Consider the following 45,957-nt stretch of genomic DNA (forward strand, 5'->3'; position numbering starts at 1 on the left):
GCGTATCCGCTTGTTCTTCTCGCTCATCTCCCGCCGCAGCCGCTCCAGTTCGCCCCGCTCGCTCTCCCGCATCCGCCCGCCGGCGGCCTCCTGCGCGGGCCGACCGGAGGAGGCCGATCGGAGGAGGCCGACCCTTTTCGGCGCCAGCGCGAGACCCAGCCGTGCAGCGTGCCCGCGTGGACTCCGAGCTCGTCGGCGACCTGCGGGATCGGCTTCCCCGTCTCGATCACGATGCGTACAGCACCCTCACGGAACTCGGCGTCGCACGCCCGTTCCTTGGACCCCATGACCCTCACCCCCCCTGCAATCGCGGACTCCACGCTACGAGAGGAAGGTCAGAAGTACAGCCACACGCAGTGCGCGATGATCTCCACCGGGTACCGGTGCCCCTTGTACGACGGCGGCGCGCTGTCCACGGACGGCCCCTCCCAGCATGACCAATCAGAAGATCACCCCACCCGGTCAGTCAACGTGACAGTGCCGTCCGGGGTGTTGAGCTGTTGTCATGGTCTCAATGCAGGGCCGTGGACGATCCGTTGCTGGGGATGGCCGCACCGGGATTGGGGGGACAGCCGTAGTGAGTGGGGGCTACTGCTGCGCATAGCGTCTACGGTGTGAGACATATACGGAACGGGGCGAAGAGATCCCCCTTCGACAGGCACCGACCGGCCCGGTCTGCAGCGGTGTCGGCTGTCCCGTCGGGCGTGGTGGTGGTTGCCGTACCCACGGCGGACGCGGCACATACGACTGGCACTTCCGAACACAACATCCAGCACCGCAAGGAGGCTTCGTGATCACCTCCAGCCCCGCCGTGCGCCGCACCTCTGCGGTGGGCCTCGCCCTCGTCGCCTGCCTCGGCACGGCCCCCACCGCCACGGCCGCGCCGGCCCCCACCAAGTCGAAGTCCAAAGCCTGGCTCGACCGATATTACGATCAGCGCCTGGGCTGGGGCAACTGCGCCAAGAGCTCGGGCGACACCATGGGCCGCGATCTGGACAAGGCCGGCGTGCAGTGCGCGGACGTCACCGTGCCGCTCGACTACTCCGACCCCCGGGGCCGTACGATCACCGTCGCGATATCCCGGCTCAAGGCCACTGACACCCGCCACCGCATCGGCTCGATCCTGCTCAACAACGGCGGCCCCGGTGGCACCGCCCTCGAATCCCCGCCGGAATTCCACGCGTGGATGAAGAAGGTTGGCCCGCGTTACGACATCGTCGGCTTCGACCCGCGCTTCGTCGGCCGCAGCACCCCGCTGGACTGCGGTTTGCCCGTCGGCACCAATCTCTTCTCGGCCGGTCACAGCCGGGCGAGCTTCGAGCGCCAGGTCGCCCTCCAGAAGGATCTGGCCGCCAAGTGCCGCGCCACCAACGCCTCCGTGCTGCCGCACGTCAGCACCCGCAATACCGCCCGCGACATGGACGTCATCCGCGGCGCGCTCGGCGAGAAGAAGATCTCCTACTTCGGCTACTCGTACGGCACCTACCTGGGAACCGTATACACCCAGATGTTCCCCGGCCGCACCGACCGCATGGTCCTGGACGGCGCCATCGACCCACGCAAGTACGGCCCCCGGCTGCTCCGGGAGGCCGTCGGTGAGAACGAGCAGGCCCTCGCCGACTGGGCCTCTTGGGCTGCCGCCCGCAATGACACCTACGGCCTCGGCCGCACCCGCGCCCAGGTTCTCGCCACCATCGACCGCGTCATCAGGGCATCCGCGCGCGCACCGCTGACCGTCGGCAGCGCCCCGGATGCCTTCCAACTTGACGACACCCAGACCCCGTTCCTCCTGCTCGCCGGCCTCGACAGCGACACCGACGCGTCCCGCGCGGCCCTCGGCGAGCAGGTGTCCGTGCTGAACGAGGCCGCGGCCGGGCAGCCGACCCGACTGTCACCGCAGTTCGCCGGGCTGCTGCGGTTCGCGCTGACCGGCGAGCAGTCACACCACGGCAGTGTGCAGTCCGCGGTCATCTGCGGGGACGTGGCGGCCCCGCGCGACCCCGAGGTCTACTGGCGGGACATCGAGCGCAGCCGGACCGCGTACCCGCGCTTCGGCGCGCTGGCCAACAACATCGGTCCGTGCGCCTTCTGGGACCGGCCCCGCGAGAAGCCCACCCAGGTGAAGCACGACGCCAAGGCGCTGATCGTGTCCGCCACCGGCGATACGCGCACCGCCCACAAGGGTGCCGTTGCCCTGCACGGCCTGCTGCCGAGCTCCAAGCTGATCACCCTCAAGGGTGCGAACCGGCACGCGATCTACGGACTGTACGAGAACGCCTGCGTCGACAACAAGGTCAACCAATACCTGGCCACCGGCCGGCTACCCGCCAACGACCGGACCTGCTCCAAACAAGCCGGGCTTCAGCCCAGGTGAGCGCACATTCCTTGATCAGGAACTCCCCTCAAGAGGAGCCACACCCATCTTGAGGGGGAGCTTCGACAGGAACGGCCTGCCCCGCACACCGGCTGTACGCGCGGGGCGGGCCCGCGAGTGACGTTCTGACCCAGTGTCCGGGTTCGGGGGCCCCGCGGCAGTACAGTGCGGAGTTCTGGTCCGACGTGATCGCGTTGTGGCGGGCTTCGGCCGGCAGGCGGACGTTCAAGGACGTCGCGGCTGATCTGAACGTCAGCCCGAGACGCTGCGGACCTGGGTGCGTGATGCCGGCGGTCGTCCAGTCGCCGCCGGCGTGTCGCAGGACACCGAGCCTCGATCAAACCCGGAACGGTTCAGTGGTCGCAGTGCTCCCTGGCTGGTTCGGAGTGCTGGCCGATACCGAGGTCCGGATGCTGCGGGAGCGGTTCGGGGTTGGGGGCGGATGACGGTGGGCCAGACGCTGGCGAAGGGCGGCACCCCGCCGAGGGGATGCCGCCTTTGGGCTGCGCCGGTTCCGCTCAGGCGGCGCGGCGGGTCTTGCGGCGGCGTACTGCGACGGCGGTGCCGCCACCAGCGACGATCAGCGCGCCGGCTACACCATTGATCGCCGCGGTGTTGATGCTGATCGACGCCCTCATCGGCGCGGACAACGCCTTCGTCGTCATCAAATCCGACGAAGACACCTCACCAGCGCGCTTGACGCAAGTCTGATTCTTCGTCGGCAGTTTGCCGGTAGCCAGGTACCTGTTGACCTCGTCGTCCACGCAGGCGTTGCCGTAGCGGCCGAAGAGGGCGTGCCGGTTGGCGCCCTTGAGGGTGAGCAGCTTGGAGCCGGGCAGTTGCTCGTGCAGGGTCACGCTGCTCTTGTAGGTGGTGCGGGGGTCGCCGGTGGCTGCCACGATCAGTACCGGGGCGTCGCGGCGGACCTGGGTGGGTTCCTCGCGGGGGCGGTCCCAGAAGGCGCAGGGGCCGATGTTGTTGGTCATTGGTCCGAACACCGGGTGCGCGGCCCGGCTGCGTTCGATGTCGCGCCAGTAGACCTCGGGGTCGCGCGGGGCGGCCGCGTCCCCGCAGAGGACCGCGGCCTGGACTCCCGACGGTTCGGCCGCGCCGTGCAGTAGGTACCGGAGCGTCGCGGCGAACTCCGGCGAGAGCGGCGTCGGCGCCGTGCCCTGTGCGGCCCTGCTCAGCACGGCCAGCTGCTCGGCGAGGAACGCCCGGGTCGGGTCGGTGTCGTCCCCGATGCTGGAGTAGAGGAGGACCGGCACCTGGGTGTCGTCGATCCGGAAGGTGTCCGCGCCGGTGCCGACGGTCAGCGGGGCGCTGGCGGACGCCTTGAGGACGCGGTCGACGGTGGTGAGCACTTGGGCGCGGGTGCGGCCGAGGCCGTATTCGGCGTCGTGGTCCGCCGCCCACGCGGCCCAGGCGGACAGCGCCTTCTCGCTCGCGCGCTCGGTGCCCTTCGTCAGGCGGGGGCCGTAGTTGGCGGGGGCGACCGCGCCGTCGAGCACGACGCGGTCGTAGCGGCCGGGGAATATCTGGGTGTAAACCGTGCCCAAGTAGGTGCCGTACGAGTAACCGAGGTAGGAGATCTTCCGCTCGCCGAGCGCGCCGCGGACGACATCCATGTCACGGGCCGTGTTGCGGGTACTGATGTACGGCAGCACGGAGGCGTCATGGGTGCGGCACTTCTTGGCAAGGCTCTTCTGCAGGGCGACCTGGCGGTCGAAGCCTGCCCGGCTGGTGCCGGCCGAGAACCAGGACGTGCCGACGGGCCAGCCGCAGTCCAGTGGGGTGCTGCGGCCGACGAAGCGTGGGTCGAAGCCGACGATGTCGTAGCGCGCGCCGACGTCCTTCATCGCCTTGCGGGCGTCCGGCGGCGACTGGACTGAAGGTCCGCCCGGCCCGCCGTTGTTCAGCAGGATCGATCCGATGCGGTGGTGGGTGTCAGTGGCCTTGAGCCGGGATATCGCGAGGGTGATCGTGCGTCCTGCGGGGTGGGCGTAGTCGAGCGGCACGGTGACGTCCGCGCACTGCACACCGGCCTTGTCCAGATCGCGGCCCGTCGTGTCGGCGGGGCCCGTGACGCAGCTGCCCCAGCCGAGGTGTTGCCGGTAGTACTGGTCGAGCCCGGCTCCGGTGCCGTTCTTGGCGGGGGCCTCTGAAGCTGAGGCCAGGGCGGGAGAAGTGATGAAGCAGGCGGCGAGGGTGAGGCTCGCGGCGGAGGCGCGCCGCGCGGTGAGGCTGAGGATGGTCACAGGTCTCCTTGGGTTGGTGGGTACGGTCGGTGGCGCGGAACGCGGTGTCCAGGGCGGCGCGGAAGTCGGCTTCGGCTCGGTACCGGGCACCTCGTTGCTGTGGACCCAGAAGTCCGATGAAGATCTTGTTATGACTGCCTGACTCAACCGCTTCGCCCCTAAATATCGATCGGGGCAAACCTGCCCGGGTCGGGCGCGATTTCAAGATTTCCAGTGGGCTTCTAGGGTGTTTCTGACGGCTCTTCAAACATCTGGTGGCTGTCACGGGTGCGCACGCTCAACCATGCGAGTCCACGCCGGACAGATGAGGTGCTCACGGGTCACCTGAGCCGTTCGGTCAGTCCGCCATCATGACCCGGCGGGGGTCCGGGGCCGGTGCGTTCGTACGGTGCTGCGGGTGGCCGCCCTTGGTGGGCCGTGGGCGGACCGGCCACCAGATGCTCCGGCCGAGGAGGGCGGCGAGGGCGGGGACCAGCACCAGCGAGAGGACGAGCGCGGAGAGCAGGATTCCGAGCGTCATTGCGAAGGCGATCTGCTCGTTGCCCGGGGTCGTGGCGAGGGTGGCGAAGGAGCCGGCGAGCACCAGGCCGGCCGTCGCGATGGCCGGTGTCGTGTGCCGTACCGCGCGGGCCACGGCGGCGCGGGCCGGGCCCGGTCGCCGCATCTCCTCCCGGATCCGGTCGCTGATCAGGATGTTGTAGTCGGTGCCCAGGGCCACGACGAACAGGAACAGCACCAGGGGCAGGGTGAAGTCGACGCCCGGCTTGCCGAGGGCGTGCTGGAAGAGCAGGGTGGCGGCGCCGAGGGTGGCGGCGAAGCCGAGCCCGACGGAGAGCATCAGGACCACCGGTGCGAGCAGGCTGCGCAGGAGCAGCAGGAGGATGAGCGCGATCAGTGCGGCTGCGACCGGGAACACGGTCTTCAGGTCGTGGTCGACGGCGGTCGTGACATCGGCGTGGATCGCCGCGGTCCCGCCCACGTGTGTCGTCGTTCCGGCGGGTGTGTGCTGGGTGACCGCGGCCCGGATCGGTCCGGAGGCCAGGTCGCGGGCTTGTTGGCTCTGTGGGTCGGCGGTCGGGTAGAGGTCGATCCGGGCGGCGCGGTGGTCCTTGTTCAGGACGGTCGGTGCGACCTTGCCCACGCCGTGGACCCGGGTTAGTGCCCGGGAGAGGCCGTCGAGCCGGCCGGTGGTGAGGGTGTCGCCGTCCTTGGCGGTGACGAAGACGCTCGTCGGGTCCGACACTCCGGCCGGCAGTGTGCGGGATATCTCGGCCGCGGTGCTCGCGGCGGGGGTCGCGTCGTCGGAGCCGCCCCGGCCGTAGTCCATGCGGATGCCGGTCAGCCCGGCGGCCAGCGCGGCGAGCAGGGCGACGGAGGCCGTCAGCATCGTCAGCGGCCGTCGCGTGACCAGCGTGCCGAAGCGGGCGGCACGTCCTTCGCCCGGCTTGTGGCGAAGGGTTCGGGAGGGCCAGAACATCTTGCGCCCGGCGGCCGCGAGCAGCGCCGGCAGCAGGGTGAGGCTGCCGAGCAGCATCACCAGGACCGCGACGGCGATGGCGGGGCCCAGCGAGCGGAACTGCCCGAAGGTCGCCAGGCCCAGCGTGGCGAACGCGGCCACGATGGTCAGCGCCGCCGAGGTGATCGCGGTGCCCACCCGGCCCGAGACCTCCTCGGCCGCCTCGCGGGCGGACTGCTCGGGCCGGTCGCGCAGTTGCTCGCGGAAGCGGAACAGCAGGAACAGCAGGTAGTCGATGCCGATGCCGAGCAGGACCACGTTGATCAGCCCCGGGGTGCTCGCGTCGAGCTTGCGCCCGGTGAGCAGCGCCGCGCCCGCCACGGTTCCCGCCGCCACGAAGCCGATCATGGCGACCGCGAGCAGCGGCAGCAGGGCCGCCAGCACACTGCGGAACACCAGCACGTTGATCAGCAGGATGAGCGCCGTGAGGAGGGCGCCCCCGACCTTCGCGGCGGTTTCGTGGGCGTCGGTGGTGTCGACGGTGTCGGCGAGGCTCCCGGTGAAGCCGGTGCGCATCCCCGCCTCGGAGAACTGTGTCCGGGCGGCGTCCCGGAAGGCCCGGTAGACACCCTGGACCCCCTGGTCCGCGGGATTCCCCGTCAGCTGGACGGAGAGCAGTTCGAAGCTCCGGTCGGGTGCCGTCATCGACGGGGCGATCCTGGGTGTCTGGGAGCGGTCCGGGACCAGGAACCGAGGCATGTCGTCCTCCCTGGGCATGATCACCCGGTGCCGGCCCAGCTTCGCCGCCCCGGCCTCGACCCGCTTGTGGTCGGCGGCGCCGAGGGCCTTGCCGTCGGACCGGGCGACCAGCACGGTCACCGTGGTGGCGTCGGGGTTCACGCCGAACTGTTCTTCGGCGATCCGGAGCGCGGCGGCCGAGTCGTAGGAGCGGGGCAGGAAGTCCCCGGTCCGGTGCTGGGTGACACGGCCGATCAGGGTCGGGATCAGGGCGCTCATCACGACCCCCAGCACCGCCCAGAGGGCGATGACCTTCCATGGGTGTCTGGTGGAATATCCGGTCAGGGCGCGGATCACGAGGTCCTCCGGCGGACGGACTTGAATGCGGACGGCTGCCGGGGGCTCCCGGCCGGTCTCCAGACCATCACCCCGAGGGGCCGGGAAGCGTCCTGGCAGCGGATGATCCGGGCCGGGGCCCTGGGTCCTGCCCCGGCCAGGGACCAGGACCCAGGTCCTGGTCCCCATCCTGGTCGCGGGCCGCGAGCTGCCGCCGACGGTGCTGCCACCCGTGCTGCCGCTGCAGCTGCTGTGCAACTCTGTACCGGAGGCCGTGAGGCCGGACACAGGGAGAACGGACATACGCAGGCGCCGACACATCGGGCCCGGCGATGCCCGGGAGCCGCTGCACATCGACAGCGCCGGGCCGCCGTCGTCCCGCAACGACGCACTCGTGACCGGCGGGGCCTACACAATGAACCTGCTCAGCTACGTGTTCTTCGACGACCCCGACGGTCGATACGCCGTGAGCGTGGCCGGGTTCCTCCTCGTCGCGCTGGCAGCCCTGCCGCTGCTCGTCCGGCGCAGCCACCCGGTGGTGGCGCTCGCTGCCGTACTGGCACATCCACCAGGAACGCATCGTCCTCACCCTCAACGCCGACGGACGACAAGTCGGCGAGGACGATCTAGTCCAACTGGCCGAGCGGTACCGCGCGATGCTCGACCACATAGCAAAGACGGAGACCGAATGATCAGCCGCAATCCACAGGACGTGCACGCTCCGGTCGCGGAGTACACACATCAGATCTAAGTGAGCAGCCCCGGCCGCTGGCTCGTGCTCTCAGGGCAGATCGGCATGCGGCAGGACGGCAGTGTGCCACCGGACCCCATCGAGCAGATCGGCGTCGCCCTGGAGAACCTCCGGAGCAACCTCGACGCCGTCGGCATGGTGGTGAGCGACCTGGTGAAGCTGACCTTCTACCTGGTCGGCGACATGGACCCGGCGGCACGCCGCGCCGTGGTCGCCGAATTCTTCGGCGACCACCTGCCCGCTACCACGCTCCTCTACGTCAGCGCCCTGGCCGCCCCGACACTGCGCGTCGAGATCGACGCGTGGGCGTTCCAGCAGACGGCCTGACCCCTCATCGGGACCTCCAGCTGCGGCCTCCCGACCGCGGCTGCCTGCAAACCCTTCGGAAGGACACCATGAGCACAACTCTGCTGCCCGTGGAAGACGCGGTCGACGTCTTCCAGCAGTCCGACGGCTACCTCACGCACGCCCGGCGCTGAGGAAAGCCACAAGGCGGCGACGTCATCCTGCTGCTGCACGGCGGAGTCAGCCACTCCCAGTGGCAGGCCCCTCTGGCCGATGCCATACGCCAACTGGCGCCGGAACTCACCTTCGTGGCCGTCGACCGCTGCGGCTCGGGCCTCAATCAGGACACCCGCGGACATCTTCCCTCGAAGGAACGGGAGATCGCCGACGTCACCGCGCTGATCAGGCATCTCGCGGACTCCTACGAGCGGGTCCACCTGGCCGGCCTGCTTCGGGGCCTAGGTCGCCTGCATCGCCGCAGCCGATTTGTTGCCGGAGAACAAGATCGAGAGCCTGCTCATGGTCTCGCCGGGCTTCGTGTTCGGCGAGCGCTACGCGGACGTCCTGCGGATGAGCACCGCGGCGGTCCGCGGCATCGTGGCCGAGCTGGGGATCTCCCCCAACCCAGAGCATGCGTATGTACCCGTCCCACTCCAGCCCTCCGACTTCACCACCGACGAGAAGTGGCTGTCCTTCGCGACCGAGGACGAGCTCACCCTGCGTCGGGTGACGGAGAGCACGGTGACCGTCTGGGGTGAACTCGCCGCCTGGTCGTGGGAGGCCCTGGACCGGCTGGAAGCCCTTCCAACCCTTGCCGTCTTCGGCACCCAGGACCGTCTCGTCGACCACATCGCCGTCGCCGACCTCCTTCGGGAGCGCCTCACCAAGGTGCCTCCGGTGATCGAGTTCATCGACGCCCTGCACGCCGTGCAGTTCGCCGAGCCGGACCTGCTGGCCCAGCACCTGGTCTCGTTCGTCCACACGCTGACGGCGAGGTAGCCCACACCGTGAAGTCCTGGCCGGACTGCGCGAGCTGACACTGATGTCGGCGAGCTCCATCACCATCATCGGGACCACAGCAATCGCGGCAAGCCTGCCTGAGATGCTCAAACGGTTCGCACACACTCCCCACGCCCAGTTCTTGGTCGGCCTCATGCTGACGCTGCCGGCGCTGGCTGCGGGAGTGTGTGCTCCGGTCATGGGCGCCATCGTCGACCGCTTCGGTCGCAAGCGGCTCTTCCTCATCGCTCTGGCCGGCTACGGGACGGCCGGCTACGCCGGGGCCTTCCTGGAGAACCTGTACGCGATCACGGCGTCGCGTTTCCTCCTCGGCATCGCCGTTTCGGGCGTCGCGACCTGCGCCACGGTCCTCATCTCGGACTACGCCAAGCAGGGCGGCGGGGCTGGCCCCGATCGCCCACGGCAGCGACTCGGCAGGCTCGGTCCGCGGCCCCGCCTCGGCATGCGGCGTGGTGGGTTTCAAACCCAGCCGCGGTCTCGTCCACGCCGGGCCCACGGCATACGACGTCAGTGGACTCACCACCAGCGGAGCACTCGCCCGGACCGTCGAGGACGCCGCGGCCCTGGTCGACGCATTCGCCACGCCGCGGCCCGTGAACGGCCGCCCTCGCGGCGCAATCCGCAGAGGCGGAGTTTCCGTGCGCACAGCCTCGTGACAACGCCCTGTCCGCGGCATTGCAGTCATCACGCATATCTCAGGAATGCCGGGAAAGGGGCCACTGCCGGAGATCGGGGCTACCATGACAGGTCGGGAAGGTCCTTACAACTGCCCTATTTTTCAGTCGACTTGATGGCACAGCAGAGAGGAATCGCGTGTACCTGAGTGTCCCCTTCGAAGACGGTGAGGCCTTCGTCGTTGAGTTGTCTGACGAGCAGGGATCCGGGGTGATCCGGGCGAGTCGAGGCGACGGACTCTTCGAGACCTCCGCCGAAACGTTCGAGTCGGGGATGGCCCGAGTGCAGCGGGTGGCCGCCACGATGCTGGAGCGGCTGGCGGATCTGCCACGCAAGCCTGATCACGTCCGTGCGGAGTTCGGACTGCGGGTGACAGCAGAGGCGGGCCTGGTCGTGGCGAAGGGATCTGGGGACGCGCACATTAAGCTGGAGCTGGAGTGGGGCCGCCCCGAGGGCAGCACGTGACGCCGGCAGGTGAGCCGGACTCCGCGTGGGAGCGCGGGATGGCCCGGGTGCTTCATGATGGCCGTCCGGTCGGGGTGGCGTTCCTGATTCCCGACCGGCTGCTGCTTACGTGCGCACACGTCGTCGCCTCCACCGCAGGGCTCCCGGACGACGAACCGCTGCCGGACCTCCTCCCGGTCACCCTCGACTTCCCGCTGCTGCCCGGGCGTCCCGAGGCCACGGCCTCCGTGCATTTCAGCGTTCCCGTGGCTGGTGACAGCAGCGGCGATGTCGCCGTTCTGCAGTTGAACGGCGAGCCCCCGCCTGGTGCCGTACCTCTGCGGATCGTGGAGGCGGAGGACCTGGCCGGGCACCGCTGGCGGGCTTTCGGCTTCCCGAAGTTGCCGGGACGAGGTGGCAGCAAGGACGCCGGGATCTGGACCCGCGGCACCGTCGAGGGCCGCGAGGGTACCGGCTGGTGGCAGTTGACCTGTGTCGAAGAGGCACCGTTCCCGCTGGCAGGCGGCTTTAGCGGGGCGCCGGTGTGGGACGAGGAATACGGCGGTGTCATCGGTATCATCGTCGCCGTCGAGGGGGACCAGCGGCGCCGGACTGGCTATGCCCTCACCGTGGAGTCCCTCACCCGGGAGTGGCCCGAGCTGCGCAGAAGGCTGCTGGCGGACAGCCCGTACCGCGAACTGCTGCCGTTCACCGAGCACGACCGCGCCGTCTTCCACGGCCGTACGAACGAGACGCAGCAGCTGATCGAGCTCCTCGAGCAGCAGCAGGTACCCATCCTGCCTGTGTTCGGACCCTCCGGCGTCGGCAAGTCCTCGCTGGTCGGTGCCGGCCTGCTCGGACACCTTGACAGCGAGCGGTACGTGATCGCCCGCTTGCCTCATGGGCTGCGCCTTTCCGCCGAGGAGCTGCTGGCCTGGGCCCTGGCCTCGGCGGGAGACGCGGACACCATGCAGGCGGGCTGGCACGACCGCTGGCTGGCGCTGGCTCGGCAGCTCACCGATGAGCAGGGCATCCGTACCGCTGTGGAGCAGACACTGGCCCGCCGCGGCGGACGGTCGCGACTGGTGCTGGTGGCCGACCAGTTCGAAACGCTGCTCGCGGACGCGCCCGACACGGCCCGCCGGCTGGACGCCATGCTCGGGGTTCTGACGGCTCGCCGCACGGACGGCAGCCGCCCCGCCCAGGCCGTGGTCGTCACCCGGATCGACTTCCTCCGGCAGATCGAGCAGCTCTCCCACCTCTGGACGGCATGGGAAGCCACCTCCGTGGTGGTACAGCCGATGATGCGGGCACAGCTGCGAGAGGCGATCACCCGTCCGCTGGAAGGGCACGCGGGGGTCCGGTTCGCCAACGGCCTGGTCGAGCAGCTGCTGCGGGACACCCCGCCCGGTCCGGCCGCGCTGCCGATGCTCGAGTACGCCCTGAGCCAGCTGTGGGAGCGACAGGAACGCGGGTGGCTGACCACCACCGCGTACCAGGACCTCGGTGGCGTGGAGGGGGCGCTGGCGGGAGATGCGGAGCACAGTCTGTGGGACTGGGCGGACGAGGCCGAGCGGCAGGCGCTGGAGCGGATCTTCATCCAGCTCGTACGTCCTGGCGAGCAGCTGGACGCCGGAGAGCGCGGCCCGGACACCCGCCGTGTCGCCGCGCGCACCCAGTTCTCCGCAGGCGACTGGGCGTTGATCCACCGGCTGGCCAGCACGCGGCTGGTCGTGGTGACGCGCCGCCCGACGGGGCGGGACACCGCTGAGCTCGCACACCAGGCACTGGTGGAAATGTGGCCGCGGCTGCAGCGCTGGGTCGAGGAGAACCGGGAGTTCCGCAGCTGGCAGGAGACGCTGCGCCGTTCCCTGCAGGCCTGGCAAGAACAGGGCCGGCCGCGTGAACTGGCCCTCGGCCGGGAGCAGATCGCGGAGGCGCGGCGGTGGATTGGCGCACGCGCCACCGAAGTGTCCACCGACGAGGCCGAGTTCGTCGAGGCCAGTGCCCAGGTTCAGCAGCGCCTCGCCCGTCGGCGCCGCCTAGTGCTCGCGGGCTTCGCTGTGCTCACCGCGCTCGTCCTCATTGCGGCCGGCCTGGCCAGCCTCAACGCCCGCAGCAGCAGCGAGCAGCGGGCCTTGGCAGCCACTCGGAGCCTGACGGAACAAAGCCGGCAGTACGCCAACGCCGACCCGGCCCTGGCGGCCCGCCTCGCCCTTGCCGCTCAGCGAATTTCCCCAACTTCGGCGACCCGCGCCCAGCTCCTGTCCACGGTGTCCTCACCCCTGCGGGCCATTTTCACGGGGCACAGCGCGGGGGTGCGGTCGGTGGCCTTCAGCCCGTCCGGAAAGACCCTCACGACCGGCGGGGACGACGGCGCGGCACGACTGTGGGACATAGCAGGGCGCCAGCAGCTGGCTTCACTTGACGGCCGCAGCAGCCAGGTGCAGACAGTGGCGTTCAGCCCCGACGGCAGGACACTTGTCACGGCGGGCGGAGGGACCGCACGGCTGTGGGACGTCCGTTCGGGCAAGCAGACTGCCGTCCTGACCGACGCCTGGAGCCCGGTGGCCTACAGCCCGGACGGAGCCATGATCGTCACCGGCAGCCCACGGGGCAGAATCGTGCTCTGGGACGCCCGCACCCATCGCAAGACCGGCGAACTCCGGCTCCACCAAGAGGACGACGGTGTCCTGCTCTCCGACCTCGCCCTCAGCCCGGACGGCACGACCCTCGCCGCCACGGTCACCAGCTTCCGTACCAGCGCGAGCGACAAGTCCGCAGTGCAGCTCTGGGACGTACAGAGAAAGCGCCGAACCGCCACGCTGAAGGGTCACACGGGCTGGGTCCAGTCGCTGGCGTTCAGCCCCGACGGGGGCACTCTGGCCACGGGGGCAAACGACGCCACGACACACCTGTGGGACGTGCGTACGCACCGCTCGGTGGCCACGCTCACCGGCCCCAGCGGCACCGTGTTCGCCCTGGCGTTCAGCCCGGACGGCCGGACCTTGGCGAGCGCGGGCCAGAACCAGGCCGTGTGGCTGTGGGACGTACAGACGCGGGTCGCCCTGACCGTGCTGAACGGCCACACCGGAACCGTGAACGCACTCGCGTTCAGCCCTGACGGCGCGACGCTGGCCAGCGGATCGGCGGACGCCACGGTCCGGCTGTGGGACATGAGGATCGGGCAGCCGCGCGCCACGATCGCCCGGCCGGCCGGTTCAGAACCCCGGACCATGGTGTCGGAACCCAAGGCCACCTTCAGCCCTGACGGGAAGATGCTGGCGGTCAGTGACGACTACGGGGGCGTGCGCCTGTACAACGCCCGAACACGGCACGCGCTGGGCCGACTGACCGGAGCCAGCGGCTCGGTGAGCTCGGTGCGGTTCAGCCCAGACGGCAGGTTCGTCGCCGCGAGCAGCCATGACAGTCCGGCGGTCCTGCTGTGGGACGCACGCACCCACCGCCGACTCGCCTCCCTCGACGGCCACCGCAGGCCCGCGCAGTTCGTCCGCTTCAGCCCCGACAGTCAAACGCTCGCCACCAGCAGTTACATCGACGGCACAACCCGCCTGTGGAGCGTTCGCACCCATCGCCAGCTGGCGCCCATCTCCGGCGGGGCCGGCTGGACGACCTTCAGTCCGGACGGCAGAACCCTCGTCACCAACGGCTCCCAGCCCTCGTCCGTGCAACTGTGGGATGCCCGGAGCCACCGTCGGCTCGGCACACTCGACGCGGTCAGTAAAATGATCGCCTCCGTTGTCTTCAGCCCGGACGGCAGCACCCTAGCCACGGCAGGCGGAGGCGGAAAACTGCAGCTGTGGGACGTGCAGAACCGCCACCTCATCGCGACGCTCGCGGGTCACACCGACATGGTGCAGTCGCTGGCCTTCACCCCGGACGGGAAAACTCTGGCCAGCAGCGGCCGGGACGCCACAGCGAAACTGTGGGACGTCACCACACACCGCCGCCTCGCCACCCTCACCGGCCACACCGGCATTGTGTGGTCGGCCGTCGTCAGCCCGGACGGGAAGACCCTGGCAACGACCGGTGACGACCGCACCGTACGCCTTTGGGACATCGAGACCCACCAGCAGCTGGCCCTGTACACCGGCCACACCGGTGTCGTGCACTCGGCCCTCTTCTCCCCGGACGGGAACACCCTCGCCACCAGCAGCTCCGACCTGACGGTACGGCTGTGGGACACCGACGCCTTCAACGACCTAATCACCCTCACCCACAAGGCCTGCACGATCGCGGGCCGGTCCCTGACCAAAGGGGAATGGCGCCGCTACGTCCCCGACGGAGTCGCGTACCACCGGATCTGCCCCTGAACCGTGGCCGAGGCCATGACGAGGTCCGAACCATGTCCCTGGCCAGGAGCGAGTCACTGAGTTTGAGGACGACCTCGCTGCCCCGATCCGGCATGGAACGCGAGCACATCCGCGACCGCACCCTCGAAGGACACGAGTCCGCCCGCAAACGCGGCAAGACCATCGGCGGCGCGGGCGTCACCGACAACGACATGCTGTCCATGGCCCTCCACCTGCGCAGCCAGGAACTGAGTCTGCGCGACATCGCCAAGCGGCTCGTCGGGCGTTGTCACGTTGTTGGGTGCGTGGGTGTCTGATGGTGCGTCGAGATGTGGTGGGGCCGGGTGCCGGCCTGGGCTCAGGCCGCGGTAGGCCGGCTGGTGACGCCGGTGATCTGCTCCCAGATGGTGAAGCGGTGGTCATTTCGGCTCGGTGTTCGGATGCGGTCATCAGGTGGCGTCGGGGCCGGAAGTGGGGTGAGATACCGCTGAACGCGGATAGGAACCGCTGAGCCCCGCCCACGCTGCGGAAGCCCTTCATCGCCCGTTCGCGTTGCCTCGTCGGCTGGTGGCTGTTTTCGGCCCGGTTGTTCAGGCCCTTGTGCGAGCGATGCTCCACCGAGGGCATGACCTCGCGGTGAGCGGCGCCGTAGGAACGCAGCTTGTCGGTGACGACCACCCGCGGCACCCTGCCCGTCTTCGCCATCAGCCTGCGGAAGAATCGCCTGGCTGCGGCCTTGTCCCGCCGGTTCTGAACGAGAATGTCCAGGACATTGCCGTCCTGGTCGACCGCCCGCCACAGGTACTTCTGCTCGCTGTTGATCTTGATGAAGACCTCGTCCAGATGCCACTTGTCCCCGGGGCGGGGCCATCGGCGGCGCAGCGCGCTGGCGCATGCCTGGCCGAACTTCAGACACCAGCGGCGCACGGTCTCGTGAGAGACGGTCACGCCGCGCTGGAACATCAGCTCCTCCACCTCACGGAAACTGAGCGGGAACCGGAAGTACAGCCACACGCAGTGCGAGATGACCTCGACCGGGTGCCGGTGCCCCTTGTACGACGGCGGTGCACCCGCCACGGACGGCTCCCCCAACGTGATCAACCCGAAGATCATCCCACGGGTCAGCCAACGTGACAGTGCCGAAGAAGGTCCTGGCGGCGGCGCGGTGGTGCGGGTGGTGCTACCCGGCGGCAACGAAGCCACCGGCCGGTTCAGGGCGTGCCGACAACTCCCTGGCGGCACCGCAATCGGCATACCCCCGCAGCAGGAAACCGGCCTCTGATGCCGGACGGGGCTGGTCTTCGCTGTTCACCGGACGTCCTGAAGTCGCTCGGGCCAGTCTGGGTGCCAGGTAGCAGCGAGAGGGGCGCAGGTATCTGACAGCGGCGGGACTGTCCATTGCAGCAGTGCGGTATCCGGGGTCTTCCGTGTCGCTCCTCTTGCCGGGGAGACGACGTCGTCGCTGATCGACCGCATCGCGGTTCGCTACGGGATGGAGGCGAAGGCCCTGTGGTCGTGCTGGCGGTGGCGTGGTTCGCGGCCCCGGCATGAGGGCGGGGGTGTGCGGGCGGATGGCGAGGTGGTGCTGAACGCGGCGGGGCAGAAGGTACTGGCCCGGTTGAGCGAGGTCGGGCAGGACGTGTTGGGGCGGGCGTTGCCGTCCTGGGGCGGGAGGACGCCAAGCTCTCCGCCGGGGAAGGTGGGGCGCCGTTGGCGGTGTGGCGTGTCGGGGGTGCGGTGGTGGGGCCGGTGGCGTTCGGGTGCTGTCTGTGTGCGGCCCGGCGTACGGGGGCGGCGGTGCGGGTGGTGCGGTACGCACCACGGTGGGAGCGGGTGCGTGTCCGGCACGGGCGGTGCCAGCTGGACGCGGACGCCGACCAGCCGTTGAAGCACCTCGGCCTGCGCGGTCTTCCGGAGGTGGTCGCGGCGCAGCGGCGGTGGGCGGGTGTGGTGCGTCGTGCGGTGCGGGCCGGTATGGGGCCCGGGGAGGTGTTCGCGCTGGCGCATGCGGTCGTGGCCCGGTGGCGGGATCAGGGCCCTGTGCTGGGAGCGTGAAGTGGTCTGGCCGCGGCGCCTGCACCAGATCGCGGGCGGAAACGCCGGGATGACCTGGAGCGGTGGCGGATCGTGAGGAGGGATGCGGCCGTCCTCCCCGAGGTGGTTGCTGTGGCGGACGCGTTGCTGGACCCGACCATGGCCGGGCTGGCGTGGGCGGGTAGCGGGGCCGGGCGGCCGCGGGCGCTGCCTGCGGACGGGGCGTTCTGCCGTCGCTTCGGGGAACGAGTCGGGCGGGACTGGTTGGGGCCGCTGGACGCGACCGATTACAGCGGGCCGCTGATCGCCTGGATGGGGACCTTCATCCGTCTGCGCCGCCATCCTGAGGGCCGGTCCGGTCCGTTCGCACGATTCGACGAGGTGGATACAGTGGCACGGAGGTCAGCGAGTTCACGGTCATGCCGTGCGGCTCGCCGTCGACCTCGGTCGTGATCACTGCTACGCCGGTGGCCAAACGGCCCACTCCTGTGGAGCGCCGCTAATCACCGCAGTCCGCTCGTCAACCGCATGTGAGTTCCCTCAAGTCCCTTATGGATCACAGCAATAGACGGACCAAGGCGGCGGTGACGGTGCCATGGAAGACGTAGGCTCGCTTGTCGTGCCTCGTGGCCACGGCCCTGAAGTCCTTGAGTCGGTTGACCGTCCGCCCTGCTTCGTTGCCCTGCCAGTAAGACGACTCCCGGAGGCCTGCCTCAACGGCGGGCGCGCCGCGCCGTCATCACAGCGGCCAGCAATGCGAGCGTGAACAGGCCGAACATCCAGCGTGCTGTGCTCTGCAGGTCGGTGACATCCGCGCCGTCGGAGAATCCGATCACGTTGGCGACCATCCCGGCGAACGCCGATCCGAAGGCGGTCGCGGTGAGCTGGATCGTCGTGACCGAGGAACCGGCGAGGTCCTGGTCCTTCTCCGGCGTCAACTGCAGTACCCGGGTCAGCAGATGAGGCCATGCCATGCCGATGCCCCAGCCCAGCAGGAGCAGCCCGGCGCCCACTGCCGCGACGGTCGTGATCGCGCCCGAGTGCACCGGGCCGGTGAAGAAGAGTACGACGAGCCCGATCAGGGAGAAGACCGGACCGGTGCCGATGATCAACCCTCTGCGGTGTTGCATGCCGCTGCACGCGATCGAGCCGAGCGTCCAGCCCGCCGCCAGGACGGCGCCCAAGTACCCGGCCGCCAGCGGTCCGAGCCCTTGAAGCCGCTGCCCGAAGTAGGGCACGTAGACCTCGACGGTACTGGAGAGCACCAGTAGGGCCATGGTGGCGTAGACGAGCCGCAGCCGCGCGTCCGGGCCGAATGCGGTGGCTGGGATGAGCCGGAGCATCGTGCGCCGCTCACGTCGCAGCCAGGCGACCAGGAGCAGCGTGGCTGCCAGGAGACCGGCGGCGTTGACGGCGAGCCGGGACGAGATGCTGGCTGCGGAGATGAGCAGCACGGCCAGGCCGAGCAGGCTCACGCTCGCCCAGGGAATGCGCGGGGCCGACTCCCCCGCCGTCCCCTTGGGCAGTCGCATCGCGCCCCAGAAGGCGAAGAAGAGCAGGAACGGCAGAAGCCCCCAGAACGCGCCGCGCCAGACATCGAGTTGGGCGCAGACGCCGCCGAGGGCGGGGCCGACGAGCGTCGCGACGCCCCACATGGCGGAGACGAGCGCCATGGCGCGTGGCCACAGTGCCTCGTTCAGCGTGATGCGGACCATGGCGTAGGAGAGAGCGAAGAGCAGGCCGCCTCCGATGCCCTGGATGAGGCGTCCGGCCAGCAGGACGGGCATCGTCGGGGCGAGCGCGCAGACCACTGTTCCGGCCGCGAGCAGCAGTGTCGCGAAGCGGTAGCTGGAGCGCGGGCCGCGGGCTCCGAGGACGGCGGACGCGGCCGTCGACCCGAGCACGGACGCGAACACGAAGATCGTGGTGGCCCAGGCGTACAGGTTCGATCCGCCGATGTCGGCGATGACCGACGGCAGGATGGTGGTCGCCAGGTAGACATTCACGGCATGCAGCGCGACTCCGGCCGCGAGCGTCGCCGCGACCGCCCCGTGTTCGCGGCCGAGCAACGTTCCCCATCCGGCTGGTGACGGTGACGCAGTCGGCTCTTCACTTCTGGTGGTCACACGCTTCCCCTCCGAGGGATTCATTACGTTCCGAAACGTAACATAACACTAGACTGGTGGGATGGCTGAAGCGAAACATGCACCCAGCAGTCGGGCCCCGGGCGGTCGCCCGCGCGACGCATCCATCGACCAGGCGATCCTCGACGCGGTGCTCGATCTCCTCGACGAGGTCGGGTACGCCCGGCTCACCGTGGAGGCCGTGGCACGGCACGCCGGCACGACGAAGCCGGCCGTCTACCGGCGCTGGAGCACCCTGCCCAGCTTGGTGCTCGACGCCCTGACCGCTCGCCTGGGCCATCTCAAACCCCCCGCCACCGACTGCACGATCTGCGACCTCAGTGACGCGATCAAGCTGTACGTCGCCGCATTCCAGCGCATGCCACCGGCCGCACTCGCCTCACTGCTCGCCGACTACGGCGACGATCCACAACGCCGCGAGACGTTCATGGCCGCCCTCTTCGACCCGCCCCGGACCGCCGTCGGCCAGGTCCTCGACGCCGCCATCGCGCGCGGCGACCTGCGCGACGACGTCGACCGGGACCTGCTGCTCGACCTGCTCGCCTCGCTGGTCCACTACCGCGCCTTGTTCGGCCACGCCGTCACCAGCGACGACGAGGCGGAGCAGGCTGTGCACACCTTGCTGCGGGGAGTCGCGGTCGACTATCCGAGGCTGGTGGAGATCAGCCGCAAGAAGGACGGAGATCCGCAGATCCACCACCGCCACACGGGGTGACGCGGGCCACCCCCAGCTCCGCCGCGTCCCAGTCGGCGGCCAGCAGCCGGAGATCAGGGCCGGCGGGATGGAACGCTCCGGTCCTGACGACGCCGATCACCAGCTCCTCCGGCATGAGCAGTACCGGCACCGGGGGGATTGCCGGAGCCCCGGCCCGCGGTCGACGCCTCGGACCGGCTTACGGACGGCGCCGTGGAGCTGCCCGATGGGCGGCGTCAGTTCCGCGACTACGGGGTGACGATCGGGAACTTCGGATCCGGGATGGTCAGCGTGCCGAAGACGGCGTCCGCCGCCTCCTGGGCATTCTCGCCCCCCAGCGTGATCTTCTTGTCCTGTAGCGCCTGCTCAAAGCTCTGCTTGAAGCCCGGGGTCTCGGCCGGCTCGTTGAGCGCTTGGCGGCTCAGCCTGATGGTGGCCTGCGGTGTCTCGACGAAGCGGTCACCGCCCGCCATGGAGATCAACACACCGTTGCGGAGCGTCGTGGTGCACTTCTCGCCGGTCTCGGCACCGGTGTCGGCGTCGGTGAAGACCCAGTTGAGCGCGATCAGGACAGGATGCAGCTCGGCGGCCGCCGGCCCGTCCACACTGCGGGCGAGCACGGAGAAGTACTGCTCCAGGCTCGTGCTGCGGATCAGATCGGCGGAGGTCTGACTGGTGATCAGCGGCTGAGGACCGTAGACGACCTCCTGGGCGCCGGTGAGATAGGCATTGCGCCAGGTGCCGTTCGCGCTGCCGTAGCCGAGCTGGGTGAGAACCTTGGCCTGGAGCTTCTTGGCCCGCGTGACCGGCGGCTCGGCGGGCGGGCTGCCGTCCTCGGCGGCGGCCGCGAAGATGACGTGGTTGAGGAGTTCGGCGGCCCAGCGGAAGCCGTCCGCGGTGTCGGTGTCGTAGGCCCGCTGAGCGGTGTCGACGACAGCCTCCGCGCTGCCCATCGCCTCCACATAGGCTGCGCCGACCTTCGTGGGCAGCAGCTGCCACAGGTGGGCCGGGTTGCCGTCGTACCAGCCCATATAGCGCTGGTAGACGGCCTTGAGGTTGTGGCTCATCGAGCCGTGGTAGCCCTGGTTGTACCACTGGTCGTTCAGGCCGGACGGGAGGACCTGGAGCTGTTCGGCGATCTCGGTCCCCGTGGAGCCGGCGTTGATCATCCGCAGCGCCTGGTCGTTGAGGTAGCCGTACATGTCACGCTGCTTGTTGAGGAATTCGAGGATGCGCTCGTTGCCCTGCTCTTCGTTCCACATCGGCCAGTGGTGCGAGGCGAAGAGGACGTCGGTGTCCTTGCCGAAGGTCTGGATGGCCTCGGTGAGGTACTTCGACCAGGAGTGCGCGTCCCGCACCTGCGCGCCGCGCGGGCTGAGGATGTTGTGCATGGTGTGCGTGGCGTTCTCAGCGATGCACAGCGACCTGGCGTCCGGGAAGTAGATGTTCATCTCCGCCGGCGCCTCGGTCCCCGGCGTGAGCTGGAAGACCAGCGGGAAGCCGAACCCGTCGAACCTGTACAGCTCCGGCCGCCACGGGATGACGTACGAACTCTGCCAGCCCTTCTGCGGGACCGGCTGGTGGGCCTCAGCGAATGGGGCGGGAACGTCGCGGCGGTCCACCACCCCCACCATCGTCCCGTGCTGGGTGCCGACCATGGCGAAACTCTCGGCCCTCCAGCCGAGCTGCTGCGCCGCCGCGCGGAGCGAGGACCGGAGCAGGTCGACACCGCCGAGCTCGTCCTCCTCCGCATCGGGCATACGAAGTTCGACGCTGCCGTGCCCCGAGGCCGGACTCGCGCCGTCCTTGTTCGCAGCGGACGCCCGCCGTGCCCTGGGTGCGGTCATGGGCTGCGCTGCTGCAGCCGATCCGTTCCTGACATGGGTCCGTGACTGCGCGTATGGACCAGACCCTGCCACCGCTCCGCGATGTCCGCGGTGCCCACGGGGAGATCGAACTGGTCGAGGATCCGCATGACGATGTGATCCACGAGGTCGCTGATGCCGTTCGGGATGTCGTAGAAGGCCGGCATCGGGGGGACGATGCGGACTCCCATGCGTGAGAGGGCGAGCATGTTCTCCAGATGGATCTCGCTGAGCGGTGTCTCCCTGGGCACGAGGACCAACGGGCGGCGTTCCTTCAGCGTGACATCGGCTGCGCGGGCGATGAGGTTGTCGGCCAGGGGGCCATGCCGCACCGCCGAAAGCGTCTTCATGCTGCACGGGACGATGACCATGCCCGCGACCGGAAAGGAGCCGGAGGAGATCGTGGCACCCAGATCGCCGAACTTGTGTGTCACATCGGCGAGTTCGGCGAAGGATCTGCTGGTGTAGGGCGTCTCCACCTCGATGGTGGAGCGGGCCCAGGTGCTCAGCACGAGATGGGTCTCCACCTGCGGCACCTCCCGCAGGATTTCCAGTAGGCGAACAGCGAGCGGGGCCCCGGTGGCACCGATACTCACCGGCCCAGGGCCCCACCCTCACCAACGGGGCTGGGCCCTACAAGCCACGCCTGCCGGGGACGAGATGCCTCCCGTTCTCGTGAACATCGACTTCGGCAGCGGCGGGCCGCCTCCCGAAGTGCCGTACATCTGCTGTCGGGATCCGATCCGTGGATAGAACCACCCCGTCGCTGAGGAGGTGTCAGGCGGGATGGTGGGGCAGTTCCTCGTCGGCGCGGCCGGTTCCGAGGGTCCGCCGCGGAGACGGGGGCGCCGCCGGGCGCGTGCCGAGTACGCCTCGGGCTCGCAGTTCGTCGAGGTCGGACAGGCGCTCTCCGGGAAGAGCGCCGAGCAGGTCGGCCTGGGCGGCGCGGATGCTGGGCGCGGGAGCCTGGGAGCCTGCGCCAAGGGCGCGGCGGACGGTCATGTCGGTCATCGTACGGGCAGCACATCACCGGTTGGCGCGGCCGCCGGGATCGTGGTCCAGGAGCAGCGTGTTGGCCCTGGCCTGCGGTGGTCGGGCCTGTGGTCGGTCTACGTCGGCCCGTGGTCGGGCCCGTGGTCGGGGCGGGCCCGGCGTACGGGCCGCCTGGTTGAGGACCTGGACCTCACCGATCCGCGCACTCCCTTTGCCCCGGGGAGGGTGGATGAGGGTGACCTCTCTCCTGCAGAGAGAGGTGTCGGCCCTGGGGCGGTGCTGACCCACGGGCGGTGACCTGCGGCGCAGCGAACACCGGTCAGGGGTGTTGGCAATTGGCAACCTGTTGAACAACCCGTTGGACGACCCGTTGCGCAACTAGATGCGCAACCTGTTGAGCAACCCGGTGCCCCGCTCCCTGAGGGCTTGTGCCGAGCCACGATAGTTGGCACCTGGCCACGCTGGTTGGCGTCGCCCTCGCTCATCTATGCCATGATTCGAGGGTGGATATGACCGACGTCACGCGTGCGATCACGGCTGCGACTTCGGTCGCCGCATCGCTCGACCTGCCAGCCAACGATGCAGTCGTTCTCCACAACTCGAACAAACTGGCACTGCGGCTGACGCCATGCGACGTCTTTGCCCGGGTCGCCCCTGTGGGACAAGAGGTTGCACAGTTCGAAGTCGATCTCGCTCAGCAGCTCACCGAGGTCGGATGCCCGGTGTGTCCCTTGGAACCTCGGGTGGAACCGCGTGTGTACACGCGCGATGGCTTCGCAGTGACGCTGTGGACCTACTACGAGCCCGTGACACCTCACACCTCACCAGTCGACTATGCCAAGGCGCTGGAGCAGCTGCACGCCGGCATGCGCGAGGTCGATGTGCGGAGCCCGAGGTTCACGGACCGGATCACGGAGGCGGAAGAAGTTGTCGCCGACCCGGATCGCTCGCCGGAGCTCACCGACGCGGACCGCGTGTTCCTCAGCGGCAGGCTGGCAAGCCTGCGACGAGCGATCGACGACCGCGGCGCCGTGGAGCAGCTGCTCCACGGCGAGCCGCATCCAGGCAATGTGCTCAGCACGAAGAACGGCCCGTTGTTCATTGACCTTGAGACGTGCTGCCGTGGACCCGTCGAGTTCGATCTCGCCCATGTCCCCGAGGCTGTCTGCGAGCACTACCCAAGCGTTGACCAAGGGCTGCTGGACGAGTGTCGGCAGCTCGTTATCGCGATGGTCGCTGCGTGGCGTTGGGAGCTTGGCGACCAGTTTCCGAATGGGAGGCGATTCGGAGAGGAATTCCTGCGCTTGCTGCGCGAGGGTCCTCCTTGGCCGACACTCGACACAGTGACCAGGCGACTGGATGGTCTGTAGAAATCGCCGAAGGTCACGTGAAAGCGGCGAGGAACCAAGCGACGAGACTGTCGCCGTTGCAACCCCCATGCGCGTCGGCCTCTCTGCCGCGCTGAACCATGGAGCCGGTGCCAACAAACGTGGCAATTCATTATAGATGCCAAGAATCTTGGCCAGACGGTGCCAACTGGCGTGGCCAGGCTGTTGGGAGCCCCAGGTCACACAGCCCAATTAGTGCCAACTATCGCGGCCCGGCACACCCGCTAGTGCTGGATTCCTTAAAGGTAGTAGATATACCGGCGGCGTAGGTGGCGGGTATATCTACTACCTTTAAGGAATCCAGCACTGAGTCCACTGCAAATTGGCCTGCGTTCGGCAGACACCGGGCGCACTGCTCCCCGCTCTGGCCGTGCTGCACGGCCTCCCGGCCGGGACACGGTTCGCGGACCTATACCTCACTACCGGCGGGCAGTTGGCCACCGACCCGGCCCCCACCTCTACTGCGGTCTGCTACCGCCAGGCTGGAGGATTACCTCCAGGCCGTATTCGAACGTTCGGGTAGAAACCTGGAGCGACAGGCACCGCTTCACATCGTGAATACGAAGCCATCGGCCCCGGCGGCGGCCGAATCCCCACCCCAAGCAATACCAGCGGGCCGAGCGCACGTTCACCTTCTGTGTCGCTTGGTCTGTTCGGGGGTGGACACCGAACGGATGAAGGCGATCGTGCGCGAACGCATGCCTTCGCGGCGCACCCTGATGATTTCATCGAACGGGGGATCGAAAGCATGGCGGATCGGCTTGGTGTGCATCTTCACCGCACAGTCGAGATCGGTGCACAGGAGAAGGCCGACTGCGTTCAGGCGTTCGCGTTTGTCGCGTGATGGGAGTTGAGCGGTGAACAGTGACACCTCGTTGAACCGGCGGACGGACCGGCACAGATCGCACATCATCGCGCGCGATCCGTGTGCCGCGTCATTCGGGGCCTGCCGCAGCAGCACTCCCAACGCCTGGCCGTCAGCCTCGGTGACGAGGTAGGCGCGCTTTGGAGCGCGCAGATCTCGCCATCCGAGGTAGTCGATCCGATGCCACGGGGCGTCGTCGAACCAGGCCGGTAGCCGAACCTTCTTTTCGGTTGGGTCCAGGTTCACGATCGCGCCGCGCACCTCTTCCCTGGTCATGGGGCGCATGGCTCCTCCTGGCGCGTTGCACACGGGTACCACGTGTATCGAGACGGGGGCTGGAGTGAAGGAATCTTGTGCGTCGAGGCGTCGACACGCTTGCTCACCATGCTTCGCCGGTGAGAATGGGTCTCGGAACGCTGCACGGACTGACCATGTTCGTTGCTGGCGTCCTGTGCCACGACGCGACGAGGTGCGGCACCGGGGCACGCGAGCCCGGCCTGATCCAAACGAAAGACCCTGGGCGCACCAAGGCCAGCGCATTGTCGTCGTCGGCGATCTGGTTGGCGCCGAGCTCACCGCAGGGCAGGCGCTGATGGATGATCACCCACCAGCCGTCGGGCCGTACCGACATGCTCAGCGTCCCCGATCGGCTGTCTCACAGCGCCGTACTCATTGAACAGAGACCAACTCACCGCCCATTGCCGCGTGACGGCTGGTGCCCACAGCAAGGTGAACGCCAAAGCGGACTCTGACGACGAGACTCCCATGGACCACGAACTGCAACACGCCCTGTCCAGTGCTCACGCATTCAGAGAGTGCGACGCCCGTTCGCCATGTGCACGTTTCCAGGCACCCACTCCCCCGGCCCGAGGGGCTATGACGTGGGCGTCCTGGCAGGCAGTCCATCGGCCTCGTCGCGTCGGCCTGATCCTGCCGGGTGCTCCGCGTCCTCTGCTGCGCAACCATGGGTCCGGGCCGCTTGTGCGCCTCGGAGCAGGGTGGCAATCAGGATCGCTCCGCCGGCTGTTACTACGAGGGCGGCCACCGCAGCGATCCGCATCTCGTGGCTGAAGGCGTCGAAGGCCACCCTGCGCAGAGCCTCTGCGGTCCGGTGCGGCAGGGCCGCAGCGGTTTCGGCGGCGGCGCCGAGAGTCTCCTCCGCGCCCGCCCGCTGCTCGGGGGTGAGGTCGGCGGGGGCCTGGGACTCCATTTGTGAGCGATAGACGGCTGTGCCGATACTGCCCAGAACCGCGATACCCAGCGCGCCGCCGAACTCGGCGGAGGTCTCCGCCAGGGCGGAGGCCGCCCCGGCCCGCTCGGGCGGCGCGGCCGACAGGATCACCTCGGTGACCACGGCGGACACGCCACCGATGCCGATGGAGACCACAGCCAGGGCGCTCACCAGGTGCACGATGCTCGAGTCGGTCTCGATAAGAGCCAGTGCGACGTAACCGGCGGCCGCCACCACCAGCCCGGCAGCCATCACGTTCGGCTTGCCGATGCGCGGCGCCATCGCGGTGGCCAGGGCGATACCCACGGGCATGACGAGGAACGTGGGCAGTGACCACAGGGCCGACTCGAACGGACTCATGCCCAGGACAAGCTGCATGAACTGCCAATTGAACAACGAGAAGCCGACCATCGCGAAGGTCGCCAGGGCGTCGATGAGCAGCGGCACGTTGAACCGGCGAGTGCGGAACAACGCGAGGTCGATCATCGGATGGGCGGCCGTGCGCTGGCGGCGGACGAACAGGGCTCCCACGCCGAGTCCGGCAGCGATGCAGACTGCGCCGGGCCAGGCGAAGCCGTGCTCCGCCGTCGTCTTGATGCCGTAGATCACGGCGAGGACGGCCACCAGGGACAGCAGGGCGCCGAGCAGGTCGAAGCGGCCCGGCACGGGGTCGCGGTACTCGGGCAGCAGCAGCGGTCCGAGTACCAGCAGCAGGATCATCACGGGCACGTTGATCAGAAAGACCGAGCCCCACCAGAAGTGCTCAAGGAGCAGACCGCCGATGATGGGGCCGACGACGGCACCGCCGGCGAAACCGGCTGTCCAGACGCCTACGGCGGTGGCCCGTTGGCGTTCGTCGGAGAACATGTTCCGGATCAGGGAGAGAGTGGAGGGTGCCAACGTGGATCCGGCGATGCCCATGAGCGCGCGGGTCGCGATGAGCGTCTCGGGGCCGGTCGAGTAGGCCGCCAGGATCGAGGCGAGGCCGAAGGCCGCGGCGCCGATCAGCAGCACGCGCCGCCGTCCGATCCGGTCGCCGAGGGTGCCCATCGTGATCAGTAGGCCGGCCAGCAGGAAGCCGTACGAGTCCATGATCCACAGCAGTTCCGCACTGCTCGGGTGGAGGTCGGCCGTCAGGGACGGGAGCGTGACGAACATGACGGACATGTCCATGGACGCCAGGACGCACGGCAACACCAGGACGGCGAGCCCGATCCACTGCCGTGCTCCGGCTCTCTTGCTCTCTTCAGTCATGTCCTTCACTCACTCCTGTTCCTTCGATTGGTGGCGGAAGGTCGACAACCACGAATTCCGTCACCCTGTGCGTACCAAGTACGCGTCACGCCGTGTACAGCATAAGCAGGCAGGCACCCTGTACTGCAAGAGCTTTCTTTATCCACTGATCTCTCGGTTAACGTGGTTCGCTGCACCGGGTGAGCTAGACTTTCGTCACGCTGTCGGGCGCGTAACGAAAAGGAGTGTGGTGATGTCTGAGCAGTCCGTATGCGCGAGCTGCGGAAGAGGTCTGGAACCTGCGGAACGGGGGCGGCCGCGACGGTACTGCTCCCACGCCTGCCGGGCGCGGGCCTACCGGGCACGAAGGACTGACGCGCCGGCCGGGCTCCCGGAGGGAGGCGTCCTGGGCAGTGGTGTGCCGGAGGACGGCGGCAGTGCACCCCAGCTGACCGTCGAGCGCATCGTGCGGGCCGGGATCGATGTCGCAGACACGGAGGGGCTCGACGCTCTGTCGATGCGCCGCGTCGCCACGGACCTCGGCGCGAGCACTATGGCCCTGTACAGGTACGTTGCATCCAAAGACGACCTGGTGGCCCTGATGGTGGAGGCCGCACTGACAGCCGTCCCGCTGCCCGACACACTGCCGCGGAACTGGCGACACGGCCTCGAACGGGCCGCCTACCGCGACTGGGAGCTGTACCACCGCCACCCGTGGATCCTGTCGAAGGTCCTGGTGACGGCCTGGACACACTCCAGCCCGGCACTCGCCGCGGACAGCGAGAGCGCCTTCTCCGCATTCGACGGACTCGGTCTCGAACCCGCTGACGCGTTCCGTTACATGTTCATGTTCGCCTCCTACGTACAGGGGGTGGCCCTGACCTACGTCAGCGACGTGGAGGCGGAACGGCAGGCTCGAAGCACCGGTCGGCGAACGGCCCACGAGCCGGACGACGAACACAGTTCGCTCTACGAGCCCGGCGCATACCCACGGCTCGGCCCCGCAATGCTCGCGGGCGCCAACCCCTGGGACCTCGACGCCCTCTTCGCCGCAGGCCTTGCCGGCGTGCTGGACGGCATCGCCGCCGACATCGCACGGCGTGGCATCGAGGCATAGTTGTGGCGGGCGGGCCGTCGACTGTGGTTGCGTTCGGCGCTCAGGCCAGAGTGGCCAAGTATCGCGCCCCTGCTGAGCGCTCCTGGAACAGTTCAGGCAGGGCGGAAGCCCAGCACATGCGCATTTCCGCTTCCATAAGGAACGACACGGAAGATGGACCCGTGCATGAGCCCCGGTGGACGGCTGCGGGGAGTCAGCCGTCCCAGTCGGGGCACTGGCCACCGGCATCGGGTTCCTGCCGCGCACCCTGGCCCCGGCCGACCTCGGCGTGCTGACACTCCCGCCGTACCGAAGCAGGGGTCACGCTCGACGCCTTGTGCGCGCGATCTCCGGCACACCCTCGCAGGGGAAACGAACCGCAGTTCCACTGCCGGCTCGGCAAATGAACAGATGGCGGAACGGCTGGAGTGGGCCGGGTCGCGGGATGTTCCGGCCGATGTGGCACTTCGGGCACGGATCGTGTTGTGGTCCGTGAGGGGCGGCGGCACAAGGACACCGAGCTTGCCGGTGTGGCGCTGCTGATGGTGGACCGCTGCAAGGTCCCTTATGCCGAGGGGGCTTGCCGGTTTGGCGGAGAACCGCCGTGGCGGGCCGCGTACCCGGGTGCCGCCGCAGGTGCGGACTTGAGGAATCGCATGTGGATCCTGGTTCCGGATCATCACCCGTCAGTCCATCCGCCTTGGCACTCTCGCAAGCGTCAACGTCCTGGTCAAGCGGTCACGGTCGTCTGGGTGTGACCGCAGCCAGTCCCGAAGCATCAGGTGCCGGGGTGACATCTCTCCCTCGTGAAGTTTTTTGGTCGCTTGACCTATATTGGGTGTCATGAATGACGAACTCATCTTTGACGCCGACGGACCTGTGCTCCTGGTCGGCGGATACGGCACGGTCGGCGCGGAGCTCGCACGGATGGCGGCCCCCTCGTGGCCGCTGATACTGACGGGACGGACCGTGCAGCGCGGACAGCGACTGGCGGACGAGACGGGCGCGGAACTGCGCACCTGGGACCTGGCGGATCCGGCACCGTTCCGGGCGGAGATCAGCGCGGTTGTCACCGTGGTCAACGATCCGGACGACCGGGTGCTGCGCGCCGCGATCAGCGGCGGGGTGCCGTTCGTGGACGTCACCCGCTGGACCACGCGGTTGCAGCGTGCGGCCACCGTCGCGGCAATGTCGGGCCCGATCGCACCGGTACTGCTGTCCTCTGCGTGGATGGGAGGTGTGACCAGCCTCGTCGCCGCCTGCCTCGGCGACCGGTTGGGCGGCGCGGACACGGTCGACGTGGCCATTCGCTGGGACCTCGCCGACCGGGCGGGCTCGGACTCGGTGGAGTTCATGGACCGCCTCGGACTGGACTACGAGGTGATGCGGGGCGGGCAGCGGCACACGGTCATGCCGCTGAGCGATGCCGGCCGCGTCCGTATCGGGGAGACACTCACCCGGGTCGCCAGGATCGACACCCCCGAGCAGTTCACTCTCCCCCTCACCCTCTCCGCGCAGACCGCAACCACCCGGATCGGCTTCAGCTCGCCCGCGTCCACGGCGGCCCTGCTGGCCGCCAAGCGGCTCGGGTTCTTCCGCTGGGGCCGCGGCGAGTGCTTCACCGGTGCACGCCGCGGATTGCTGTACGCACCCGGCGAGGGAGGCACGGCTCAGCTCCGCATCGATGTCACACGTGGGGGCGACACCCTCTCCGCGACCGTGACCGATCCGGCCGGGCAGGCCCACCTGACCGCCCTGGGCGCCCTGATGGGGCTGCGCCGGGTACGCGGCGAGGACGGCGCCCCGGCACCGAGCGGCGTGGTTTTCCCCGAACAGCTCCCGAGTCCGCAGAACGTGCCGTCGGACCTTGCCGCGCAGGGCGTCGACCTGGTTGTGCGCAGGGCCGTGCGCGACGAACACGCAGAGGGCAGGGCGGCATGAGCGACCGGTCCCCGGAGCAGGAGAAACGCACGGCAACCACGACCAAGGGTGCCCAGCGGCGCGCTCTGATCCTGGACGCCGCCGAGCAGATTCTCTTCGAGTCCGGGTACGGCGAGCTGACCATGCGGGCGGTGGCGGCCACGGCACAGACGCGCCTGGGGCACGTCCAGTACTACTTCCCCTCCCGCACCGAGTTGATCGCCGCCGTCCTGCGCCGCACCCTGGCCCGTTCGCTCGACAGGCTGGCCCCGTTGTTCACCGACGCGGCCGCGCACACTCCGCCGGGCGCGGAGGGGCTGGTCCGTCAGCTTCTGGCCGAGCACGATGATCCGCGACTCGTGCGGGTCTACGCCGAGTTGTGGGCACTGGCGGGCCGTGATGAAGCCGTCGCGACGGTCCTGCGCGCCTTCTACGGCGATTACCAGAACCATGTGGCCGGGTTCCTCCGCGCCCGCGACCCCGCTCTCCCCGACGCCGTCTGCCAGGCACGGGCAAGGGTTTTCACCACGCTGATCGAAGGAGCGGCGCTCTTCCGGTCCGGCATCGCCGCCCAACGCACCGAGGCCGCCGACGTGGAACTCATCAACACGGCCACCGCCTTGCTCGGCTGACGGCGCCTGTGGAAGCGCGCGGTGGCACCGGCGTGTGGCTTCGTTCACTCCAGCGGTTCTGGCTCAACTTCCGTGCCGAGCAACGCTCCGTTATGGCTGGACGTCGAAGAGGGCGATGGAAGGTGGCGGCGGGACAAGCACTGCGCGGAGGCGGGCGAGTATGGCCCGCCACTGCTTCCAGTCCTCCGGGTCGACCCAGTTCGAGGCCGGCCCAGTCTCGTCGCTGGTGATGCGGGCGAGGGCTTCGTCAGCGAGTGCCCGTAGATCGGAAGAGAACACGGGCATGGGTGTTTCCGGGCCGTAGGGCGTGTCGACGGGTTCGCCTCCCGGGCATTGCGCCGCGATGAGTGCGGCGGCGGCCACCGCCTCGTCGCGCTCCTGGCCTGGCATGGTGACCGCGGCGGCCTGCGCGACGGCCCGGACACCGCTGTTCCCCAGTACCCGGGCCTCCGCAGCCATCAACAGCCACCGCTGCCGCTCGTCCAGATGCGGGAACAACACAGCCAACTTCACAGCGAGTTGGTCACGAGTTGCGTCCGGGATGCGCGTACCACGCCAACGAGCTTCAGGACGGGAAGCAACACCTTTACGGCGATGCGCTGGGCGGCCCGGGGCTGCACCAGGTGTACGACCACCGGGTTGGAGTCCTGGGCCTCGTCCAAGAGCACGAAATCCGCCTTGCGCTTCGGCTCGGTGAGGGCCCGCGCCTTGAGGTAGTAGTCGTGGGTGTAGCGGTGAGGGCTGGTCGGGCCCTGGGGCTCGCGCCACAGCTGGTGGGCGTGCGGCGGGATCTGCGCCGCAGCTCCTGCATCTGCGCTCAGCCGGCCGATCCGGTAGCCGCTTCCAGGGGGCAGACGGATCCAGTAGCGGTCTGCGGCGAACACCACCGCGTAGGGCTGGGCTCAGGACGGGGCGTAGACATAGGGCAGGGCGTTGCTGTTCCCGGCCGGGGTGTGTGCCACGACATTCACCGTGCCGGGCGTTCCGCCCGGGGAGGTCGCGACGACCTGGGTGTCGGAGATCGCTGAAAACGAGGCCGGGAGGCCGCCGAAGGTCACTGCGTCGGTGAAGGTGAGGTTGCTGCCGCCCAGCACGATCGCGTCGCCGCCGAGATCAGAGCCATTGGAAGGGGTGAGGCTGGTCAGGACGGGTGCTCCCAGATATGTGTAGTGCGGATTCCCGGTGGTCGTCGCCGTGCTGGTCCCGCCCGGTGTGGTGACGGTGACGGTGACCGTGCCAGACCCGGCCGGAGCGGTCACGGTCAGCTGGCTATCGGAGACCACGTTGATGGTGGTGGCCTGGTTCCCCCCGAAGCTCACGGCGCTGGTGAGCGTCAGATTAGCGCCGAGGACGGTGACGGTGTTGCCTCCGGTGGCTGGGCCGAGATGTGTGGACAGCTCGTTGACGGTGGGCGCGGCGATGTAGAAATAGGGTAGGGGATTGCTGGTGCCGCCGGCCGTGGTGACCGTGACGCTGACCGAGGACGGTGGCCCGGCTGGCGCACTGACGGTGATCTGGGTGGGGGTGTTGGTGAGGATGGTTGCCGAGTTATTCCCGAACTTCACCAAGATGGCGCCGGAGAGGTTGGTCCCGTTGATGGTGACCGTATTGCCGCCTGAGGTGGGGCCTGAGGTGGGGACGAGTCCGCCGGAGAGGGTGTTTTCACCCGAAGTCGGATCGGAGACAGGTCTGAGACTGCTGAGAGCCGGGACTGAGGTGTAGGTGAAGAGCACGTTTTGGGTGCTGGTCCCTGTCGGCGTCGTGACCGTGGCTTTGACCGTACTGGTTCCTGTGGGGGTCTTGGCCGTGATCTGTGTATCGCTCACGAGGACGAAGTCGGCGCCGTTGGGGCCGAACCTCACCAAGGTGGCGTCGGTGAAGCCGGAGCCGGTGATGGTGACGCTGGTACCCCCGGCTGGAGCACCTTGGGCGGGGCTGACGTTGGTCACTACAGGGGCCATGAGGCTCTTCTCCTTCTCCTAGCGCTTGGGGCGGCAACGCCCCGTGACCTGGCCGACGATTGTCGCCCAGGCCACGGGGCGTTGCCGCCCATCCGCGCCACGTTCTGCGGACGGACCGCGACTTGGTGATCGTGCCGTCGGGGTGCCCGGTTATCCCCGACGGTCAGGTGATGGTGAAGGCCTGGGCATTGGAATTGCCGCCACAGGTGTGGACCGTGATGGTTCCGGCCCCGGTGGCGAGTCCGCCGGGCACGGTGGCGGCGAGCTGGGTGTCGCTGATGGGCGTGAAGACCGCGGTCGCGGTGGCGGTGGCGCTGTCGGTGAAGGTGACGGTGTCGACGTTGACGAAACCGGTTCCGTTGACGGTGATCTGGTCCCCTGCCGTACCCGATGTGGGAAGCACCGAGGTGATGGCCGGCGCGAGGTAGTAGTCGATCTGGGTGGTGCCCGAGGTGCTGGTACCGCCGGCGGTGGTGATGGTCACCGGCTGGGTCGACACCGTACCGACCTGGCCCGGGTTGGTCGGCGCGGTGAAGGTGACCTGGCTCGACTGGGTGGGGGTGACCGCTACGTTGCCGACGGTGCCCACCCCCACCTGCGTTCCGGAGAGGAAGTTGGTGCCGAACAGCGTCACCGAGCCGCCCGAGGCGGCTGGCACACAGGTGACGCTCAGCCCTGTGGTGGTCGGCGTGGCGATGACGAAGAACGGTAGCGCGTTGCTGGTAACGCCGGCGCTGCTGGTGACGCTGACCGAAACCTGGCCGGAGCACGGCGCCGCGCTGGGCACCACGAAAGTGACCAGCGTGGCGGTGACGCTTGCCGGGGTGACCGCCGCCGAACCGAAGTTCACCCTCGTGGTGGTGGACAGACCGGTTCCGTTGATCTGGACGGTGTTCCCGGGCCTGCCTTGGTTCGTGGTGGTCGTCGTGTCCACCAACGAAGTGATGGTTGCCATGATCTTTCTCCTTCGAACGTACCGCTCTGCCTGGGCGCGCAACCGCATGGGATGTCCCAGTGGGCAGTGGGGCGAGAAGGACATGTGAAGACCCGTCGCCTTCAGGGCGCCTGGGCGGGTCGTCCTAGGTGAAGCGACGCGGCTCCACATCACGGGGCGCCGTAATTCTCGCTTGCTACGATTTAAGCGATCGAGCTAAAAGCGCGAAAGGTGGATTTGACGCATTAGGGAATTCATATGGACGTAGGATTAAAGCCTGTCTAGGCGACTTGTACTACCGTCGTGCGCCCCTCCCGGGGGCACTGTCAGGTTGAGTGGGGCGTCGGGGTGCGTGGGCGTACCTGGCCGGGGTGGTGGCGTCTGGTTCAGGTCGCGGTGGATAGACCGACGGTGCGGATGATCTGGTCCCAGATCGCGAAGCGGATGATCATTTTGGTGTGGTGGCCGGTCATGAGGTGGCGGCGGGGTCGGAGTGAGGTGAGATGCCGCTGAACGAGGCCAGGAACCGTTGCGCCGCGCCGACGGATCGGAACCTTTTTATGGCGCGTTCGCGTGGCCGGGTCGGTTGATGGGAGTTCTCGGCCCGGTTGTTCAGCCCCTTGTGACTCCGGTGCTTCACCGAAACGGCAGCCGTGGCTACTGAATTTGAATGTGTGATGTCGGTCTGATCGTGCTCAAGCGCCCATGGCCAGGCCAGTGCCCGCGAAGCAGCCGTTGATCAGGTGTGGACGGTACTGGATCTTCTTGAGACTGCGTTTCACGACGGTGGCCACCTGGTCGAAGTTCGCGGTGGCCAGGTTGCCGAATGGTGCGTTTGACCAGCGACCAGGTGCCTTCCTGTGGGTGGAGGTCGGGCGCGTGGGCGGGGAAGTGGAGCACCGTCAGCCAGTCGTCGTTCTCGGCGATGAAAGCCCTCATCACCCCTCCCCAGAGTGCCCACCCGGTCGGAAGTCCGCACAGCCCAGTGTCTCTGTCCCACAAGCCCTGCCCCGGCCCGCGAATGGATCACGCGGCACGAGGCAGGGCTTCTGGTTCCACCGTGCGCCGTCCGATGGTGCTCACTCCCGCTCGCTCGGCTGCCAGACGCTGCAGGGCTGGCTCGGGAGGCCCGCATGCGCTATTGTTGATCTTGACAGTTCGCCGCAACTTGCGGTGGCTGACGTTGCGTTGGTGGTCCAAGGAAAGACATCCCGCTTCCCGTGGGGAAATGCAGGTGCAAGGCCTGCCCAGCGCTCGCTCACGAAGCCCTTCCCTCCACGAGGGAAGGGCTTCGTCATGTGGGCTATCCGATGGCGAGGATGGTCGCCGTGGCGGAATGCTCCTCGCACGCGGTCCTGGACGCGGTGATCGGTGGCTGGAAGGACTCCGAGCGGATCGTGTCCGACGAACTGGAGCGACACGTCGGCGACGGCACGTTACTGCTGGCCGATCGCGGCTTCTGGGGCCTTGCTCGCCGGCACCGGCTCCGTGACCGCGGCGCCCACCTGCTGTGGCGGACGGACCGGTGGATCGCCCGCAGGGTCGAAGACGTTCTGGCGGACGGAAGCTATCTCGCCCGGATCGAGGCGAACAAGCACAGCAAGGCGACCGGGACCGCCAAAGCCTCGCCGGCGCTGGTGCTGGTGCGGGTGGTCGAGTACCGGTCGACGGCCGGGCTGAAGTCATTCGGCTGATCACCAGCCTGATTGACCACGAGAAGTACCCGGCCTGCAAGCTCGCTGAACTGTACGCACGACGCTGGGAGATCGAACTCGTCTTTGACGAGATCAAGACCCACCAGCGCGACAGACCTGTTCTCCGCTCGCAACCCCGGATGGCGTTCGGCAAGATATCTTCGCCCACCTGATCGTCCACTACCCCACCCGGGACCTGCTCGACGAGGCCGCCCGCATCGCGCAGTGTGCGGCGGAGCGGACCTCGTTCACCCGGGCCCTGCACGTCGTCCGCCGGTCGGTGATCGCACCGACCGGCTTTTCCCCCTCAGCACGCAGCCGTGACCGCCGCCTCGGCGTCGCCGAGATCACCTGGGCCTTGCTGGCCCGGCGACGGTCACGAGACTGCCCGCGGAAGCTCAAGTCGTGCATTGCCCCGTTCAGCAGCAAGGCCTCCGACGAACCCGCCAGCCAGCTCCGGCCAGCCGTCATCATCGCCCTGAACCACAGATGGCAGTGGCCCCAAAAGCAACTGCATTGGATCGGATGACCTGGGGGGGGTGGTGTCACCGGGCCCGGGAGGTGCCGTCGGAGACGCTGATGAGAGGTCCGGCCACTGCCCGGTCCGGCGCAATGCCGGTCAGCTCGCGGGCAGCAGGTCTGCATAGCGTGGATGCGCGCGTACGACACCACTGCCGAGGCCGGCCCCGTCAACTCGTATGGAGAGGTGCGATGTTCGACACCGAAGACGTGGGCGTGCGCCTCGGCCTGGACGTCGGTAAGAGTGCTCATCACGGCCATGGACTCACCCCGGCCGGGAAGAAGGTCTTCGACAAGCAGCTGCCCAACAGCGAGCCGAAGCTGCGGGCCGTGTTCGAGAAACTGACCGCGAAGTTCGGCACCGTTCTGGTGATCGTGGACCAGCCCGCCTCCATCGGTGCTCTCCCGCTGGCCGTGGCCCGGGACGCGGGCTGCCAGGTCGCCTACCTGCCCGGCCTGGCGATGCGCCGGATCGCCGACCTGTATCCGGGCGAGGCGAAGACCGACGCGCGTGACGCGGCGGTGATCGCGGACGCGGCCCGCACCCTGCCGCACACCCTGTGCTCCCTGGAACTGACCGACGAGATCACCGCCGAACTGACCGTCCTGGCGGGCTTCGATCAGGACCTCGCCACCGAGGCCACCCGCACATCCAACCGGATACGCGGCCTGCTCACCCAGTTCCACCCCAGCCTCGAACGCGTCCTGGGACCACGCCTGTACCACCAGGCCGTCACCTGGCTGCTCGAACGCCACGGATCCCCGGCCGTACTGCGAAAGGCCGGACGCCGCCGCCTCGTCGAACTCATCCGGCCCAAGGCCCCACGCATGGCCACCCGGCTGATCGACGACGTCTTCGACGCACTCGACGAGCAGACCGTCGTCGTGCCAGGGACCGGCGCCCTCGACATCGTTGTGCCCTCCCTGGCCCGCTCGCTCGCCGCCGTCCACGAACAACGCCGGGCCCTGGAAGCACAGATCAACACCCTTTTGGAGGCTCACCCTCTTTCCCCGGTCCTGACGTCGATGCCCGGCGTCGGAGTCAGAACCGCCGCAGTCCTGCTGACCACCGTCGGCGACGGCACCAACTTCCCCACCGCCGCCCACCTCGCCTCCTACGCCGGCCTCGCCCCCACCACGAAATCCTCCGGCACATCGATCCACGGCGAGCACGCACCCCGGGGCGGAAACCGGCAGCTCAAACGCGCCATGTTCCTCTCCGCCTTCGCCTGCATGAAGCCCGATCCGGCCTCCCGCGCCTACTACGACAAGCAATGCGCCCGCGGCAAAACCCACACGCAGGCCCTCCTCCACCTCGCCCGCCAACGCACCAGCGTCCTGTTCACCATGCTCCGAGACGGCACCTTCTACGAGTCCCGGACCCCCACCATCGCCCTCGCCGCATAACCAAGAAACACAGCACAAATGCGGCAGCACCGCCTTGACGAAGAACATAGAGGCCCCCCTCGCGCACCGGCCAAGTGGCGGGGGGCGCCCGTCTCAGGGTTTCAGGACCCCGTCGGCCACGGCGGCGACCACGCCGTCCACGTCGCAGGTTTGTCCCTTGACGAATTCGGGGACGATGGCGAGCTTGACGACGCCGGAGACGTCGATCGTCACGGTTTGGGGGCGGTTGATCTCCACCCTGACGTTCTTACGGAGCTTGCCGTCACCGATGACCGCCAGCCGGCCGGACACCGCGACACCGTCGTCGTCCAGGCCCGCGGTGAAGGTCAGCGTCTTGTACTTCTCGTTGATGCTGTACTCAAGGCCCGACTGACAGAGGTAGGTGATGACCATGGCGCCGGGATAGGGCTTGCCGCCCATGGTCACGTCCTGGATCGAGAAGATCTGGTCGGGGGCTATCCCGAGCGGGGTGAGGTCGGCCAGGAGCACCTCGTTGGCCGGTGGCGGCGCGGTGCCGGAGGGCGACCGCGTCTCGGCGCCCTCCGGCGCGTCCGGGGGCGCCGCCGTGACGGTGGTGGTGGCGGTCACCGTCTCAGTGACGGTCACGGTCCTGGCGGAGGGCGAGTCGACCACGGTCGGCAATCCGAAGAAGCCCAGCAGGAGACCGATGACAGCGGCGCCCGCCGAGATGAGGGCGGCTATCTCGCCCAGTCGCCTCCGCGTCACCGGGGGGCCCGGATCCGGTTGGGGGCCCGGACCGGGGGCAGGCGTTGGGGGTGCGGGGGGTAACGGCGGCCTCGTACCGTCGTCGGGCGGTGGCACTGTACTCACAGAACGGGTCCTTTCCTCGCATGATCGCAGTGCATTAAACGGGCCCGGCGGCACGTTTCGCTAGGGCCTGTCCGATGGGTCCGTAGGACATGCTGTGTGACTCCTATGCTTTGGTGCCATGGGGAACATGCTCACGCACGAGGCCAGCGCCTTCATCAATTTCCGGGACTACAAGTTCCAGGGTTCAAGGGCGCACGGCTTCAAGTGGGTCGACGTCGAGCATCTGCGGCTCTCGCCGGAGCCCGTCGGTGACAGGGAACTGCTCGCGGCAGTCATCGGGCATGAACAGTTCCGGGACGACTCTGCAGGCGGCGGAGTACTGCCGGAGGGACCCAGCCACGCCCGTATTGGCTGAGGCTGGTCACTCCCGACGTCTTCGAAGCCGTCAGGCGAGGGAAGAGCGCGGAGATTCTCCGGAGGTGGATGGACCCGCTCTGGGAGGTGCCTGCCGAGCTGGAGGCAGATCTGCAGCGGGAGGTGTTCAACCGCTTGATCGCAGCCGACCACATCTACTATCTGAGCGGGCTGGGGGACGAGGCCATCCACGACTGGGGACGTGTGCAGGAGTACTTCCACGAGTTCGTGCTCATCGACTCCGACCGCCTACGAACAGATCCGCACAGCATGGGCCACAGCCGGGATCTGCTGGCGGTGGCGGTTCCCGGTGCAGAGCCGCTCGGCTGGGAGCCGACCTGGGTCAGAGGCTCGCAGGCGGATTCCCGCCTGGTGTGGACGCTGACCGGTCACCAGGGCCAGGTGACCGCTGTCGCCACCGCCGTGGTCGCCGGTCGCGCGGTGGCCGTGACCGGCAGCCGGGACGGCACCGTTCGGATCTGGGATCTTGCCACCGGACGGGAGGCCTGCCCATCCCTGCACTGCCGCACGGATGTCCGGACGGCGCTGACCGTGGAGGTCGACCGGATCGCCACGGCCACCCTGGACGGTCGCGAGGTCGCGCTACTGCTCTCGGAGCTCGCCGGCGAGCAGCGGCTCCTCCTTCTCGATCTTGCGACCGGGTCCCTGACTGGTGAGTGCGTCCGCGTCGCGGCCGTGGCGGAGTTGGCCGGCCGGAGCGTGGTGCTGACGCTGGAGGACGACCGGACCCTGCGGCTGTGGAACGTCGCCACCGGCGAGGAGCTGGGCTCGTCCGTGCCGGCGCAGGTGCTGGCTGGTCTGCACGGCTACCCGGCCGCGGTGCGCGTCGAACTCGGAGGTGCGGTGCGGACTTGGGACCTTGCCGGGAACGAGCTCGTCTCGGCGCCGGTGGACGCGGACGAGCAGGCGTACGACCCGCAGGCCGTCGCGGTGGTGGTCGACGGTCGGCTGGTCGCCTGCGCCTTCGACGCTCTCGACATCGACCATCTCCACGACGGCGACACCGCGGTGGCCCTCCTCGGTGACCTGGCGGCCGCTTGCGGACATCGATCCGGTGCACCGGTTCACGTCTCCCAGTCCGTGGTGGTGGCCGGGCGGCCGGTCACCCTGTTCCGGGCGTACGGCGGGTCGCTGCGGCTGTGGGACCGGGTGGCCGGTTCCCTGCCCGGCGCGCAGGGGTGGGTGGTGACGACCGACGAGCTGCGAGGACAACCGCTCCGGCTACCTTCCGAAGTCCCCGGCCAGGACTACTGGTTCTGGCAACTCGCCGACCCCGCACCGGCCTTGGCAGCAGACGCCGGACGCTCTGCCGCACGTGTCCTGGGCAGCGTCGTCGTCGCCGGACGCGCGCTCCAACTGGCCACCGACTCCGACCACGTGGTGCAGCTGTGGGACACCGCCACCGGGGCGGAAGTCGGTGAGCGGCCGTTCCGCCGCCACGAGGACCGGATCCGGGCCGGCGCCTTGGCCGAGGTGAACGGGCAGCTCCGGGTGGTGACGGCCGCCCTCGACCGGAGCGTGCGGCTCTGGGAGGTGGCCGGCGGGTGGCAGGTCAACGGCCCGCTCAAAGGGCACACCCGGCAGGTGTGGGACGTCGCGACGGCGATCGTGGACGGGCAACCGGTGGCCGTCACCGCCAGTGCGGACCACACCGTGCGCGTCTGGGAGCTCGGGGAACGCCGGGCACGGCGCCGCACCGAGATCCGCGGTCACAACGACGTGGTGCTGACGGCCGCCATGACCACCATTCAGGGCCAGCCGGCCGTCATCACCGCCGGTGCGGACAAGACGCTGCGCACCTGGGACCTGGCCACCGGCATACCGCACGGCGGGAACATCGCCGCCGAAGTCAGCCTGCTGGCGACGGCGGAGCTGGACGGACGCACCGTCGCGGTGACCGCGGCCCCGGACGCCACGCTCCACAGGTGGGACCTGGGTGCCGGCGAGGAGCTCGGCCAGGCCGATGCCGGACCCGTCGGCCGGATCCTGGCCCTGGCCACCGCCCGGGTCGACGGGCGAGCCGTCGCGCTGACCGGCAGCTCGGACGGCACCGCGCAGCTGTGGGACCTGGCCACCGGCCAGCACCTCGGCCGGCCCCTCACCGGCCACACCCACCGGCTCACCGCGCTCGCCACCGCCACCGTGGACGGGCGCGCGCTGGCCGTGACCGGCAGCTGGGACAAGACGGTGCGGCTGTGGGACCTGGCCACCGGCCAGCAGCTCGGCGAACCCCTGACCGGCCACGCCGACTGGGTCACCTCGGTGACCACCACGCCGAAATATTGGAAGCGGCGATCACCGACATACGGCGGCAGGGCTACGATCCGGCGGTGCTGGCGGACGAGAGCTGTGTCCGGACGTTCGCCGACCTCCTGCGGCTCGGATCCCGGAACTGGGATCTGGTCGCCGACGCGGTCGCCGCCACTCCGCCCGACGTCGAGCTGGCCGGGCGGATCCTGCGGACGAAGCTGACGTTCGAGGACAACCGCAATCCGCACATCACCTCCTTCGAGCAGGACGTACGGATCGCCAGGGACTCCCGGGCGCAGGGACACCAGCTCGGGAGCGACGCGTTTCTGCTGGCGGTCGGGCCGGTGCGGCCAGCCCTGTACCGGGCCCAGATGGCTGCCGTCAACGCTGTGGACAGCGCCCTGTCCGACGCCTCCGAGCTGGCGGGCCTGCCCGGCCGGGCCGATGAGCTACGGGGCCGGGCTGGCCGGGCCCGTACCCGGTGGGACAGGAGGCGGCTGGAGCATCGGACAGCGGAACTCGACACCCGGGCCGCCGCGCTGACGGCGGGCCGGGAGGAGCGGGTCGGGCAGGCACAGCAGCGGGTCGCCCGGTTCGTCGCGGATGTGGCCGTGACCGTGGCGCTGTTCAACGACACATTCGGGATCGACCGCCGGCAGCCCTGAGCTTGTCCGTTACGGTCGCCGGGCTTTCGTAAGGCGTACTGTCGGCACCTCGCCATCCGCCACGATGTCGGAAAGACCGTCAGACGACCCGAGACCGTCACCGAACGCGATCAGGTCAGACCATAAAGAACTTCCCAATGACGATGTCAAGCCTCAGTCGTGACGTTCCAAGGCCACGAAGTTAAGGGCGCGGGGGAAACTGCAACTCGCCTGACAGCTGGGGGCCTTGGGGCGAGGTGGGCACCACCGTCACCGCAGCAGGCATGCAAGTCACCGTCTCATCGCCGCCGCCCTCCGCACCGCCAGCGACAACCCGCTTGAGGACGTTGTGCCCACCGGGGCCGACACGGTGCACGCAGTGACCTGGAAGGACAGCACCGCCGGCCGGGCCGCCGCCCAGCAAGCCGCACTGCCCGCCCTGTTCGCCACCGCGGCCCCGACGAGCAACCGGAACGAACCGACGAAGACCGGCTTCGCGCCCGCCTCGACTGGAGCACCTGGCCCGACGTTGCCCACCACTACGCCACCGACCCCGACGACACTCTTGACCTCTACGGCATCCGCCTGTGCACCTACGCCGTTCGCATGGACTCCCGGCAGGAGGCACGGGCGTGACCGAGCAGGACGCATCCGGCCGCGACCTTGCCCGCCTTGCGCTCGCCCAGTACAAGGCCCGCCGGGTCGGACCCGGCAGGCTCTGTACTGGGCATAGGGGACGGTTCTCCTGTCGTGCTCTCAGGCCCCGCAGAACGGGATGCCTCACCCGAGGCTGACAGAGAGGGGCCCGCAGTCAGGGCGACGGGCTGGTAGGCGCCCTGGGGGCGCTCGATGGCCTCAGCATCGTCCTCATGGCGAGGATGGTGCACGTGCGTACTGGACAGTTCTACACACAGATCCAATGGATCGTGTCAAAACGCACGAATCAACCCGCCGACCCATAGCCTGACAGGTGATCACTGTACGTGATCTGTCGATCACTGTCGGTGCCATCGACGTGATTGGCGGCAGCTGACCCTATTCATGACGTGGAGGTGCCGGTGATCAGACGCAGGAGTAGGCAGACCGGGTTGGGCAGTGGCCCGGAAGCCGAGAAGAGCGAACTTCGACCAAGGCCACGGGTGTGGACGCGGACCTGCATGGCAGGGCTGGCCATGTTGGCGGGACTGACCTTGCCGGCCATCGCCCCGCCTCTGGCCTGGGCCTCGCCAGGGCCGAACGCCTACGTCGCCAACGGGGTCTCGAACAATGTGTCGGCGATCGACACCGCCACCAACACCGTCGTGGGCAACCCGATCCCCGTCGGCAACAACCCGTTGGATGTGGCGATCACTCCGAACGGCCAGCGCGCCTACGTCACCAACGTAGGCTCGAACAATGTGTCGGTGATCGACACCACGACCAACACCGTCGTGGGCAACCCGATCCCCGTCGGCAGCCTCCCGACCGGTGTGGCGATCACTCCGAACGGCCAGCGCGCCTATGTCACCAACGGGGTCTCGAACAATGTGTCGGTGATCGACACCACGACCAACACCGTCGTGGGCAACCCGATCCCCGTCGGCAACAGCCCGTTCGGTGTGGCGATCACCCCGAACGGCCAGCGCGCCTACGTCACCAACACAGGCTCGAACAATGTGTCGGTGATCGACACCACGACCAACACCGTCGTGGGCAACCCGATCCCCGTCGGCAACAACCCGTTGAATGTGGCGATCACCCCGAACGGCCAGCGCGCCTACGTCACCAACGAGCAATCGAACAGCGTGTCGGTGATCAACACCGCCACCAACACCGTCGTGGGCAGCCCGATCCCCGTCGGCAACAACCCGTTCGGGATCGCGATCGCCCCGGCCAGTCAGCAGAAGCCGTCCCTGACTATCGCCAAGAGCCTTACCGGAGAGTTCACCCGAGGCAATAGGGGCACCTACACCATCACGGTCGGCAACACCGGGCCCGGCACCACCGACGGCACCACGGTCACCGTCCGCGACACCCTCCCGCGGGGGCTCACCGCCGACCGCATCAGCGGCTCCGGTTGGAACTGCACCCGCTCCACCCTTACCTGCACCCGCCGCGATGCCCTCCTTGCGGGAAGCAGCTACCCACCCATCACCCTGACCGTCCGCATCTCCTGCAGCGCGCCCGCTCGCGTCACCAACAACGCGACGGTCACCGGAGGCGGCGACACCACCACCCACACAGCCACCGCCCCCACCACCATCAATCCCGACAGGCACTGCGGCAGGCCCGACCACCGCTGATGACGGCAGAGAAGGGCCGGCGCGGGCAATCCACATCCGCGACCGAACTCCTCATCGCGATGGCCACCGCCAGCCCTGTGCAGCAGCGAAATGCAACAAATAACCCCGCCCAGTAGTACGCCTTGGAGGCTTCGGCGAGACCGCAATGACCGTCGTTGACCGATCCAGACAGAGCTACGGATCAGAAGGCCGCCGGTTCGAGTCCTGCCGAGTGTCCAGCAGCCCAGCGGCCCTGCGGAGTGATCCACAGGGCCGCTGGCCTTTTGCAGCCGACAACAGCACCATCTGCTCCCGCCATCAGGTCACCACAACTCCGGTGCTGATCAGCAAAGAACTGGCTCGTCGGCTCAACGCAGCGCGGCCCGGTCATAGCAGAGATCGTCCCCGTCACCTCGCCCATTCGCATCCTGGGACTCGGGCCCGCGCAGCGCCCGCACTACGAACTGTTGACCGGGTCGCTGGAGACGGCCTGGCACGACGTCACTCAGAAGGTACAGGCCCTTGGGCTTGCCCGCGTTCGTCCACGGCCTTCCCAACGGGCTCGGAATCGGAACTGCGGTGGCCTGCTGGGCGCGATCCGCCGGACTCACAGCCGAGGGCCACACCACCAACTGGGACACCTGCGGGCCCGACTGCCCCCACCGACGACCCTGAACACCGCGTGCTCCCGGTCGGCGCCGTCGCCCCGGCGCTTGCGCTCGATGCGGTCGGCGTCCGGATGCCGACCCGCGTCGAACAGCAGCTTCTCCTGCCGCTCCGTCACCACCGCGCTCGGGCAGCTGATGCCACAGGTGAGGACGACTGACGGTGGACACCGGCCGAGGCCGAAGCATTCATCAGCCATCCGCGCTCTGGCATTCGGCCGATCATGGTGTCGACGGCACGGGGGACGAGGTCTCGGGGCCTTGTGTCAAAGCCCCCCACATGCGTCGACCACGGCGCTTACACGGGAGTGTCCGTCGAGTACCGCACCATGTTGCTGCGCCGGGCACTGACCGAGCATCGGGGGGATCTGTCGGGTGAGCTGGGGTGATCCGAAAATGGGCTGCCGTGTCTGGAAGCTGCGGCTGAGGTTCAGACAGAGCGGTGCCCCGACCGGAAGGAGCCGGCCGGGGCACCGCTGGCGCGACAGTGGTCACGGTGTGACCGTCTGGGTGTCCACGGGGGATGTGGAGGTGTTGAAGTTGCCGCTTCCGTTGTAGACCGCGGTGAGGGAGTGAGTACCGATGGCGAGGGTGGAGGTGGTGAACGTACCCACCCCGCCGCTGAGTGTCCCGGTGCCGAGGAGGGTGGCTCCGTCGAAGAAGCTCACCGTCCCGGTGGGAGTACCGGCTCCAGGCACCACGACCGTCACCGTCGCCGTCAGCGTCTTCGCCTGACCGAACACGGACGGGTCGGGGGCCGAAGTCAAGGCCGTACTGCTGTTGGCCTTGTTGACGGTCTGGCTGAAGGTGGTCGAGGTCGAGGTGGTGAAGTTACTGTCACCGTTGTAGGTGGCCCGGATGGACCGTGTTCCGACCGGCAGGTTCGAGACGGTCAGGGTGGCGACACCGCCGGACAGCGTGACCGGTGCCTGAGGGATACCACCGATGAAGAACGTCACCGTTCCTGTCGGTGTACCGGACCCGGGTGCCACGGCGGCCACGGTGGCCGTGAGGGTCACCGGTTGTCCGAAGACGGAAGGGTTGGGCGACGAGCTCGCCGTGGTCGTCGTGCTTGCCTTGGTCACCGTCTGCGTGTCCACGGGGGATGTGGAGGTGTTGAAGTTGCCGCTTCCGTTGTAGACGGCGGTCAGCGAATGCGACCCTGCCCCCAGGCTGGAGACGGACAGCGTCGCCACCCCGCCGGAGAGGCTCGTGGTGCCGAGGAGGGTGGCCCCGTCGAAGAAGCTCACCGTCCCGGTGGGAGTACCGGCTCCAGGCACCACCGCCGCCACCGTCGCCGTCAGCGTCTTCACCTGACCGAACACGGACGGGTCAGGGACCGAAGTCAAGGCCGTCGTCGTACCTGCCTTGGTCACCGTCTGGGTGTCCACGGGGGATGTGGAGGTGTTGAAGTTGCCGCTTCCGTTGTAGACCGCGGTGAGGGAGTGAGTACCGATGGCGAGGGTGGAGGTGGTGAACGTGGCCACCCCGCCGCTGAGTGTCCCGGTGCCGAGCAGGGTCGCTCCGTCGAAGAAGCTCACCGTCCCGGTGGGAGTACCGGCTCCAGGCGCCACCGCCGCCACCGTCGCCGTCAGCGTCTTCACCTGACCGAACACAGACGGGTCAGGGACCGAAGTCAAGGCCGTCGTCGTACCTGCCTGATTCACCGTC

Annotated in this window: 36 protein-coding genes and 7 pseudogenes; 20 read left to right on the plus strand and 23 right to left on the minus strand. The window is 68.6% G+C overall.

The features are described 5' to 3' along the window. Positions 1-23: 23 nt before the first annotated feature. A complete protein-coding gene (locus ACFV8T_RS40510) occupies positions 24-287 on the minus strand; it encodes a transposase (protein ID WP_385337531.1) in 264 nt (87 codons plus the stop codon). A 503-nt stretch (positions 288-790) separates the two neighbouring features. Here ACFV8T_RS40510 and ACFV8T_RS40515 point away from each other — a divergent pair. Continuing rightward, positions 791-2,374 carry an alpha/beta fold hydrolase gene (locus tag ACFV8T_RS40515; protein ID WP_385337534.1) on the plus strand — a complete coding sequence of 528 codons (1,584 nt, stop codon included), beginning with the start codon at positions 791-793 and terminating at the stop codon, positions 2,372-2,374. Positions 2,375-2,892: 518 nt separating this feature from the next. Here the strand turns inward: ACFV8T_RS40515 and ACFV8T_RS40520 are convergent. Together ACFV8T_RS40520 and ACFV8T_RS40525 are read right to left on the minus strand one after the other, a co-directional pair. Further along, on the minus strand, positions 2,893-4,632 hold the full coding sequence (locus ACFV8T_RS40520) for an alpha/beta hydrolase (RefSeq protein ID WP_385337537.1): 1,740 nt from the start codon (positions 4,630-4,632) through the stop codon (positions 2,893-2,895). A 337-nt stretch (positions 4,633-4,969) separates the two neighbouring features. Continuing rightward, positions 4,970-7,183 carry an MMPL family transporter gene (locus ACFV8T_RS40525; RefSeq protein ID WP_385337540.1) on the minus strand — a complete coding sequence of 738 codons (2,214 nt, stop codon included), beginning with the start codon at positions 7,181-7,183 and terminating at the stop codon, positions 4,970-4,972. A gap of 730 nt (positions 7,184-7,913) precedes the next feature. Here ACFV8T_RS40525 and ACFV8T_RS40530 point away from each other — a divergent pair. The 8 genes and pseudogenes from ACFV8T_RS40530 (at position 7,914) to ACFV8T_RS40565 (ending at position 14,967) form a co-directional block, all read left to right on the plus strand. Beyond that, positions 7,914-8,240: a RidA family protein gene (locus ACFV8T_RS40530; protein ID WP_385337543.1), complete on the plus strand. Its 327-nt coding sequence runs from the start codon at positions 7,914-7,916 to the stop codon at positions 8,238-8,240. 185 nt (positions 8,241-8,425) lie between these two features. Continuing rightward, a pseudogene (locus tag ACFV8T_RS40535) lies at positions 8,426-8,620 on the plus strand (serine aminopeptidase domain-containing protein); the annotation flags it as partial. Between the two features lie 67 nt (positions 8,621-8,687). Then, entirely contained in the window at positions 8,688-9,197 is a 510-nt protein-coding gene (locus ACFV8T_RS40540) for an alpha/beta fold hydrolase (protein WP_385337546.1), read from the plus strand. A gap of 43 nt (positions 9,198-9,240) precedes the next feature. Then, positions 9,241-9,576: pseudogene (locus ACFV8T_RS40545) on the plus strand (MFS transporter); the annotation flags it as partial. Positions 9,577-9,601: 25 nt separating this feature from the next. Then, entirely contained in the window at positions 9,602-9,874 is a 273-nt protein-coding gene (locus tag ACFV8T_RS40550) for an amidase family protein (RefSeq protein ID WP_385337619.1), read from the plus strand. Positions 9,875-10,079: 205 nt separating this feature from the next. After that, positions 10,080-10,358, plus strand: coding sequence for a CU044_2847 family protein (locus tag ACFV8T_RS40555; protein WP_385337549.1), 279 nt, complete (start codon positions 10,080-10,082; stop codon positions 10,356-10,358). A 38-nt stretch (positions 10,359-10,396) separates the two neighbouring features. Beyond that, entirely contained in the window at positions 10,397-14,671 is a 4,275-nt protein-coding gene (locus ACFV8T_RS40560; RefSeq protein ID WP_385337552.1) for a trypsin-like peptidase domain-containing protein, read from the plus strand. A gap of 32 nt (positions 14,672-14,703) precedes the next feature. Further along, the gene (locus ACFV8T_RS40565) at positions 14,704-14,967 is read left to right on the plus strand and encodes a hypothetical protein (RefSeq protein ID WP_385337630.1); all 264 of its coding nucleotides are present in this window, start codon (positions 14,704-14,706) and stop codon (positions 14,965-14,967) included. Between the two features lie 112 nt (positions 14,968-15,079). Here ACFV8T_RS40565 and ACFV8T_RS40570 read toward each other — a convergent pair. Further along, positions 15,080-15,763, minus strand: a pseudogene (locus tag ACFV8T_RS40570) (IS6 family transposase); the annotation flags it as partial. 597 nt (positions 15,764-16,360) lie between these two features. Between ACFV8T_RS40570 and ACFV8T_RS40575 the strand changes: the two are divergent. Continuing rightward, positions 16,361-16,705: a hypothetical protein gene (locus ACFV8T_RS40575; RefSeq protein ID WP_385337555.1), complete on the plus strand. Its 345-nt coding sequence runs from the start codon at positions 16,361-16,363 to the stop codon at positions 16,703-16,705. A 301-nt stretch (positions 16,706-17,006) separates the two neighbouring features. Here the strand turns inward: ACFV8T_RS40575 and ACFV8T_RS40580 are convergent, their stop codons facing one another. The 3 genes and pseudogenes from ACFV8T_RS40580 to ACFV8T_RS40590 form a co-directional block, all read right to left on the minus strand. Beyond that, positions 17,007-17,168 (minus strand): flavin reductase, encoded by a 162-nt coding sequence (locus ACFV8T_RS40580; protein ID WP_385337558.1) that lies wholly within the window; start codon positions 17,166-17,168, stop codon positions 17,007-17,009. Between the two features lie 72 nt (positions 17,169-17,240). After that, positions 17,241-17,363: pseudogene (locus tag ACFV8T_RS40585) on the minus strand (IS5/IS1182 family transposase); the annotation flags it as partial. Between the two features lie 34 nt (positions 17,364-17,397). After that, positions 17,398-18,810, minus strand: a complete 1,413-nt coding sequence (locus ACFV8T_RS40590; protein ID WP_385337560.1) for an MFS transporter — start codon at positions 18,808-18,810, stop codon at positions 17,398-17,400. Positions 18,811-18,871: 61 nt separating this feature from the next. On the opposite strand from ACFV8T_RS40590, the gene ACFV8T_RS40595 reads away from it, so the two are divergent. After that, positions 18,872-19,543: a TetR/AcrR family transcriptional regulator gene (locus ACFV8T_RS40595; RefSeq protein WP_385337563.1), complete on the plus strand. Its 672-nt coding sequence runs from the start codon at positions 18,872-18,874 to the stop codon at positions 19,541-19,543. Positions 19,544-19,770: 227 nt separating this feature from the next. On the opposite strand, the gene ACFV8T_RS40600 is transcribed toward ACFV8T_RS40595, so the two are convergent. The 3 genes from ACFV8T_RS40600 to ACFV8T_RS40610 form a co-directional block, all read right to left on the minus strand. After that, entirely contained in the window at positions 19,771-21,369 is a 1,599-nt protein-coding gene (locus tag ACFV8T_RS40600) for an alkyl sulfatase dimerization domain-containing protein (protein WP_385337566.1), read from the minus strand. Beyond that, positions 21,366-21,983, minus strand: a complete 618-nt coding sequence (locus ACFV8T_RS40605) for a UbiX family flavin prenyltransferase (protein WP_385337568.1) — start codon at positions 21,981-21,983, stop codon at positions 21,366-21,368. The genes ACFV8T_RS40600 and ACFV8T_RS40605 overlap by 4 nt, the downstream gene beginning before the upstream one ends. 181 nt (positions 21,984-22,164) lie before the next feature. Beyond that, on the minus strand, positions 22,165-22,389 hold the full coding sequence (locus ACFV8T_RS40610; RefSeq protein WP_385337571.1) for a hypothetical protein: 225 nt from the start codon (positions 22,387-22,389) through the stop codon (positions 22,165-22,167). A 500-nt stretch (positions 22,390-22,889) separates the two neighbouring features. Here ACFV8T_RS40610 and ACFV8T_RS40615 point away from each other — a divergent pair, with 500 nt between their 5' ends. Then, positions 22,890-23,750: a phosphotransferase family protein gene (locus tag ACFV8T_RS40615; RefSeq protein WP_385337622.1), complete on the plus strand. Its 861-nt coding sequence runs from the start codon at positions 22,890-22,892 to the stop codon at positions 23,748-23,750. Positions 23,751-24,396: 646 nt separating this feature from the next. On the opposite strand, the gene ACFV8T_RS40620 is transcribed toward ACFV8T_RS40615, so the two are convergent. The 3 genes and pseudogenes from ACFV8T_RS40620 to ACFV8T_RS40630 form a co-directional block, all read right to left on the minus strand. Beyond that, complete coding sequence (locus ACFV8T_RS40620) at positions 24,397-24,918, minus strand: FBP domain-containing protein (RefSeq protein WP_385337574.1); 522 nt, start codon at positions 24,916-24,918, stop codon at positions 24,397-24,399. Between the two features lie 235 nt (positions 24,919-25,153). Then, positions 25,154-25,270: pseudogene (locus ACFV8T_RS40625) on the minus strand (RNHCP domain-containing protein); the annotation flags it as partial. A 237-nt stretch (positions 25,271-25,507) separates the two neighbouring features. Continuing rightward, positions 25,508-27,118, minus strand: a complete 1,611-nt coding sequence (locus ACFV8T_RS40630) for an MFS transporter (protein ID WP_385337576.1) — start codon at positions 27,116-27,118, stop codon at positions 25,508-25,510. A gap of 397 nt (positions 27,119-27,515) precedes the next feature. Here ACFV8T_RS40630 and ACFV8T_RS40635 point away from each other — a divergent pair, with 397 nt between their 5' ends. From ACFV8T_RS40635 to ACFV8T_RS40645, 3 genes are all read left to right on the plus strand, one after another. Beyond that, positions 27,516-28,214, plus strand: a complete 699-nt coding sequence (locus ACFV8T_RS40635; protein WP_385337579.1) for a TetR/AcrR family transcriptional regulator — start codon at positions 27,516-27,518, stop codon at positions 28,212-28,214. An 822-nt stretch (positions 28,215-29,036) separates the two neighbouring features. Further along, positions 29,037-30,134, plus strand: a complete 1,098-nt coding sequence (locus ACFV8T_RS40640; RefSeq protein ID WP_385337582.1) for a saccharopine dehydrogenase — start codon at positions 29,037-29,039, stop codon at positions 30,132-30,134. Then, on the plus strand, positions 30,131-30,745 hold the full coding sequence (locus ACFV8T_RS40645; RefSeq protein ID WP_385337585.1) for a TetR/AcrR family transcriptional regulator: 615 nt from the start codon (positions 30,131-30,133) through the stop codon (positions 30,743-30,745). Before ACFV8T_RS40640 ends, ACFV8T_RS40645 begins: the two co-directional genes overlap by 4 nt. 90 nt (positions 30,746-30,835) lie before the next feature. Here ACFV8T_RS40645 and ACFV8T_RS40650 read toward each other — a convergent pair whose 3' ends face one another. The 6 genes and pseudogenes from ACFV8T_RS40650 to ACFV8T_RS40675 form a co-directional block, all read right to left on the minus strand. Then, on the minus strand, positions 30,836-31,135 hold the full coding sequence (locus ACFV8T_RS40650) for a DUF4259 domain-containing protein (RefSeq protein ID WP_385337624.1): 300 nt from the start codon (positions 31,133-31,135) through the stop codon (positions 30,836-30,838). Positions 31,136-31,254: 119 nt separating this feature from the next. After that, the gene (locus ACFV8T_RS40655) at positions 31,255-31,632 is read right to left on the minus strand and encodes a hypothetical protein (protein WP_385337633.1); all 378 of its coding nucleotides are present in this window, start codon (positions 31,630-31,632) and stop codon (positions 31,255-31,257) included. Positions 31,633-31,647: 15 nt separating this feature from the next. Continuing rightward, complete coding sequence (locus ACFV8T_RS40660; protein WP_385337588.1) at positions 31,648-32,706, minus strand: IPT/TIG domain-containing protein; 1,059 nt, start codon at positions 32,704-32,706, stop codon at positions 31,648-31,650. 163 nt (positions 32,707-32,869) lie between these two features. Continuing rightward, complete coding sequence (locus tag ACFV8T_RS40665; protein WP_385337627.1) at positions 32,870-33,340, minus strand: IPT/TIG domain-containing protein; 471 nt, start codon at positions 33,338-33,340, stop codon at positions 32,870-32,872. 129 nt (positions 33,341-33,469) lie between these two features. Next, a pseudogene (locus ACFV8T_RS40670) lies at positions 33,470-33,811 on the minus strand (IPT/TIG domain-containing protein); the annotation flags it as partial. Between the two features lie 346 nt (positions 33,812-34,157). Further along, a pseudogene (locus tag ACFV8T_RS40675) lies at positions 34,158-34,325 on the minus strand (IS6 family transposase); the annotation flags it as partial. Between the two features lie 840 nt (positions 34,326-35,165). On the opposite strand from ACFV8T_RS40675, the gene ACFV8T_RS40680 reads away from it, so the two are divergent. Both ACFV8T_RS40680 and ACFV8T_RS40685 read left to right on the plus strand, forming a co-directional pair. After that, a complete protein-coding gene (locus ACFV8T_RS40680) occupies positions 35,166-35,507 on the plus strand; it encodes a transposase (protein ID WP_385337591.1) in 342 nt (113 codons plus the stop codon). Positions 35,508-36,045: 538 nt separating this feature from the next. After that, positions 36,046-37,260: an IS110 family transposase gene (locus tag ACFV8T_RS40685; protein WP_385337594.1), complete on the plus strand. Its 1,215-nt coding sequence runs from the start codon at positions 36,046-36,048 to the stop codon at positions 37,258-37,260. A 93-nt stretch (positions 37,261-37,353) separates the two neighbouring features. On the opposite strand, the gene ACFV8T_RS40690 is transcribed toward ACFV8T_RS40685, so the two are convergent. Then, positions 37,354-37,986 carry an NPCBM/NEW2 domain-containing protein gene (locus ACFV8T_RS40690; protein WP_385337597.1) on the minus strand — a complete coding sequence of 211 codons (633 nt, stop codon included), beginning with the start codon at positions 37,984-37,986 and terminating at the stop codon, positions 37,354-37,356. Between the two features lie 223 nt (positions 37,987-38,209). Between ACFV8T_RS40690 and ACFV8T_RS40695 the strand changes: the two genes are divergently transcribed. Together ACFV8T_RS40695 and ACFV8T_RS40700 are read left to right on the plus strand one after the other, a co-directional pair. After that, positions 38,210-38,446, plus strand: coding sequence for a hypothetical protein (locus ACFV8T_RS40695; protein ID WP_385337600.1), 237 nt, complete (start codon positions 38,210-38,212; stop codon positions 38,444-38,446). Between the two features lie 68 nt (positions 38,447-38,514). Continuing rightward, positions 38,515-40,938, plus strand: coding sequence for a WD40 repeat domain-containing protein (locus ACFV8T_RS40700; RefSeq protein WP_385337604.1), 2,424 nt, complete (start codon positions 38,515-38,517; stop codon positions 40,936-40,938). 1,015 nt (positions 40,939-41,953) lie between these two features. On the opposite strand, the gene ACFV8T_RS40705 is transcribed toward ACFV8T_RS40700, so the two are convergent. Further along, positions 41,954-42,091, minus strand: coding sequence for a hypothetical protein (locus tag ACFV8T_RS40705; RefSeq protein ID WP_385337607.1), 138 nt, complete (start codon positions 42,089-42,091; stop codon positions 41,954-41,956). A gap of 426 nt (positions 42,092-42,517) precedes the next feature. Here ACFV8T_RS40705 and ACFV8T_RS40710 point away from each other — a divergent pair, with 426 nt between their 5' ends. Next, entirely contained in the window at positions 42,518-43,642 is a 1,125-nt protein-coding gene (locus ACFV8T_RS40710; RefSeq protein ID WP_385337610.1) for a YncE family protein, read from the plus strand. A gap of 586 nt (positions 43,643-44,228) precedes the next feature. On the opposite strand, the gene ACFV8T_RS40715 is transcribed toward ACFV8T_RS40710, so the two are convergent. Together ACFV8T_RS40715 and ACFV8T_RS40720 are read right to left on the minus strand one after the other, a co-directional pair. Then, entirely contained in the window at positions 44,229-44,486 is a 258-nt protein-coding gene (locus tag ACFV8T_RS40715) for a hypothetical protein (RefSeq protein WP_385337613.1), read from the minus strand. Positions 44,487-44,777: 291 nt separating this feature from the next. Further along, positions 44,778-45,957: Ig-like domain-containing protein (locus tag ACFV8T_RS40720; RefSeq protein WP_385337616.1), on the minus strand; the 1,180-nt coding region annotated here is incomplete at its 5' end.

Origin of the sequence: Streptomyces sp. NPDC059832 (assembly GCF_042731715.1) — a bacterium.
GTDB lineage: Bacteria > Actinomycetota > Actinomycetes > Streptomycetales > Streptomycetaceae > Streptomyces.

What these genes read in the sequence shown, in the direction of transcription:
- ACFV8T_RS40700 (WP_385337604.1), top strand. Translation starts at nt 38,515, where the DNA reads ATGGACCCGCTCTGGGAGGTGCCTGCCGAGCTGGAGGCAGATCTGCAG.
- ACFV8T_RS40510 (WP_385337531.1), bottom strand. Translation starts at nt 287, where the DNA reads ATGGGGTCCAAGGAACGGGCGTGCGACGCCGAGTTCCGTGAGGGTGCT.
- ACFV8T_RS40645 (WP_385337585.1), top strand. Translation starts at nt 30,131, where the DNA reads ATGAGCGACCGGTCCCCGGAGCAGGAGAAACGCACGGCAACCACGACC.
- ACFV8T_RS40695 (WP_385337600.1), top strand. Translation starts at nt 38,210, where the DNA reads ATGGGGAACATGCTCACGCACGAGGCCAGCGCCTTCATCAATTTCCGG.
- ACFV8T_RS40600 (WP_385337566.1), bottom strand. Translation starts at nt 21,369, where the DNA reads ATGACCGCACCCAGGGCACGGCGGGCGTCCGCTGCGAACAAGGACGGC.
- ACFV8T_RS40565 (WP_385337630.1), top strand. Translation starts at nt 14,704, where the DNA reads ATGTCCCTGGCCAGGAGCGAGTCACTGAGTTTGAGGACGACCTCGCTG.
- ACFV8T_RS40710 (WP_385337610.1), top strand. Translation starts at nt 42,518, where the DNA reads ATGGCAGGGCTGGCCATGTTGGCGGGACTGACCTTGCCGGCCATCGCC.
- ACFV8T_RS40595 (WP_385337563.1), top strand. Translation starts at nt 18,872, where the DNA reads ATGGCTGAAGCGAAACATGCACCCAGCAGTCGGGCCCCGGGCGGTCGC.
- ACFV8T_RS40630 (WP_385337576.1), bottom strand. Translation starts at nt 27,118, where the DNA reads ATGACTGAAGAGAGCAAGAGAGCCGGAGCACGGCAGTGGATCGGGCTC.
- ACFV8T_RS40620 (WP_385337574.1), bottom strand. Translation starts at nt 24,918, where the DNA reads ATGCGCCCCATGACCAGGGAAGAGGTGCGCGGCGCGATCGTGAACCTG.
- ACFV8T_RS40615 (WP_385337622.1), top strand. Translation starts at nt 22,890, where the DNA reads ATGACCGACGTCACGCGTGCGATCACGGCTGCGACTTCGGTCGCCGCA.
- ACFV8T_RS40715 (WP_385337613.1), bottom strand. Translation starts at nt 44,486, where the DNA reads ATGGCTGATGAATGCTTCGGCCTCGGCCGGTGTCCACCGTCAGTCGTC.
- ACFV8T_RS40650 (WP_385337624.1), bottom strand. Translation starts at nt 31,135, where the DNA reads ATGCCAGGCCAGGAGCGCGACGAGGCGGTGGCCGCCGCCGCACTCATC.
- ACFV8T_RS40685 (WP_385337594.1), top strand. Translation starts at nt 36,046, where the DNA reads ATGTTCGACACCGAAGACGTGGGCGTGCGCCTCGGCCTGGACGTCGGT.
- ACFV8T_RS40560 (WP_385337552.1), top strand. Translation starts at nt 10,397, where the DNA reads ATGGCCCGGGTGCTTCATGATGGCCGTCCGGTCGGGGTGGCGTTCCTG.
- ACFV8T_RS40640 (WP_385337582.1), top strand. Translation starts at nt 29,037, where the DNA reads ATGAATGACGAACTCATCTTTGACGCCGACGGACCTGTGCTCCTGGTC.
- ACFV8T_RS40660 (WP_385337588.1), bottom strand. Translation starts at nt 32,706, where the DNA reads ATGGCCCCTGTAGTGACCAACGTCAGCCCCGCCCAAGGTGCTCCAGCC.
- ACFV8T_RS40610 (WP_385337571.1), bottom strand. Translation starts at nt 22,389, where the DNA reads ATGACCGTCCGCCGCGCCCTTGGCGCAGGCTCCCAGGCTCCCGCGCCC.
- ACFV8T_RS40705 (WP_385337607.1), bottom strand. Translation starts at nt 42,091, where the DNA reads ATGCCCAGTACAGAGCCTGCCGGGTCCGACCCGGCGGGCCTTGTACTG.